The following is a 57,671-nucleotide window of genomic DNA, read 5'->3' as shown; positions in this document are numbered from 1 at the left end:
CGTGGAGGTCGTCGTGGACTGGCCGCACCGCTACCTCGGCGGCACCGACACCGACGAACGCACCGTGATCTGCGTCCTGACCCACGACCCGAAGTTCGACGTGCCCCTGCTGGAGGTGGCGCTGCGCCGGCCCGCCGCGTACATCGGGGCGATGGGCAGCCGCCGTACCCACGACGACCGACTGAAGCGGCTGACCGACTCCGGGCTGTCCGAGGCCGAGCTGTCCCGGCTGCGCTCGCCGGTCGGCCTCGACCTCGGAGCCCGTACGCCGGAGGAGGTCGCCGTGTCGGTGGCCGCCGAGATCGTGGCACTGCGCTGGGGCGGCAGCGGTGCCCCGCTGACGGCGACGGCGGGGGCGATCCATCCGCCTTCATGAAGCCCGCCTGCTCATGGAGCTGTACGAAGAAAGCGGAATCGGCACGTGTGAGCCGCGCTCGAAGGGGTACGCGGCGAGCAACTGGAGAGGGTTTGCGAACCCTCACCCCGCCTCCGATCGGGAAGGAGGTCCGTGAAAGCGCACACTCGCAGCGTCCGGGCCGCTTTCCGCTACGCGGAGCGGCCCGGATCCATGAGTGCCGGTGGGTCGGCTCGAGCGCGCCCGGCACAGAGGAAGGCGGGCAGCAGATCGGCGAACACGGCCGTCAGCGCGGGGGCAGCCGGTGGAGTTCCACGTCCTGGAGGCGCCCGTCGGCCACCGTGGCCGTCATGTAGGTGCAGTGGGGCTGGCGGCGGCGATCGGTCGGCGAGCCGGGGTTGAGCAGCCGCAGTCCGCCGGGGGCGGTGGTGTCCCAGGGAATGTGGCTGTGGCCGAAGACCAGGACATCGGTGTCGGGGTAGCGGGCGGCGCAGCGGGCCTCGCGCCCCTGGGCGGCGCCCGTCTCGTGGACGACGGCGAAGCGCAGGCCGCCCAGTTCGGCGGACGCCACCTCGGGCAACCTGGCGCGCAGGTCGGGCCCGTCGTTGTTGCCGTAGACCGCGACGAGCCGTGCGCTGCGGCTCTCCAGCAGGTCGAGGGTGGCGGTGTCGACCCAGTCGCCGGCGTGGAACACGACGTCGGCGTGCGGGAGTTCGGCGAGCAGCGGGGCCGGGAGCTGCTTGGCGCGCTTGGGGAGGTGGGTGTCGGACATCAGCAGCAGGCGCACAGGGCCACCCTAGAGGGGCTTCCGGCCGACCCCGCGCCACATGGGCGGCGCGCCGGGGCCGGACTCGTCCTGGGGCGCCACTCGGGCAGCTGGACGACTCCGGCCACGAGGTTTCGGTGCCATTGAAGAAGCGGGGGGCGCCCGAGACGCCGGGCGATGCCGCGGGGGTCGTCGGCGTCCGGGACATACTGGAGGACCGCGGCCGGCATGGGACCGACGGGCCGGGACAGGTCCAGGGCGGCCGTGAGATGCGGTCGGCCTCGCGCAGGTCGGCCCGGAGATGGTCGGTGTCGCCCTGGGGACGATCGGGTCGTTGTCGACGTGGATGCCCCGGGCGCGGGGTCGGCATGCTGGGCGACCCCGTGGGTGTAGCCGGCGGGGGGAACAACGTGTACGCAGGGGCATGGCGACGGCGAGGGAATCGGTTGCCCGTGCGGGAGCACCCGACCGGCGCAAAGCCGGCGGTCAGCTCCTCGGTGGCCCACCCCCGCGCGTGACCCCTGGCTCGGCGGCCGCGGCAACCACCCCGCCGGCCAGGCCGCCGCCGACCCGGGCATCGCCCCCGCCGTCCGGGCCGACCGGGCCTCCCTGGGACGGGCGGGCCGCGCGCGAACGGGCGGCAAAGGCGGGCGCTTCCGGGCCGCACATGGAAGACTCGTCCGGCGGCACCCGGAGCCTGCCGGCGAGTGTCGCCAAGACAGTCTGCTGACACGGCACTTATCCGTCGCCGATAACATCGGCGCACAAAGCGTCGATCCGTGACGCAAGCCACAAGCCACCCAAGGAGTCCGGACACCGATGCCGGTCAAGGTCAGCGTCGTCATCCCCGTTTACAACCCGGGGAACTACATCGAGGACTGCATCGCCTCGCTGCGCAGGCAGTCCCTGCCCCCGGACGAGTTCGAGGCGATCTTCGTCGACGACGGTTCGACCGACGACACGCCGGCCCGGCTCGACGCGCTGGCCGCCGAGGTCGCGAACATGACGGTCATCCACCAGGAGGCCTCGGGCTGGTCGGGCAAGCCCCGCAACGTCGGGATCGCCGCCTCCCAGGGCGAGTTCGTCATGTTCGTCGACAACGACGACTACCTCGGCGACGAGGCCCTGGAGCGGATGTACGACTACGCGGTCGCCAACGGCGCCGACGTGGTCGTGGGCAAGATGGCCGGCAAGGGGCGGGGCGTCCCGGTGGAGCTGTTCCGCCGCAACCATCCGCGCGCCACCGTCGACAACGCCCCGCTGATCGACAGCCTGACACCGCACAAGATGTTCCGGCGGGCCTTCCTCGACCGGATCGGCCTGCGCTTCCCCGAGGGCAGGCGCCGGCTGGAGGACCACGTCTTCGTCACGGAGGCGTATCTACGCGCGGACAACGTCTCCGTGCTCAGCGACTACGTCTGTTACTACCACCTCAAGCGTGACGACGCCTCGAACGCGGGCTTCCAGCGCTTCGACCCGGTGGGCTACTTCGCGAACCTGCGCGAGGCGCTCGACGTCGTCGAGAAGTACACCGAGCCGGGTTCCACCCGCGACCGGCTGTTCCGTCGCTGGCTGCGCAACGAGATGGTCGAGCGGATGCGCGGCAAGCGGCTGCTCGCCGCGCCCGAGGACTACCGCAAGGAGCTCTTCACCGAGATCCGCGGGGTGGTCGTCGAGCGCTTCGGGCCGGGTGTTGCGGCCGGCCTCCAGCCCACCCAGCAGGTCGTCGCCGCGCTCATCGCCGACGGCCGGCTCGAGGACCTGGTCGCGTTCGCCGAGTGGGAGTCCTCCGTCGCTTCCCTCATCGAGCCGGACGGCGTCGAGTGGGACGGCGGTGTGCTGCGGGTCGGCCTGTCCGCCGAGCTCGCCTCCCGCGGTACGCCCATGACCTTCCCCGCCGAGGGCAGCACCGCCCCGCTCACCGAGCCGCCCGCCTCCGTCGCACAGGCCGTGGACTGGGTCGGCGCCCACAGTGTGGCCGGCTTCAAGCGCGCCACGGTCGAAGTGCTGCTGCAGGAGCGCGCCAGCTCCGCCCAGTACTTCCAGCCGGTGGAGTTCACCCGGGACACCGTCCCGGGCGAGGACGGCCGGGTGCGGCTGGTGCTGCGGGGCACGGCGGCCCTGGACCCGGCCACCGCGGCCGACGGCGGCCCCCTCGACGCCGGACTGTGGGACGTGTTCGTCCGCGTCAAGCTCGGCGGCTGGACCAAGCAGTCCCGGCTGGGCCCGGTCTCCCTCCGGGGGCGGACGGCCGCGGACGCCGGTGTGGCGGGCGACCGGGTCGTGCTGCCGTACTGGACCGCGAAGCAGGGCACCCTCGCCCTGGACGTGGACACCGCGAGCAAGCGTCTGGACCTCGGGCGGATCACGTCCGGGGAGGTCACGATCACCGGTGACCGCGTCGAGGTGCCGGTGCCGTTCCACGTGCCCGGTGACACGCCGGTGCTGCTCGACCTCACCCGTGGTTCCGGCGCCGCGCCCGTGAAGGTGGCAGGCACGCTGCGCCCCAAGAACTCCGCGGCCCTGCTGGAGGCGGTGCTGCCGGTCGGCGACCTGGCCGGAGGGGCCTGGCGGGTCGCGCTGAGCCCGGCGCCCGACGCCGAGGAGCCCCGCTTCCATCCGCTGCCGTTCGAGCTGCGGGTGCAGGGCGGTGAGGTCCAGGTCGTGGCCGTGCGCCCGCCCCGGCCCGCCGTCGGACAGCCGCTGGTCCGCAGGGCGAGACGGCTGGCCGGGAAACTGGCCGCGCGGCTCAGGGCGCGCGGCAGGTAGAAACAGATCCGGGGAGGACGCGGACGCGTCCTCCCCGGCTCACCGCACGTCGCTCAGCCGGCGTCGCTGAGCTGCTTCAGGCTGGTGCGCAGGTGCTCCCAGCTGCGGTCCCGCTTGCTGCCGCGGTTGCGGGCGTTCACCAGGGCCTTCCAGAAGGAAGCCTCGATCAGCGTCTCCGGCTTGATCGCCACGGTCCGCTCCAGGACCGTCTCGGGCACCTTCTGCGGGTCGGGAACCACGTACTCCGCGATGATCTCGTCGTACTTGTCCTTGAGCACCGTGTTGGTCGGGTCCGCGCCGAAGACCACGAGCTGTCCGGTGGGCTCGGTGTCGACCAGGACCGTCACCAGGTCGGGCCGGTAGCGGTTCAGGACCTCGATGACCTTGTAGACGTCACCGGTCCAGGCGTTGGTGTGGCGGTCGCGGGCCGCCTCGTCCACGTTGCGCGGCAGCATGTCGTCGAAGACGATCACGCTGGCCCAGTCCGAGTACTTCTCGACGTTGATGAAGTCGCGCAGCGCGTACTCGAACAGGTGCATGCCGTCGATGAACGCCAGGTCGAGCGTGACGTCCTTCCAGTAGCCGAACGGGCTGCGGTTGCGGACGATGTTGCGCAGCGGGTGGCGGCCGCCCTTGAGGTGCTGCAGCGGATTCTCCCGCGCGAAGAAGTCGTCGCTGGTGGCCTTCGCCAGGTGGACGTCGCAGCGGATCTCCGAGACCACCTTGAACGCCGGGTCGATCGCGATGCTCGGTACCCGGGAGAACGTCAGGCTGCGGCCGTCGTTGACGCCGATCTCCAGGTAGTTGCGGTTCGCGCTGGCTTTGTGGAGCCCCCGCAGGAACTCGTGACGTTTCACTGGGAAATCTCCTTGCGGATGTGTGGCAGTGCTTCGTGCAGGGCGGACCGCCGGTCCAAGTGCGAGGCCGACGCGACCCCCGTCCACCGGTCGTGCCCTAGGGCGCTGTGGGCGGCGCGTGGTGCGAGCCCGTTGCAGGCCCCGCTGCTGGTGGGGCCGTCCCGGTCAGGGTCGGCCGAGGTGCCGGAACATTCAACCGGTTCCGTGGAACATACCTGCTGTGAGCTTCCCATGACAGGACTTCGCGCCGAGGAGCATGATCCTGAGGGAAAAGGCGTGCAAAGTGCGGAAAGGCGGAGGGTGGCCCACCGCGTGCGGGCGGCGGTACCGGGCCCGTCGGCGCACAGGTGGTCGGCGGCGAGGAGGCTCATGAAACGGTCTGCGCCTTGCGCTGCCGGACGGCCTGGAGAATCTCCAACTCGGCCCGCCCGTACGGCTCGACGGGCCGTACGGCGTCATGGGCGACCGGCGTGAACAGATGCTCGCCGAGGATCACTCGGACCCCGTGGGTCTCCGAGTCGGCGATGGATCGGGGGCCGTCGGACAGGATGGCGCTGTGGGCGACGGGCACCGGTTGTTCGGGCGGGGTGTGCGTGATCGGCCGCGACCGGGGACCGGCCCCGCCGAACAGCACGAAAGCCTTCATCTGCGTCACCATAGCCCGGATCCGGAGGGATCCGTCATGGCAGGGGGGGTTCCAGCGCCCTGGGCCGCCGAGCGGCGGCCGGACGGCAAAGCGGTGGAGACGTACCGCAGTGCGGTGGCTCGGCGCGGACGCTCAGTCCTCGCCGCGGAAGATGTTGCCCTCTCCCGTGTGCGCCGTGGTGGGTCCGACCGGCTCCTCGACCGCGGGCAGGCAGGTCCGGAGCTCTCCCTTGCTCTGCAGGCGGCGGGCCCTGGACCAGCCCGTCTCGGGCCGGCGGGCGACGGATTTCTCAATGGTCTGCGGGGTCACGGCGGTTCACCGTCCTTCCATGCTGCCCTCCGGGTCCCCCGGGGGGCGCGGGACAAACGGACCGGGAGGCCCGTCGGTCCCTCGCCCCCGCACACACATTCGCTGAGGATCCGAGGCACCGGAACTTGACGGCGGACCGAACAGGCCCGCCCGGCTCACGTGTTGGGCCGTGCCACGCTGATGTCGCCCAGGGCCGATCCGGGATCGCGTTCCATGGCCGTGTCGCCGAGGGAGACGATGCCGACGGCGTGGCCGTGGTCGACGACCGGGATCCGGCGCACGGCGTGCTCGCGCATGAGCTCGATCGCGTGGTCCAGGTCGTCCTCGGGTGTGACGGTCACCAGGTCGTCGCTGCACGCGTCGGCCACGGTGGTCTTTTCCGGGTCGCCGCCCCCGGCGAGGGAGCGCACGACGAGGTCGCGGTCGGTGACCAGGCCGCGCAGTTCGTCGCCGTCGGTGACCAGGACGGCGCCCAGGTCCTGGTCGCGCATGATCCTGGCGACGGCCGTCACGGAGGTCTGCGGCTCCACGGTGACCGGGGCGCTGGTCATGATGTCGCTGACGTGCTGAGTCATGACGTACCTCTCTGCTGTGGGGATGGTCCGTCCCGGGTACCCCTCCTCAGGCGTCCAGTGCGATCTCGCTCCACACCTGTTTGCCGCCGCTGACGGGGACGCTGCCCCAGGCCGCCGACACGGCCTCGACGAGGAGGATGCCGCGTCCTCCGGTGGCCTCCCAGCCGATGTTGGTGGGTTTGGTGGGGGTCCGGGGCGAGGTGTCGGAGACGGAGACGCGCAGCCGCCTGCCGACGAGAGTGAGGTCGAGGCGGACCTGGCCGCCGGTGTGCACGAGGGCGTTGGTGACGAGCTCGGAGACGACGAGCAGGGCGGTGTCCATGGCGTCCTCGGGGACGCCCCAGACGCGCAGGGTGCGCCGGGTGAAGCGGCGGGCGTGCCGGGAGGCCTCGGGGACCCGCCAGACCGTCCAGCCCTCCCTGAGCGGGTGGGTGGCCATGCCGTCGTAGCGCAGCAGGAGCAGGGCGACGTCGTCGCTGCGGCGGGCGCCGCCGAGCAGGGCGTCGGCGACGAGGCCGAGGTGGGCCGGGTCGGAGACGGCCAGTCCGTGGGCGAAGTGGGCCATGCCCTCGTCGATGTCGGCCTCGGTGGACTCCACGAGTCCGTCGGTGGTCAGGGCGATCAGGGTGCCGGGCTGCAGCCGCAGCGGGGTCATCGGGAAGTCGGCCTGGGCGACCACGCCGAGCGGGGGGCCGCCGTCGGACTCGACGATCTCCGTGGTGCCGTCCGGGTGGCGCAGCACCGGCGGCAGGTGGCCGGCACGCACGCACCAGGCGGTGCCCTCCTCCATGTCGATGTCCACATAGGTGCAGGTGACGAAGAGGTCGGTCTCCAGGTCCATGAGGAGCCGGTTGGCGTGAGCGACGACGACGTCCGAGGGGTGGCCCTCGACGGCGTAGGCGCGCAGCGCGGTGCGCATCTGGCCCATGAGGGTCGCGGCGGCGGCGCTGTGTCCCTGGACGTCGCCGATGACCAGGCCGACCCGGTGGTCGGGCAGCGGGATCACGTCGTACCAGTCGCCGCCGAGCTCCAGGCCCGCGGTGCTGGGCAGATAGCGGGCGACGGCGACCGCGCCCGGCAGTTTGGGCAGCCGGCGGGGCAGCAGCTGGCGCTGCAGCATGCCGACGAGTTCGTGCTCGGCGTCGAGGGCGTGGGCGCGCATCAGGGCCTGCCCCGCGAGGCCGGCGGAGGCGGTGAGCAGGGCGCGTTCGTCGGGGTCGAAGTGGTGCGGAGTGTCCCAGCCGATGAGGCAGGCGCCGGCCATGCGGCCCGCGGCGGGCAGCGGCAGGACGGCGAGGCCGCCGGGGCCGACCTCGGCGAGGGCGGGTTCGAGGACGGTCCCGGCGGGCCAGATCTGGGCGCGGCCCTCGCGCAGGGCGGTGGCCAGGGTGGGCATGGCCCGTACGGGTGCCTCGGGCCACTCGCTGCGCCATTCCAGGCGCCACAGCTCGGGCCAGGACTCCGGTTCGGGCGGGTCGAGGACGGTGACGACGAGCCGGTCGTTCTCCAGCTCGGCGAGGGCGATGCGGTCGGCCCTGAGCGGGGCGCGGAGGGCGGAGACGACGGCCTGGCTGACGTCGCGGACGGTGCCGGCCATGGAGAGCGCGGCGGCCAGGCGCTGGACGCGGGCCACGTCGGTGACGTCGGAGCGCAGGGTGGAGGCGTCGGCGACGGTGCCCACGAGCCGGGCGGGACGGCCCTCGCCGCCGGCCAGCATGCGGCCGCGCAGCCTGAGCCACTTGGGCGGCCCCGTGGGCTGGAGGATGCGGAACTCCAGCTCGCGGTCGCCGATGGACATGTGACCGGCCTCGAACAGGGACATCAGCGAGGGCAGGTCCTCGGGGACGGTCAGGCCGAGCAGGGTCTCGATCTTGCCGTCGAAGGCGGCCCGGCTCATGCCGAACAGCTCCAGGAGCCCGTCGCCGACCTCGACCCGGCCGGTGTCCATGGCGAGGCTGAACGCGTGGGAGCCGAGTTCCGCGCCCTCCGGGGCGGCCACGGGCAGGGGGCAGACGATCGCGTCGGCGATCAGTTCGAGGCACTTGCGGTCCTCGTCGTCGAAACCGTGCGGGTCCTCGCCGACGGCGACGAGACAGGCCCGGCCGTCGTCGCCGTGCGCGGGCAGCACGGCCAGGTGGAAGTCGCGCCGGGCCACCCTGCGGGACTCCGCGCAGGCGGCGAGCTCCTCCGGGCCGAGGAAGAGGGGCCGGCCCGAGCGGTGCGCGTCGGCGGGTGGGGAGCCGCCGGAGCCGGGATAACTGTCGCGCAGCCCGTAGACCGTCCGGGGGACACCGGCCGACTCGACGAGGTACAGCACGTCCCCGTCCTCACCGGGCGTGTACACGGCGGCGAGTGTCGCCCCGGCGAAGACCAGCGCCTGTTCGAGGACACGGCGCAGCCTTTCCGGCGATTCGGGACCGTCCGTGATCGATGTCAGGGCATTTTCGGCACGCAACGCTCTCGTTCTGCGGCCCGCAGCGCCCTCACTCACCACGTTCGCCATTAGAGCGCTAATACGGCACGTGCGCAGCCCCTGTGAGCGTTCCGTGGAGCGACCGCGGTGGCTGTGCTCGAAACCCTTCGAACACTTCTTGACGCATGCGTTTCGCACGGTGATCTCGTGACAGCCGTGACTGTCCGTGGCCGCCGCCCCGCTGGAAGGCTCTGTGGTGGGCCAAGGAGGGGGACGCATGGACAAGCGCTACGAGGTGTACGCGCTCGCCGACAGACACTTCTACGAGACGCCCGACCGGATCTCGGCCGGCGAGGCTCCCGTCTACGAGACGGCGCGCCGCGCGGTGCCGGACGGCTGGGACGCGGCACGCATCGGCGACTGGCTGACGCTCACGCCGCTCGGCCCGGACGGAAAGCCGGCGCCGGGTCCGTCGCAGGGCTGGAAGATCCACGCCTCGGCCACCCGGGCGAACGCGGACCGGATCGCGGCGATCGTGTGGGACTACTGCGTGCCCCGGCGCATCGCGTTCAAGTTCGTGCCGGGCCCGCATCTGCTGCACCTGCGCAACACCAAGTACGCGGCCCGCGACACCAGCGGCAAGTTCGTCACGATCTACCCGGCCGACGAGGAGCAGCTGCACGACGTGCTCCGTGAGCTGGGCGAGCTCCTGGAGGGCTTCGAGGGGCCGTACATCCTCACCGATCTGCGCTGGCACGAGGGTCCGCTCTATGTCCGCTACGGCGCGTTCGCGCGCACCTTCGTCGTCGACGACCGGGGCTCGCTGGTGCCGGCGGTGCGGGACGGCGAGGGCACGCTGGTGCCGGACCGGCGGGAGCCGTCCTTCCAGGTGCCCGAGTGGGTGACGCTGCCCGCCTTCCTGGAGCCGCATCTGGAGGCGCGCAACACCACGACGGTCGGCGAGCTGCCGTACAAGATCGAGAAGGCGCTGCACTTCTCCAACGGCGGCGGGGTCTACACGGGCACCGACACCCGTGACGGGCGCAAGGTCGTCCTGAAGGAGGGCCGGCCGCACGCGGGACTGGCCGCCGACGGGGCGGACGCGATCGCCCGCCTGGAGCGGGAGAAGGACGCCCTGGAGCAGGTGGCGGGGACGGGCGTGGTGCCCGAGGTACGGGACTGGTTCACCCTCGGCGAGCACCGCTTCCTCGTCATGGACTTCCTGGAGGGGCGCCCGCTGAACTCGTTCTTCGCCGAACGGCATCCGCTGCTCACCCCGGACCCCGATCCGCAGGCCGTCGCCGACTACACGGCGTGGGCGGTGCGGATCCACGGGGCGGTGGAGCGGGCGGTTCAGGCGGTGCACGCGCGTGGGATCGTCTTCAACGACCTGCATGTCTTCAACATCATGGTCGGCCCCGACGAGGAGTCGGTGTCCCTGCTCGACTTCGAGGCGGCGGCGCCGGTCGAGGAGAACGGCCGCCAGGTGGTCGCCCACCCCGGCTTCTTCGCACCGCCGGACCGCAAGGGCATCGACGTCGACCGCTACGCCCTGGCCTGTCTCAGGATCGCCCTGTTCCTGCCGGTGACCACGCTCTTCGTGGTGGACCGGGGCAAGGCTGCCCATCTGGCCGAGGTGATCCTGCGGCAGTTCCCGGACGTGCCGAAGGAGTTCCTCGACGAGGCGGTCGCGGAAATCACCCGGGACACCGGCGGCGAGCGGACGGCCGTCCGTGTCGAGGCCACGCCGTCCTTCGTCGAACCGGGCGACTGGCCGCACAGCCGCGACTCCATGGTGAAGGCGCTCCTCGCGTCGGCAACCCCCGAGCGCGAGGACCGGCTCTTCCCCGGTGACATCACGCAGTTCAACGACGGCGGCGGCCTCGGGCTCGCGCACGGCGCGGCCGGGGTGCTGTACGCGCTGGACGCGGTCGGCGCGGAGCGGTACGAGGAGGGCGAGCGCTGGCTCCTGGCCCGCACCGCTCCCCCGCCGACGGGCACTCCGCTCGGACTGTACGACGGTCTCGCGGGCGTCGCCCACGTCCTGGACCGGCTCGGCCACCGGCAGCGCGCCCTCGACCTGGTCGAGCGTGTCCTCGCGGAACGCTGGCAGAACCTCTCGGCCGACCTGCACGGCGGTCTGGCCGGGCTCGGCCTGGTCCTCGGTGAACTGGCCCGCACGACGGGCGAGCCGGAGCTGCGGGAGCGTGCCGCCGAGGCCGCCGACGTCCTCGTGCGACGGCTCGCGCAGCCCCTCGCGGACACTCCCAAGCGGCGCCGGGCCGGGCTGCTGCGGGGGTGGACCGGGCCCGCGCTGTTCCTGCTGCGGCAGTACCAACACACCGGTGAGCCCCTGCTGTTGAGGGCGGCCGAGGTGGCGTTGCGCAGGGACCTGGAGTGCTGCGTGACGCATCCGGGCGGCTCGCTGGAGGTCGACGAGGGCTGGCGCACGCTGCCCTACCTCGGCGAGGGAAGCGCCGGCATCGGGATGGTCCTGGACGACTACCTCGCCCAGGGCGCCGACACCGAGGGCGAGTTCGAGCGGGCCCGGGCCGGGGTGCTGACCGCCGCCACCAGCCGCTTCTACGTCCAGCCCGGTCTCTTCCAGGGCCGTGCCGGGATGATCCTGCACCTCGCACGCACGGACACCCCCGGCGCGACCCGCGAGCGGCTCGCCGAACAGATCGACGGGCTCGGCTGGTTCTCGATGGACTACCAGGGCCAACTGGCCTTCCCCGGCCACCAGATGATGCGGCTGTCGATGGACCTGGGCACCGGAACGGCAGGGTGCCTGCTTGCGCTCGGCGCGGCCCACGCGGCCCCCGGCGACCCGACAACCGCACACCTGCCGTTCCTGCCGCCGCTCGGGCGGCCCACAGAACGCGGTTCCGCGATGTGACGGAGCCGTGAACCCAACCCCGTCCCCACGGGTGGACGACACCGAGGAAAGGAAACCGAGATGGCACTTCTCGACCTGCAGACGATGGAGTCCGACGAGCACACCGGCGGCGGCGGCAACAGCACCCTGAGCCTGCTGTCCTGCGTCAGCGCCGCGAGCGTCACGCTCTGTCTCTGACAGACATCGTGCGCCCATGACTCCGGGCGGTCCACTCCCGCGAGGGAGGGGCCGCCCGGGGTCCTGCGCACCTCGGGAAGGCCGCCGTATGACGACTCGCACCTCGACGCCGGCCGCGCAGGGCCTCCTGGGCCCGGCCCCCGTCCGCTGTCTGGTCCTGTGCCTGGTGAGCACGGCCGCGACCGGCGCCGGACTGCTGCTGCCCGCGGCTCTCGGCCGCACCCTGGACCTACTGCTGGCGCACGCGCCGGCGACCCGCTGGATCCTGTACTGCGCCGCACTGGTCCTCCTCGTCGCCCTGCTCGACGCGGCGGAGACCGTCCTCGGCGGCACCCTCGACGCCCGCACCACCGCCTGGCTGCGCCGCCGTCTCACCCGGCACGTCCTGGCCGTCGGCCCGCGCGCCACCGCCCGCTTCGGGCCCGGAGACCTCGTCGCCCGCCTCGTCGGCAACGCCGCACAGGCCGGCACGGCACCGCCCGCCCGCGCCGCCCTGCTCGCCGCGCTCGCCGGACCGGTCGGCGCCGTCGTGGCCCTCGGCCTCATCTCCCCCTGGCTCGCGGCCGTGTTCCTGGCCGGAGCGCCGGTGCTCGCTCTGCTGCTGCGCGCCTTCGCCCGGGACACCCGGGAATGCGTGACGCGCTACCAGGAGGTGCAGGGGCGGATGGCCCAGGCCCTCTCGGAGGCCGTCGGCGGCCACCGCACCATCCTGGCCGCGGGCACGGAGGACCGGGAGACGGCCCGCATCCTGCGCCCGCTGCCCGAGCTGTCCGAGGCCGGTCACCGCATGTGGCGGGTGCAGGGCCGGGCCTCGGGCCAGTCGGTCGCCGTGGCCCCGCTGCTCCAGCTCGGTGTCGTGGCCGTGGCCGGGGTCCTGCTCGCCCGGCACCGGGTGACGGTGGGCGAGGTCCTCGCCGCCTCCCGGTACGCGGTCCTCGCGGCCGGCGTCGGCGTCCTGGTGGGCCGCCTCGCCGGCCTGGCCAGGGCCCGGGCGGCGGCCGGACGCCTGGACGAGGTCCTCGCGGAGTCCCCCGTCCGACACGGCGAACGCCGGCTGCCGCCCGGTCCGGGCCGCCTCGAACTGCGCGGCGTCACCGCCCTGCGCGGCGCACGTGCCGTGCTCGACGGCGTCGACCTCGTCGTACCGGGCGGGACGACCCTCGCGGTGGTGGGCCGGTCGGGGGCGGGCAAGTCACTGCTCGCCGCGATCGCCGGGCGGCTCGCCGACCCGGACTCCGGAGAGGTCCTGCTCGACGGGGTGCCGCTGCGCGAGCTCACCCACGACGAACTGCGCCGTGCCATCGGCTACGCCTTCGAACGCCCCGCCCTGCTCGGCGGCACCGTCGAGGAGGAGATCGGCCTCGCCCTCCCGTCCCCCTCCCCCACCCGCGTCCGGGCCGCCGCCCGCACGGCCCACGCGGACGACTTCGTGCGCCGGCTTCCCGACGGGTACGACACCCTCGTGGCCGACGCACCGCGCTCCGGCGGGGAGTCCCAACGGCTGGGCCTGGCCCGGGCGTTCGCGCACGGCGGCCGACTGCTCATCCTCGACGACGCCCTCTCCAGCCTCGACACGGTCACGGAGGCCCGCATCGCCGAGGCCCTGGTGAACGGCGGGGCGGGCGGCACCCGCCTGCTCGTCGCCCACCGCACCGCCACGGCCGCCCGCGCGGACGCGGTGGCCTGGCTGGACGGGGGCCGGGTACGGGCGCTGGGGCCGCACGAGGAGCTGTGGCGGGCGCCGGAATACCGGGCGGTGTTCGGGAGCGGGCCGGAGGGGGCGGACGGCTGGGACGGGGGGCCGTCATGAGCCACGGCTCGGCAGGCCGCCGCGCCCGAGGCCGACGGGACGACGGGACGGCGGAGGCAGGACACCGTGACTGACGGGATCTACACGCGCGGTCTCCGGTTCCTGCGGGCCCGGTGGCGGGTCCTCGTCCGGCTCGGCGGGTGGTCCGTACTGGAGACCGGGCAGACCTTCCTCACCGGGTACGCGCCCGCCCGTGCCCTGGACGAGGGGTTTCTGGCCGGGCGGGCCGGCGTCGGGCTCGGCTGGCTCGGGGTGGCCGCGGTCGGGGTGCTGGTCGGCGCGTACGGGACCGTGCGGGTGTACGCCGCCGTCGCCGCGCTGGTCGAGCCGCTCCGGGACGTGCTGGTCGGGCGGGTGGTGGAGCGCGGGGTGCGGGAGGCGGACACGGGGGCGCTGTCCGGGCTGACCCAGCAGGTGGAGATCGCGCGGGACACGTTCGCCGGGCTGGTGATGGTGTCGCGGTCCTTCGTGTTCACGGCTGTCGGCGCGGCCGTCGGACTGGCCTCGCTCGACCCGCTGCTCCTGCTGGTCGTGGGGCCGCCGCTCGCCGCCGGACTGGGCCTGTTCGCGGCCACGCTGCGGCCGCTGGCCCGCCGTCAGGAGGAGTTCCTGGTCGCCGACGAGGCGCTGGCCGACGGTCTCGGCAGGGTCTGCCCAGGGCTGCGGGACATCACGGCGGCCGGTGCGGAGGACCGGGTCGACGCCGGCACCGGGCGACTTGTCGACACCGAGCAGCGGGCCGCGTACTCCCTCGCCCACTGGTCCGTCCTGCGCGTGGTCTCCCTCGCCGTCGGCGGCCAGCTCCCGATCGTCCTCCTCCTCGCCTGCGCCCCCTGGCTGCTGGCCCGCGGCGTCACCACGGGCGCCCTCGTCGGCGCCCTCGCCTACGTCACCCAGTCCCTGCTCCCCGCCCTGCGCAACCTGGTGCACGGCCTGGGCACGAGCGGCTCCCGGCTGGTGGTGGTCCTGCGGCGACTGGTCCGCGAGCCCGCCGCCGACACCGACACCGTAGCCGTGGCCGCAGGCGCTCCCGCGGAGCCGGACGCGCCCGACGACGAGACCGGCGACGGCCCCACCGACGCACGGCCCGCCGACCGGCCCGGCGAGCCGGGCCACCGCCTCGCCCCGCACACCCCCGCCCTCTCCCTCACCTCCGTCTCCTTCGCCTACGGCCCCGCCGCCACCCCCGTCGTCGACCGCCTCGACCTCGCCCTCCCGCCCGGCGCCCACCTGGCCGTCGTAGGCCCCAGCGGGATCGGGAAGTCCACGCTCACCGCTCTGATCGCCGGTCTTCTCCAGCCCACCGGCGGAAGCATCCGGCTGTGCGGGCACCCCGTGCCCTCCGCCGACGCGGCCGCGCTGCGCGTGCTCATCCCGCAGGAGGCGTACGTCCACAGCGGCACCCTCGCCGAGAACCTCGGGCACCTCAGAGCGGGCCCGGTGCCCGAGCCGGAGCTGCTCGCGGCGGCCCGGGCGGTCGGGCTCACCCCTCTGCTCGAAGCCCTGGGCGGACCCCGGGCGACCGTCGACCCGGCCACGCTGTCCGCCGGTGAGCGGCAACTCGTCGCGCTCACCCGGGCCTATCTGTCGTCCGCCCCCCTCGTCCTGCTCGACGAGGCCACCTGCCATCTGGACCCCCGGGCCGAGGAGCGCGCCGAGCGGGCCTTCGCGAACCGGCCCGGCACCACGCTGGTGGTCGTCGCCCACCGGATCAGCTCGGCCCGTCGCGCCGGCCACGTGCTACTGATGGACGGCCCGCGGACGGCGTACGGCACCCACGAGGAGCTGGTGCGCGACTCACCCGCGTACCGCGAACTCGTCGGCGGCTGGACGGCCGTTCCCCCCGAACGGTCAGAGCCAGCCCTGCCCCTGGGAGATCCGGATCGCGTCGATGCGGTTGCGGGCCCCGGTCTTGCGGGTGATCGCGGCCATGTAGTTGCGCACGGTTCCGTGGGACAGGCACAGGTTCCCCGCGATCTCCGGGATGGAGGCGCCCTCGGCCGCGAGGGATAACACGCTCAGCTCCCGTCTGGTCAGCGGCATCTCCGCGGCCTGGAGGAAGCCGAAGCCCAGCGAGTCATCGACGAAACGTTTCCCCTCGGCGACCCGGCGGATCCCGTGCACGAGCCGCTCGGGCGCCGCCCCCTCCTTGTCGACGTACCCGAGCGCCCCCGCCTCGACGGCCCGCTTCAGCAGCCCCGGCCGGTTGGCGCTGGCCATCACGAGAAGGCGCGGCGGACTGCCGTCCGGCTCGCGCCCGGATAACTCCCCCAGCGGCGGGATGCCGTAGGCGTCCGAGCAGTCGAGGTCGGCCACGCAGACGTCGGGACGTACGGAACGCAGACGGCCGGGCGCGCTGTGCCACGGGGTGTCGAACACCCCGAGGTCGGGTTCCCGGCGGAGCCACTCCGCCAGGGCCGATCTCACCAGACACGCGTCGTGCACCAGAAGCACCCGGATCACTGCTCGTCCCCCTCGACTCACCCTGCTCGGTTCCGTGGCATGAAACGCGTGCCCCATTGTTCGGGTCCCGGACCGCCCTGGGGCGCGGAGAATTGGCCATCAGGGTGCGCGGGGGCGCACGAGCGGCGCCCGCGTGCCGTGGCGCGCTTCGACTGTGGGGGCATGGTCCCGGACCGAAGGGGTACGCGGCCGTCCTCGCCGTCGCACGGGCACCCGTGTGCCCGCACACGGAAACGCTCGCCGTGCGGGACGCGCCCTGAGGGTGGAGATTTGATGCCTGGGGACCCGGCACGCGACAGCGGCGCGCGCTCCTTGTGGGACGCGCCCCCTGCGAGGAGGTGGTCGGCGTGTCCGACGGGCATATGTCCCCGGCGCCGACGGGCGCCCGGACCCGGGTCGGACGGCCGCTGCTCTCCCTCGCGCTGGCGTCGATGATGGACGAGGTGCACGCCCACTCCGGCGCGGTGTATCTCCTGGCCGCCGACGAACCCGTACTGGAGATGGCGGTGATGGCGGGCCTGCCGCGGGCGTTCGCCGCGCCCTGGGAGCGGGTCGGCCTGAGCGCGCCGATCCCGGTGGCCGAGGCGGTGCGGGAGCGGCGGCTGGTGTGGGTGGGCGGCGAGCACGAGATGGCGCGCCGCTATCCGCGGATCGCCGTGGTGCTGCCGTATCCCTTCGCGCTGGCCGCGGTGCCGGTGGCCACCTCGTCCAAGGTGTACGGAGCGGTCTTCGTGACCTGGCCCGGCTCGCACCCGCCGGAGCTGTCGGACCGGGAGCGGGACCATCTGACCGCGGCCTGCGGGCGGCTCGCGATGCGGCTGGAGCGGGCGATCGAGGACAGCGTGGCGCCGCACGCCGAACCGGATCTGCTGGGCGCGGCCCACGTCGGAAGCGCGGCCGGGACGCTGGGCACGGTGGAGGCGGCGCGGATGGTGGCGAGGCTGCCGTACGGACTGTGCTCGCTCGATCTGCACGGGCGGATCTCCTTCGCCAACGCCGCGGCGGCCGAGCTGATCGGCGTCCCGGTCTCCCGGTTGCTGGGCTCGCAGCTTTGGGCGGCGGTGCCCTGGCTCAACGACCCGGTCTACGAGGACCGTTACCGGGCCGCGCTGCTCAGCCAGCACAGCACGTCGTTCGTGGCGCTGCGGCCGCCCGGAGACTGGCTGTCGTTCCGGCTGTACCCGAGCACGACCGGGCTGAGCGTCCGGGTCAGCCGGGCCCGGGCGGTGGCGGAGATGAACCGGGCCGGGCCGCAGCCCGGGGACGCGCCGTCCCGGCTGGTCACCATCTCGCAGGTGCTGAGTCTGGCCGGGGCCCTGACCGAGGCGGTGGGTGTGCAGGACGTGGTGCAGCTGGTGGCGGACGAGATCGCCCCGGCGGTGGGGAGCCGGGCCCTGGTCGTGCTCGGTTCACGCGCGGGACGGCTGCACGTGCTCGGCCATCGCGGGTATGCGGACGCGCGGGTCGTGGAGCGGTTCGACGGACTGCCGCTGACCGAGCCGACACCGGGCACCCATGCCCTGACCACCGGCGTGCCCGCGTTCTTCGAGTCCCGCGAGCAGTTGGAGCGCCTGTATCCGGGGCGGCACGCCACCCCCGACGGGTTCGCGGCCTGGGCGTATCTGCCGCTGATCGCCTCCGGGCGCCCGGTGGGCACCTGTGTGCTGGCCTACGCAGAGCGGCATCCCTTCCCCGCGGACGAGCGGGCGGTGCTGACGAGCCTGGGCGGGCTGATCGCGCAGGCCCTGGAGCGGGCCGTCCTGTACGACGCCAAGCACCGGTTGGCGCACGGTCTGCAGGCGGCCCTGCTGCCGCACACCCTGCCGTCGCTGCCCGGCATCGAGGCGGCGGCCCGTTATCTGCCGGCCACGCAGGGCATGGACATCGGCGGCGACTTCTACGACCTGGTGCCGGTGGACGGGCTGGCGGCCGCCGTGATCGGGGACGTGCAGGGCCACAACGTGACGGCGGCCGGGCTGATGGGGCAGATCCGGACCGCGGTACGGGCGTACACGACCGTCGGCCAGTCGCCGGAGGAGGTCATGCGCTCGACCAACCGGCTGCTGATCGACCTCGGCGCCGAGCTGTTCGCCAGCTGCCTGTATCTGCGGCTCGATCCGCAGCGGGGGCGGGCGGTCATGGCCCGGGCCGGGCATCCGCCGCCGCTGCTGCGCAGGCCGGACGGCCGGGTGCGGGTGCTGGATCTGGCCGGGGGTCCGCTGCTGGGGATCGACAGCTCGGCCGTGTACCCGACGACGGAGGTGGATCTGACGCCCGGTTGCGTCCTCGCCCTGTACACGGACGGCCTGATCGAGTCCCCCGGCGTCGACATCGAGGACGCGCTCGCCGATCTGGGGCGGCAGCTCGCCGAGGCCGGTGACCGTCCGCTCGACGAGCTGGCCGACGAACTCGTCCGGCGTGGCGCGGCCGCGCGGGAGCGGATCGACGACGTGGCGCTGCTGTTGCTGCGCGCCGACGGCTGACGGCTGACGGCTGACGGCTGACGGGGCACAACGCGCCGGTCCGGCCCTCCCGCCGGAGGGCCGGACCGTTGCACCTGCCCGGGCCGGAACCGCGGTGTGGCCGGGAGGTGGTCATAAGGCCTGCGTCGGCAGCGGCGGGTGTGGGGGGACCGCTGCCGACGCGGCCGGTTCAAGGTGTGGTGCAGGACGGACGGGGTCAGTTGTGCGACTGGCCAGCGGCATCGCCCGCCGCAACGCCGGTGCCGTTGCCGGTCTCCTGACCGTTACCGGCTTCTTGGCCGCCGATCACGTCACCGCCGGCCTGCTCGCCGCCGACCTCCTGGCCTGCGCCGGCCTCGTCACTGGGGCTCGCACTGGCGTCGCCACCGGCACCGGCCTCGTCACTGGGGCTCGCACTGGCGTCGCCACCGGCACCGGCCTCGTCACCGGGGCTCGCGCTGGCGTCGCCCGCTCCGGCCGCTCCGCCGCCGGCCTGGTCGCCGCCCGCGCCGCCGGCCGCGTCACCCGCGCCGAGGGTGGCGCCGACCGCCTGGAGAGCGGTGGTCACCGGCTGGAAGAAGGTCTCGCCGCCGACGGTGCAGTCGCCGCTGCCGCCGGAGGTCAGGCCGATCGCGGAGCCGTCCTGGGTGAACAGCGAGCCGCCGCTGTCGCCGGGCTCGGCGCAGACGTCGGTCTGGATGAGCCCGGTGACGGTGCCCTCGGGGTAGTTCACGGTCGCGTCGAGTCCGAGGACCTGGCCGTCGGCGAGGCCCGTGGTGGAGCCCATCCGGAAGACCTGGGCGCCGACCTCGGCGTCCGCGGCCTGGCTGATCGCGACGGTCTGGCCGCCGCCGACGTTGACCTCGCTGGGCGCCACGGTCGCCGGGTCGTCGTACTTGACGAGGGCGAAGTCGCCGTCACCGGGGAAGGTGGCCTGGTCGACGGTGGCGATGGGCTGGCCGTCCTGGGTGTCCGACCACTGCTGGGCCGCGACCCCGCAGTGACCGGCGGTCAGGAAGGCGGGGCTGCCGTCGCCCGCGGTGACGTTGAAGCCGAGCGAGCAGCGGGCGCCGCCGCCGAAGATGGCGTCACCGCCGGACACGAAGGTCTTGAAGGTGCCGGCCGACTTCTTCACGGTCGCCATGTCGGAGCCGAGGCTCTTCACGGTCGACTCGAGGGTGTTCCACTTGTCGCCGGTGACGGTGCTGTCGGCGGTCACGACGATCTTGTTGGCACGCGGGTCGACGGCCCAGGCGGTGCCCGGGATGGTCGCCTGCTGCTTCAGCGTCTGCGCGCCGGCCGCCAGTTCGGGGAGGCTGTTCTCGACCTCGCGGACCTTCGCGCCGGCCTTCTTCGCCTGCACGACGACGTTGCTGTCGCCGGATATGACGTTCACGACGAGCTGCTTGCTGTCGGCGTCGTAGTAGGAACCGGCGAAGGCGTCGCCCAGCGCCTGCTCGAGCTGCGAGGCGAGGTCCGAGGCGTCCGTCGCCTTCAGAGTCTTCGGCGCGATGGCCGCCGCGTCGTTCGACGAGCCGCCCTGGGACGCGTTGGCGTTGGGCAGCAGGATCGCGGCGGCTCCGAGCGCCACTACGGTGCCTGCCGCGAATGCGGCCTTGCGCTTCGGAATTCGCTTGTGACTCAAACTTCTCGACCTCCTGGGGGACCGGAGTCTGTAACCGCCGTACGGCAGTCGGTTGTTCGGGGCGCCTGGATGGCCATGGGTACGCATGGTGTGCGCGGGGCGTTCAATGCCGTTTCTTTGCGCCCCGATTGCCACGCCGATTCGGCCACGGGCCGTGCCGGGTGGGCGGCGGGTGGGAACACTGGTCACAGGGGTTGGCTCGGGCGGGCAGGGCGGTGTCGGGCCATGCCCCGATGACCGCCGCCGACGCCGCGTTCGGATGTCCTGATCGAGTCGGTCGTCACCAAGCCGGTCCGACACGCTCAGCAAGCGGACGGCAACGGTCCGTTGTGAATGCCGTCCCGAATCCCCTCTTCAGCGAATCTGCACATCGAATGCGCAACCAGGTCACCGGGACCGGGAGTTCTGCACAAGTGCGGACCGCCGCCCACGTCATTGGCGAGGTGTGTCGCATTCGCCATGGCGACGGCAAGGGCCCGTTCACGCCGCCGCGACATCACTTGTGAAGAAGTCGCCACCAAGGCGTGCGCAGGCCCACACGGATAGGGGCTTCTGTGACTCAAGTTGCCTGGTGAGACGGGTGGTTAATTGGAAGGGCGGAGCCGCAGCGTGCTTTGATCCATCGCACCGCAGGGCCGTTGGGTTTCCCGGAAACGGGATCCGGCGCCATGCGATTGCGGCCGTCATCTGTCCCCAGAGGGGGCCGCTCCCCCCTTGTGAAATACCCATACGAAGGGAAGTTCCATCATGAACTCCACCCCCCAGGTTGAGACCGTCGAGATCTCGGACGCCGACCTCGACAACGTCTCCGGCGGCCTGCAGCTGAACGCCCTCGGCACCGTCACCGGCCTGGTGGACGGCGTTGCCCCGGTTTCCGGCCTGGTCAACACGGTCGTCGGCACGGTCGAGGGTGTGACCGGCCTGAACACCGCCCCGGTCACCGGCCTGGTCGCCGGTCTCTGATCACGTTCTCCGTGATCTGATCACTGTCATGTGGTCGACCCGTCCCGGAGCCGCACACCGGCGGTTCCGGGACTCTTGGGTGCCGTAATGCGGCCGGCTCGCGCGAGTCGGTCCTTTGTCGTGGGCAGAATTCGCCGCTTTCGCAGAATTCGCCGCATTCACAGCGTTCGCAGCTTTCGCAGGTGAGGGAAGACCCGTGCAGTTCCGCCAACAGGCCCTCGCCAAGCTCCAGTCACCGGAGGAGCTCGACCTTCCGGTGCGCTTCGCCCGGCCCCAGGGCTGGCTCGTGATGTCGGTGACGGTGGTCGTGATGGCCGCCGCGTCCGTGTGGGCGGTGACCGGCTCGGTGGCCTCCACGGTGAGCGCGCCCGCCATCCTGACGCACGGGCAGGGCAGTTACATCCTGCAGAGCCCGGTCGCTGGCCAGGTCACGCAGGTGATCGCCAAGGAGGGCACTCAGCTGGCCGCCAACTCCCCGGTTTTGAAGGTCCGTACGTCCGAGGGCGACACCGTCGTCCGCACGGTCGCCGCGGGCCGGCTCACCGCGCTGGCGGCCACCATCGGGCAGATCATCTCGACCGGCGCGAACGTCGCCGCCGTGGAGAAGGTCGCCCACGCCTCCGACCCGATGTACGCCACGGTGTACGTGCCCGCCGACAACGCGGCCTCCATTCCCGTGAACGCCGCCGTGGACCTGACCGTCTCCTCGGTGCCCACCCAGGAGTACGGCGTGCTGCGCGGCCATGTGCAGTCGGTGGACCGCTCCGCCCAGTCGGCGCAGCAGATCGCCGCCTTCCTCGGGGACAGCCAGCTCGGCGAGCAGTTCACGAAGGACGGCCGGCCGGTCGCGGTCCTGGTGAAGCTGGACAAGTCCGAGAAGACCAAGAGCGGTTACCGGTGGTCGTCCGCGGACGGCCCGCCCTTCGCCCTCACCTCCATGACCGTGGCCTCGGGTTCGATCCGGCTGGCCGATCAGCGTCCCGTCGATTGGCTGCTGCCGTGAGCACCGCACAGGACACCCGGAGCAGGCGCCGCTCGGCCCCGCCCAAGCGCCCGGTCCCCACGGGGAGGGCGAAGACGGTCCGTACGCCCACCGTGCTGCAGATGGAGGCAGTGGAGTGCGGCGCGGCCTCCCTCGCGATGGTGCTCGGCCACTACGGCAAGCACGTCCCGCTGGAGGAGCTGCGCATCGCCTGCGGTGTCTCCCGGGACGGCTCACGCGCCAGCAACCTCCTGAAGGCTGCCCGCAGTTACGGTCTGACGGCCAAGGGCATGCAGATGGACACGGCCGCGCTCGCCGAGGTGAAGAGCCCGGCGGTGCTGTTCTGGGAGTTCAACCACTACGTAGTCTACGACGGCATGGGCCGCCGCTTCGGACGCCGCGGCGTCTACATCAACGACCCCGGCAAGGGCCGCCGTTTCGTCCCGATGGAGGACTTCGACGGCAGCTTCACCGGTGTCGTCCTGGTGATGGAGCCCGGCGAGGGCTTCACCCGGGGCGGCCGCAAGCCGGGGGTCCTCGGCGCGATGCCGGCCCGGCTGCGCGGCACCGCGGGCACCATGCCGACGGCGGTCCTGGCGAGCCTGCTGCTGGTGCTGGTCGGCGCGGCCACCCCCGCGCTGAGCCGCACGTACATCGACATGTTCCTGATCGGTGGTCAGACCTCGCTGCTCGGCGTGCTGTTCACGTCGATGGGGGCGTGCGTGGCCCTCACCCTGGCGCTGACCTGGCTCCAGCAGGCGAACCTGCTGCACGGCCGCATCATCTCCTCGACGCTGTCCAGCGCCCGCTTCCTGCGCCATCTGCTGCGCCTCCCGGTGACGTTCTTCTCGCAGCGCAGCCCGGCCGACCTGGTGCAGCGCCTCCAGTCCAACGACCAGGTGGCCGAGACCCTGGCCCGCGACCTCGCGGCGGCGGGCGTCGACGCCGTGGTCGTCGTCCTGTACGCGATCCTGCTCTACAGCTACGACCCCCAGCTCACCTATGTCGGCATCGGTGTGGCCCTGCTGAACGTGGTGGCCATGCGGGTCGTCATCCGACTGCGTGCCACGCGTACGGCGAAGCTGCGCGCCGACAGCGCCCGGCTCACCAACACCGCCTACACCGGTCTGCAGTTGATCGAGACGATGAAGGCGACCGGCGGCGAGGACGGCTACTTCCGCAAGTGGGCCGGTCAGCACGCCACCACGCTTGAGGAGCAGCAGCGGCTCGGGGTGCCGAGCGCCTGGCTGGGCGTGGTCGCCCCGATGCTGGCCACCTTCAACAGCGCCCTCATCCTGTGGATCGGCGGCATGCGGGCCATCGAGGGCGGCATCTCCGTCGGTCTGCTGGTCGCCTTCCAGGCCCTGGTCACCCGCTTCACCGCGCCGATCACCCGCCTCAACGGCGTGGCCGGCCGCATCCAGGACTTCGCGGCCGACGTGGCCCGCCTCAAGGACGTCGAGAACTTCAAGGCCGATCCGCTCTACGGCCGTCCCGGCGCCGGCGACTCGACCCGCAGGCTGCACGGCCATGTCGAGCTGCAGAACATCACCTTCGGCTACAACCCGCTCGACAAGCCGCTGCTGACCGGCTTCGACCTGACCGTCGGCCCCGGGCAGCAGGTGGCGCTGGTGGGCGGCTCCGGCAGCGGCAAGTCGACCGTGTCCCGGCTGATCTCGGGCCTGTACGCGCCCTGGGAGGGCGTGATCCGCATCGACGGACAGCGCCTGGACGACATTCCGCGCGGCGCGCTCGCCGCCTCGGTGTCCTTCGTCGACCAGGACGTCTTCCTCTTCGAGGGCTCGGTCCGCGACAACGTGGCGCTGTGGGACCCGTCGATCCCGGACGACGCCGTGGTGGAGGCGCTGCGGGACGCGGCCCTGTACGACGTGGTCGTGCGGCGGCCCGGCGGCATCCACAGCAGGGTCGAGCAGGACGGCCGCAACTTCTCCGGGGGCCAGCGCCAACGCCTGGAGATCGCACGGGCGTTGGTGCGCAGGCCCAGCATCCTGGTCCTCGACGAGGTGACCAGCGCGCTGGACGCGGAGACCGAGCAGGTCGTCATGGACAACCTGCGCAGGCGCGGCTGCGCCTGTGTGGTGATCGCGCACCGGCTCAGCACCGTGCGCGACAGCGACGAGATCGTCGTACTGCAGCACGGCACGATCGTGGAACGCGGGCGGCACGAGGAACTGGTGGCGCGCGGCGGCGCGTACGCGGCGCTGGTCAGGGAACGGTGAGATGACGACCGCACACGAAGGCGATGTGGTCCTGGGGGCCCTCGGGCAGATGGGCACGCGGGTCGACTGCGCAGGCTTCAGCCGTATCGACCTCGAAGGGCCGCAGGTGCTCTGGCTGGTCGTGTCGGGCGCCGTGGACCTGTTCGCGGTGGACGCCGGGCAGCAGGGCCACTGGCACCACCTGGGCCGCCTGGAGCCGGGCGCGCTCTTGCTCGGACCGGTGTCGGGGCCCGAGCACACCCTGGTGGCGAGGCCCCTCAGGGACTGCGTGGTGCACCGCATCGGCCTACGCGAGCTGTACGAACCGGCGCACACCCAGACGTGGTCGTACGACGCGTACGGCAACCCCCAGTACGTGCCGCCGACGACGAGCCCGCTGGAGTACGCCCTCGCGCTCGGCGTGGGCCGGAGCCTGTCCATCCTCTTCCAGGCACCGATGGCCGACGAGCGGGCCGCCGCCCCGACCGACGACGACGTCTTCTGGATGCAGGTGCCGCCGGGCAGCGTGCAGTACGGCTCGCTCTACGGCGCGGAGGCGGCCGCCGACCTGTTGATGGATCCGGCGGTCTGGCAGTCCATGGTCGACCAGCAGTACCGGCTGCTCACCACGCTGGACCGCTGGATCGAGCAGCTGGAGCGCACCCACGAGACCAGGACGGCCGCCGGTATCAAGGCCGGTGAGGCCGTGCGCGCCCAGGCCGACCGGACCTTGCTGGCCTCCATCGGCAAGTCCAAGCAGCGCGCGACGACGGCCGACGCCGACGCGAGTTACGCGGCCTGCAAGCTGGTCGCCGACGCGGCCGGGATCCCGCTCGCCGAGAACGCGCACAGCGGCACCGAGAGCGACCGCCTCGACCCGGTCGAGCGGATCGCCCTCGCCTCCCGCGTCCGCATCAGGTCGGTGCGCCTGGACGGTCGTTGGTGGCGCGACAACGTCGGCCCGCTGGTGGGCCACCGCGCCCTGTCGGGCACGCCGGTCGCACTGCTGTGGCGGCGCGGCGGCTATGTGGCCGTACATCCGGCGACGGGCCGCGAGACGCCGATCGAGAAGGACAACGCGGAGGAGTTCGAGCCGCGCGCGGTGATGTTCTACCGCCCGCTGCCCGACCGGGGGCTCAGTCCGCTCGGCCTGCTGCGGTTCAGCATGCGCGGCACGGGCGGCGATATGACGAACCTGCTGCTCAGCGGTCTGGTGACGGTGGCGATCGGCGCGCTGGTCCCCATCGCGACCGGCAAGGTGCTCGGCGAGTTCGTGCCGAGGGCGCAGACCGCGCTGATCGTGCAGGTGTGTCTGGCCGTGATGGTCAGCGGGGTGGTGACGGCGGCCTTCATGCTGCTGCAGAACCTCACCATGCTCCGTCTGGAGGGCCGTATCGAGGCGACCCTGCAACCGGCCGTCTGGGACCGTCTTCTGAGGCTGCCGACGAAGTTCTTCACCGAGCGCTCGACCGGTGAACTGGCCAGTCAGGCCATGGGCATCAGCTCGATCCGCCGGATGATGGCGGGCCTCGGCCCCACCGTCGCCCAGTCCGTGACCGTCGGCGCGATGAACCTGGGCCTGCTGTTCTGGTACAGCGTCCCGATGGCGATGGCGGCGATCGGCATGCTCGTCGTCATCGCCGCCGGCTTCCTCGGCCTCGGACTGTGGCAGGTGCGCTGGCAGCGGCGGCTGGTCGTGCTCAGCAACAAGCTGAACAACCAGGCCTTCCAGACCCTGCGGGGTCTGCCCAAGCTCAGGGTGGCGGCGGCCGAGAACTACGCGTACGCGGCCTGGGCCTCGGAGTTCGCCCGCAGCCGCGAACTCCAGCAGAAGGTCGGCCGGATCAAGAACCTCACCGCGGTGATGGGCTCGGTCTACCTCCCGCTGTGCACCCTGCTGATGTTCATGCTGCTGGCGGGCCCGGCGCGCGGCTCGATGTCGGCGGCGGAGTTCCTCACCTTCAACACCTCGGTGACGATGCTGCTGACCGCGGTCACCCAGCTCACCGGTGCCTTCGTCTCGGCGGTGTCCGCGCTGCCGCTGTTCGAGGAGATCAAGCCGGTCCTTCAGGCGCAGCCGGAGGTGCGCACGGCGAGCACCCGGCCGGGCCCGCTGACCGGGGCGATGGAGGCCCGCAAGCTCTCCTTCCGGTACTCCGACGACGGTCCCCTGATCCTCGACGACGTGTCCTTCGAGATCCGGCCGGGCGAGTTCGTGGCGATCGTCGGCCCGAGCGGCTGCGGCAAGTCGACCCTGCTCAGACTGCTGATCGGCTTCGACCGTCCGGTCTCCGGGAGCGTCCTGTACGACGGCCAGGACCTGGCCGCCCTCGACCAGTCGGCGGTGCGCCGGCAGTGCGGTGTCGTCCTCCAGCACGCCCAGCCGTTCACCGGCTCCATCCTGGACGTCATCTGCGGCACCGAGCCCTACACACCCGAGGAGGCGATGGCGGCGGCCGCGATGGCGGGGCTCGCGGAGGACATCCAGCGGATGCCGATGGGCCTGCACACCATCGTCTCGGGCAGCGGGGCGATCTCCGGCGGCCAGCGCCAACGCCTCATGATCGCCCAGGCGTTGATCCGGCGGCCGCGGATCCTCTTCTTCGACGAGGCGACCAGCGCCCTGGACAACGACACCCAGCGCACGGTCATCGAGTCCACCAAGGCCCTCAACGCCACTCGGATCGTCATCGCCCACCGGCTGTCCACGGTGCTGGACGCCGACCGCGTGATCGTCATGGAGAACGGCAGGGTCGCCCAGCAAGGCCCGCCTGCACAGCTCCTCGCGGACACCGGCGGGCGACTGCACGAGCTGGTGCGGCGGCAGATGGCGTAGCGGCGCCCGGGTCGCCGCCACCCCCTCAGCGAAACGTTGCCGTTTCGCTCGGCATGGTCTAGCCTCGTCGCGTACGAAACCGTTTCGTTTATGAACCGGAAGAGCCCGGCCGACTTTCCCTGGAGTTGTTCCCATGTCCCAGAAGACTGTGACCGACAGCGGGCCGGAGGGCGCCGTCGAGGCGCCGACCGACGCTTCGGCCAAGCGGTGGTGGATCCTCGCCGTCGTCGCGCTCGCCCAGCTGATGGTGGTCCTCGACGCCACCATCGTGAACATCGCCCTCCCCTCGGCCCAGGCCGACCTCGGGTTCTCCGACGGCAACCGGCAGTGGATCGTCACGGCCTACGCCCTGGCGTTCGCCTCCCTGCTCCTGCTCGGCGGGCGGATAGCCGACCTCTTCGGCCGCAAGACGGCCTTCCTCATCGGTGTCGTCGGCTTCGCGGCCGTCTCCGCGCTCGGCGGTGCCGCCACCAACTTCGAGATGCTGGTCACCGCCCGTGCCCTGCAGGGCGCCTTCGGCGCGCTCCTCGCACCGGCCGCGCTCTCCCTGCTCAACACGACGTTCACCGACGCCCGCGAGCGGGCCAAGGCGTTCAGCGTGTACGGCGCCATCGCCGGCGCCGGTGGCGCGGTGGGCCTGCTGCTCGGCGGTGTCCTGACCGACGCGCTCGACTGGCGCTGGACGCTGTACGTCAACGTCGTCATCGCCGTCCTCGCCTTCGCGGGCGGCTGGCTGCTGCTGCACAACCACCGTGACGCCGCCAACTCCAAGCTCGACGTGCCCGGCACGCTGCTGGTCGCCGCCGGCCTCTTCTCCCTGGTCTACGGCTTCTCCAACGCCGAGACGCACGACTGGGGCTCCCCCGAGACCTGGGGCTTCCTGGTCGCGGGCGGTCTGCTGCTGACCGCCTTCGCCTGGTGGCAGACCCGCGCCGCACACCCGCTGCTGCCGCTGCGCATCCTGCTGGATCGCAACCGCGCCGCTTCCTTCCTGGCCGTGCTGATCTCCGGCGGCGGCATGTTCGGCGTCTTCCTCTTCCTCACCTACTACCTCCAGCTGAACCTGGGCTTCAGCCCGACCAAGACCGGTGCGGCGTTCCTGCCCATGGTCGCCGCGCTGATGGTCGCGGCCCAGGTCAGCACCACGATGCTGGTCCCCCGGATCGGGCCGAAGGTGGTCATCCCGCTGGGCTTCGCCGTCGCCGCGGCCGGCATGGCCTGGCTGACCGGGATCGGCGTCGGCTCCAGCTACCTGTCCGCGGTACTGCCCCAGCTGATCGTGACCGGCTTCGGCCTCGGCCTGGTCATGCCGCCGGCCATGCAGCTGGCCACCGGCGGGGTCGCGGCCGAGGACGCGGGAGTCGCCTCCGCCACCGTCAACGCCATGCAGCAGGTGGGCGGTTCGATCGGCACCGCACTGCTGAACACACTGGCCGCGAGCGCCGCCACCGACTACCTGGCCGGCAAGGACCCGACGAACAAGCTGGTCCAGGCCCGGGCGACGATCGAGAGCTACACCACCGCCTTCTGGTGGTCGGCCGGTCTCTTCGCCGTCGGCGCGCTGATCACCTTCCTGCTCTTCCGGCGCGGGGTGCCGGAGCAGGACGCGGACGCCGCACCCGTCGTACACATGTAGTAACCGCAGCAGGAGCCGCTAGGTCCGAGGGGCCGCCGTCAGCAGGGAGACGGCGGCCCTTCCCTGTCGACGGGCGGTGCCCTGCCCGTGGCTGAGAGCGACGCCCGATGGGGACGGCGGGCGTTGGAAGGGGCTCTCGGTGGGTACCCACAGGGCCATGCGGATAAGCGTGGTGGATGTGGGTTCGAACACGGTCCGGCTCGTGGTCGCGGACGCCGAGGACGGGGTGCCGTTGCCGGTCCACACGGCGAAGTGGCGGCTGAGACTGGCCGATCATGTGCGGCCGGGCGGTCCGGTCCCCGAGGAGGCCGTGGAACGGTTGGTGGAGGCGGTGGAAGAAGCCGGCCGGACCGCCGCCAAGTGGGGTGCGGCCGGACCGCTTGCCTTCGCGACCGCGGTCGTGCGCTCCGCGCCCAACCGTCAGGAGGTGCTGCGCACCGTCCGCACCCGGACCGGCATCGGGCTGTACACCCTGCCGGGCGAGATGGAGGCGGAGCTCACGTTTCTCGGGGCGCGGCGCTGGATGGGCTGGCGCGCGGGGCCGCTCGCGCTGTTCGACATCGGCGGCGGGTCGCTCGAAGTGGCCTTCGGGCGCGGCCGGTTGCCGGACTACGTGGCCTCGCTGCCGCTGGGCGCGGGCCGACTGACGCACGAGTTCTTCGAAGGGCAGGACCCGCCACCCCCGGAGGCGATGCGGGATCTGCGCCGCAAGGTACGCCACCAGCTGCGGGACGTGGCCTCACGGATCCGCTGGGAGGGACCGCGCACCGCCGTGGCCACCTCACGCACCTTCGAGCAGCTGGGACGGCTGTGCGGCACCCCGCCCGGGCGGCGCGGACCGTTCGTGGAACGCCGGATGCACCGCGCCGACCTGGGGGAGGCCGTCGAGCGCCTGGCCGCCATCCCGGCCGCCCGGCGGGCCGAACTGCCCGGCATCTCCGCCCCACGCGCCTCGCAGAGCCTGGCCGGTGCCGTGGTGGGCCACACGGCGATGAAACTCACCGGGATCAGGACCGTCACCATCTGCCCCTGGGCGATCCGCGAGGGGGTCCTGCTGCGGCACATCGAGGACGGCGCCTCCTGGTGGGCGGAGATCGCCCGCCGCAACGAGGAGAACACCGTCCCCGCCGAGCCGGTGCCCCTGCGTATCGCGACCGCCACCACCTGAACGAGAAGAGCGAGGAGACAGCCGTGCCGGAGAAGAACCAGAAGCCCGACACCGCCCTGGACGAGGTGCTGCACGAGTTCGAGGACACCGAGAAGCGCGTGAGGGACTCCGACGAGCAGCGGACGCACCGGGGTGAGGGCGGGGACGCGACCACCCCCAATGAGCGTGCCCAGGACGAATCCGCAGGAGAGTGACCCTGGACGGCCCGGGTGGGGGAGGGTGATCCTCCGCCGCCCGGGTACCCGGGGGCCATGCCTCAGGACCCTCGAGAACCACAGCTGCCGCCGGCCCGGGGCCCGGTCTCCGCCGCAGTCCAGGAGTATCTGCTCGGCGTCGGCCCGCTGCCGCGTCACGAGACCGTCGCGACGGCGGACGTGTACGGCGACGACTTCCAGCTGGCCCTCTACATCTGTTACGAACTGCACTACCGCGGCTTTGCGGGCGTCTCCGGAGACCACGAGTGGGACCCGGACCTGCTGCGCACCAGGGCGGACCTGGAAAGCCGCTTTCTGTCCGCCCTGCGCAGGGACACCCCGGTCCACGACAGCGTCGACGACGCGCTCGCCGAGCTCCTGGTGGAGCCGGTCGACGGCACGGGAGTCAGTCACTTCCTGAGCAAGGAGGGCGAACTGTGGCAGGTGCGTGAGTACGCGGCCCAGCGTTCGCTCTACCACCTCAAGGAGGCCGACCCGCACGCGTGGGTGCTGCCGCGGCTGTGGGGCCGGGCCAAGGCGGGCATGGCGGCGATCGAGTACGACGAGTTCGGCGGCGGCCGCCCCGACCGCGTCCACGCTCTCCTCTTCGCCAACCTGATGACGGACCTGGGCCTGGACACGACGTACGGCCACTATCTGGACGCGGCCTGCCCGGAGATGCTCGCGACGGTGAACCTCATGTCCCTGCTGGGCCTGCACCGCAGCCTGCGCGGAGCTCTCGTGGGCCACTTCGCGGCGGTCGAGATCACCTCCTCCCCCGGTTCCCGGCGACTGGCCGAGGCGATGCGCCGCACCGGCGCGGGACCGGCCGCCGAGCACTTCTACGACGAGCACGTCGAGGCCGACGCCGTCCACGAACAGGTCGTACGCCATGAGGTGATCGGCGGTCTGCTGGCCGAGGAGCCGCAGCTGGCCGCCGACGTCGCCTTCGGTATCGACGTCACCGGACACGTCGAGGACCGGCTCGCCGACCGCCTGCTGCGCGACTGGGCGGACGGACGCTCGTCCCTGGTCAGGCCGCTGGCTTCCGAAATCCACCATATTTCCTGAATGTCGGGGTACTTGAGCGACGTGAGATCACTGATTCCTCCTCTGGTCCTCCCCGGTGTCTACAGCCCGCAGGAGGACACCGAGCTGCTGGCCGGAGCCCTGTCCGAGGAGCCGCTGCCGCCCGGCGCGGACGTTCTGGACGTGGGCACCGGGACGGGCGCCCTCGCTCTCCAGGCGGCTCGCCGGGGCAGCCGGGTGACCGCGGTCGACGTGTCGTGGCGCGCGGTGTGCACGGTCCGCGCGAACGCCTGGCTGACCGGTCTGCCGGTCCGGGTCCGGCGCGGAAACCTCTTCACTCCCGTGCGGGACCAGTCGTTCGACCTCATCCTGACCAATCCGCCGTACGTACCGGCGCCGACCGGCACTCGTCCGCCGCGCGGCAGGGCCCGGGCCTGGGACGCGGGCCACGACGGGCGGTTCGTGCTGGACCGCGTCTGCCGGGAGGCACCCGCACTGCTGCGCCCCGGAGGGGTGCTGCTGATGGTGCACTCCGAACTGAGCGACTCGGGGCGGACGGTGGAACATCTGCGCGCGGCCGGCCTCAAAGCCGCCGTGACCCGCCGGCACCGCATCGATTTCGGACCGGTGCTGCGCACGCGGAAGGAATGGCTGCGTCAGCGCGGTCTGCTGTCCGCCGCCGACGAGAAGGAAGAGCTGGTGGTCGTCCGTGCCGAACTCCCCCTCTGACTCCGAGCGGCCGTGCCGCATCCGGGTCCAGCACCGCGGTCCCCTGCTCGTGGAGGGCCCCGTGGAAGTGGAGCTGGAGGACGGCACCACGGTCGCCTCCGACCGCTTCCGGGTCGCCCTGTGCACCTGTCGGCGCAGTCGTCGCTATCCGTGGTGCGACACCAGTCACCGGGAGCGGACGCGCTGACAGGCAGTGACCGAGGGGGCCGGCGGACGGCCCCACTCCGTCCGCCGGCCCTCGGTGCGGGATCACGGGGTTCCGTGAAAGGGGCGGCACTCCCCAGCCACCGGCCCCGGGCAGGTCACGGGGTCCCCCGCGATCCCGGTCTCTCAGAACGCGAAGACGCTCGTCCCGTGGGAGTTCTTCACGCACTCGTTGGCGAAGGTGCGCTCGTAGGAGACGCGCTTGCCCCGCCAGACGCCGTCGACCGTGACCACCACGGGGTTGTACTCCCTGGTGCACAGGGCGTCCGATCCGGCCCCGAGAGCGTCGAAGTCCCCTTGCACGGCGCGCAGTTCGGCGCAGGCCTGGACCGCGGCCGGATGGGTGCCCGAGGAGGTCGGGGCACAGGTCAGGGTCACGGCACGTTCAGGGGTGACGGTGGCGGCGCTCTCTCCGTGCCCGAGGGTGAGCACGAGCGCCGAGGGGGCGTAGAGGCTTGAGGCGGCGGCCGGTTCGGCGAGGGCGGCCCCGGTCAGGGGTCCGCAGACGGCGGTGGCCGTGAGGCCGAGGGTCGCTGCCCAGCGCGCGGTGTTCCGCATTGTGTGCATCCTTCCGCTGGATTCGAGGGTGTGCCCTCCGACTCGGTCGGTGCCGGAGCGGCGAGCGCGAGTCTGCCGAGTCCTGGCCGCAACTTCACATCGACCCCACAGCTTTCAGTAACCTTGCGTGTTGAATCAGTGGCGTGAAGTCACATCATCCGAACAACTGAACCCTTTAACCGCGCGGTTCTTGATCGCCCGATCCGGCCGGATGGCCTGATTACCCCCTCTCGGCAATAGGCCTGAAACATTCCGCTTCAGCCGTCGGCGCACTCCGTCGCGACCTCTTGCGTTCATGAAGCAGTGGAGTAATCGTCATTACATGATTACCGACGAACAGCGAGAGAAGCTGCGCGGCTGGTTCACCGGCCGGTTGCCCGACGACCTCTTCGAGGCCCTGGTCGAGGTGCTGGTCGACCGCGAGGAGATCACCGTGATCGGCCGCATCCCCGGCCCCCGGCTCAGCGGAGACGTCTCGGCCGCCGAGCGGGAGGCGGCCGTGCAGGGCCGGATCCAGGAGTTCCGGGAACGCACCCGGGAGGAGCGCGTCGAGGTCGCCCGCGAGGCCGAGCACGCGTTCCGCCGCAAGGTCTCCTGGGGCGTGGAGTGCGACGGCGAGCGGGCCCTGTTCACACATGTGGCCGCGCCCGTGATGACCCGGCTGCGCCAGCCCGAGCGCCAGGTCCTGGACACCCTCATCGCCGGCGGGGTCGCCCGCAGCCGCAGTGACGCGCTCGCCTGGTGCGTCCGGCTGGTCCAGCGGCACACCGACGACTGGCTCGCCGAGCTGCGGGAGTCCCTGGAACACGTCCAGCGGGTGCGGGAGCGGGGGCCGGACACCGAGGGGGTGGCCGATTCCACCACCGGGGACCCGGAAGAGGGATAGAACGGACGCGCCCAAGGTCTTCAACCGCGGTCGGCGAAGCGGACGTTGCCGGCTCGCGCACCGCGGAAGGGCGTTGTCGGTGCCGTCGGCTACGTTGCGGGCATGACTCATTTCGTGCTGGTGGCAGGAGCAAGGCTCGGAGCGTCGGCGTGGGACGAGGTCGCGGCCGAGCTGCGGGCGACCGGGCACCAGGCCCATCCGCTGACCTTGTCGGGCCTCGCGGAGAAGCGGGGGGTCCCGGCGGGACAGCAGACCCATGTGCGGGACATCGTCGACGAGGTCGAGCGGCTGGACCTGCGCGAGGTCGTGCTCGTCGGGCACAGCTATGCGGGCGTGCCCGTGGGCCAGGCGGCCGAGCGGATCGGCGACCGGCTCGCGCGGGTGGTGTTCGTGGACTCCGGCGTGCCCGTCGACGGGGAGTCGTTCCTGTCGGGGTGGCCGAGCGACCACGTCCGCAAGGAGATCGAGGACAACGACGGTTTCTGGCCGCTGGTGGGCGCCGACTACTACGCCGGCCAGGGTCTGACGGACGAGCAGATCGCCCTGATCATCGACCGTTCGTCCCCGCACCCGGGCGCGACGCTCACCGAACCCGCCGTCCTCACCCGTCCCCTGGGCGAGCTTCCGGCGACCTACATCAAGTGCCTCCTCGACGACGAGGAACCCATGCCCGTGGTGGCGGAGCTGCTGAAGAGCGAGCGCTGGGAACTGGTCCAGATGGACACCGGCCACTGGCCGATGTTCTCCCGGCCACGGGAGCTGGCCGCGATCCTCGCCGAGCATGCGGCGGCCACCCCCTCCTGACCGGCACCGGCCTGCGGATATCGTCGGCGCACCCGACGACGAGAGGCGGTTCCGACGGATGGCCAAGCACTGGGCGGACTTCCAGTACGAGATCTATCTGAGCGGGACGTCGGGTGCGGTGCCCCGGCTGCCCACCGACCTGACCCGGCTGGAGGAGCTCACCGAACAGCGCCTCGGTCCGGGACCGGTGGGCTATGTGGCGGGCAGCGCGGGCGACGGCAGTACGGCCCGGGCGAACCGGGCGGCTCTCGAGCGGCGCCGGATCGTCCCGCGCATGCTGCGGGACGTCCATGAACGCGATCTGTCCGTCGAGGTGTTGGGGCGTGCCCTGCCCGCGCCGCTGGCGCTGGCGCCGGTGGGCGTCCTGTCGATCATGCACCCCGACGCGGAACCGGCGGCGGCCCGGGCGGCGGCGGCACAGGGCGTGCCGTACATCCTGTCGTCCGCCTCCAGTACGCCGATGGAGCAGGTCGCCGAGGCGATGGGGGACGCCGAACGCTGGTTCCAGCTGTACTGGCCGAAGGACCCGCAGGTGGCGCTGAGCTTTCTGAACCGGGCGAAGGCGGCCGGGTTCACGGCCCTGGTCGTCACCCTGGACACGCCGTTGCTGTCCTGGCGGCCCCGTGATCTCGACCAGGCGTATCTGCCGTTCCTGCATGGCGTGGGCACCGCCAACTACTTCTCCGATCCGGCCTTCCGGGCGGGCCTGGCCAAGCCGGTGCAGGAGGACCCGAACGCGGCCGTGCTGCACTTCGTCGGCATGTTCGCGGACCCCGGAAAGACCTGGCCCGACCTCGCTTTCCTGCGGGAAAACTGGGACGGGCCGATCATCCTCAAGGGCGTCCTGCACCCCGACGACGCCCGCCTCGCCGCCGACGCCGGGATGGACGGGGTCGTGGTCTCCAACCACGGCGGCCGTCAGGTCGCCGGGGCCGTCGCGGCGGCCGACGCGCTGCCGGGGGTGGTGGAGGCGGTCGGCGACCGGCTGACCGTGCTCTTCGACAGCGGTGTCCGCACCGGCGACGACGTCTTCAAGGCCCTCGCGCTCGGCGCCCGCGCGGTGCTCCTCGGACGCCCGTACGTCTACGGCCTCGGCCTCGACGGGCAGGCCGGCGTCGAGCACGTGATCCGCTGTCTGCTGGCGGAGTTGGACCTCACGCTCGCCCTCTCGGGCCACGCGAGCCCGGCCACGGTCGGCCCCGACGACCTCGTGGAGGGCCCCGCCTGAGGGGAGACCTCCGCGAGCGGAGGCCTCCCCGGTTCCTAGATCCGGTCCGTGAGACCCGCGGGCCGGGCCTGCGGGGCCTCGCTCCCGGTGACCGACAGCGAGCCGGGACTGGCGCTGGAGGCCGCGTCGGTCAGCCAGCGCTGCTGGTCCGAGCGGTCACGGACCTTGACGACGACATCGGCGCCCGGGTCCTCGGCGGTGGGGGCGAGGGCGAGCTGCTCGTCCCAGCGGGGCAGTAACTCCCCCTGCACGGTGAGGTCGTAGCGCACGTCGCCGGCCCGCTCGGCCTTCTCGTCGGCGCAGGTGCCGAGGATGACCACACCGGCGTCCACGTGCGAGTCCAGGCACAGCTCGATGTCCGCCTCGCTGCGCAGCAGCCCGTCCTCCCCGTACGACCACTGCTGGGTCCGCTCGGTCGAGCAGGCGGCGAGTTCGGTGGCCGCGCCCGCCTTCACCGTGCCCCGGATGTCGAGGCAGAGGTCGGCGGCGGCGTTGCGCAGCCGGGTCACCGCCGGTGCGGTGGGCAGCTGGGCGGTGCCCGGGGTGCCGGCGCCCGGGGCCGTACCGCTGCCGGTGGCGCTGGTGGAGGCGGCCGGGTCGGCGCCGCCGTCGTGCGACCACAGGCCGGTGGCGAGCATGGCCGCGAGGAGTCCGGCGGAGGTGAGGCCGACCCCGGTGAGCAGCGTCCGTGAGGAGCCCAGGCCCCTGCCCTCGCCAGGAGCGCGGCGGCCTGGCGTCGGGATGCGGGCGAGGATACGGCGGCGTCCCGCGCCGTGCCGGCCGGCGCCCCGGCCGCGGGCCGCCGTCTGGGGCGTACGCCCGGCGCGCAGTTCGAGATAGCGGCGGGCACCCCAGCCGAGTACCGCCTCGGCGATCAGTATGCCCAGGCCGCCCTCGAAATGGCTCAGTTGTTCCGCGGCGGAACGGCAGTAGCGGCACTCCGCGAGATGCTGCTGGACATCGGGCAGCAGGGCTCCGCCGCGGCGAATCGGAACGTCCAAGAGGCGGTTGTAGAAGCGGCAATCCTTCGTCGGCGCGAGTTCCCGATGGGCATGTACACATCCCTCACGGAATTTTTCACGCGCCTGTTCGAGCGCGGCCGACGCCGTGTCGGTATCCATGCCGAGGAGCGCGGCGGGCACGGCAATCGACTCCGCCTCCACCTCGGTGTGCCACAGCAGGCAGCGGGCGAGTCCGGGAAGGGACTGGAATGACCGCTCGGCGAGCTTGCGGTTTTCGGGGGTCATGGACTTCGCCGCCCGCATGCCACGGCCGCCGTTCGGCTTCATCAGGTCCGGCAGTACAGCGGTTGTCCGATCCTCGGTCGTCCACTCCCTGACCGTGTCCCGCACGGCCACGAGGGTTCTGGGGCGCAGCGCGAGGGCCTGTTCGCCGAGCGCGAGCCGGTCCAGGACCTGGTGAAAGGCGGCCGCGGCCACCATGGAGGCGGTCTCGCTCGGGGAGGCGAGGCAGATGACCGCGTATTCGTGCGCCGGTTTCCAGTGGCGCGCCATGAGCAGCGCGACGGCCTGGGCGGCCTCGCCGTCGGGACGGCCCCTGAGCCGGGCGGCGAGATCCTCGTCGGATTCCGAGGAGGCACCGCCGGGCGGCGGGTAAGGAGGGAGCGGTGGGTGGGGGGTTGGCACTGAGCGGGTTTCCTTCCCACAGACATGGGACTCACAGAAGTTCTCGTGCCGAAAAGGAGTGCCGAAGGGCGTCCCTTTTGGGCGCGGGCGTGGGAAGCACGAATTCGCCGACGCCCCTTCATCCCGGTTCCCCACGGGACGAATGCGACCCGGCCCTTGCCCCCCACACAGGGGGTTCACCCTTGCACACGTCACTCACGGCCAACAAGGCACTTGGGCAACATCAGCGTCAATGGAAAGACAATCCGGGGGAACCGCAACTGCGTCCCCTCGCACCGGCTTTCGACATTCCATGCGCCCCGTGTGAAACCCGCGCACGCGCCGGAGCGCCACGCACGCTGCCCCCGCCCGGCGACCGGTGGTCCAGTGGAGACGGCCCCTCCGGGAGGCCCCGCGCGGGACGGCGGCTCTTCCGCGCGAAACCCCGGCCGCCGACCCCGTTCCTCCCGCCCTCGGTCGGCGGCCCCGGGGGCGGGGCGGTCGGCGGCCTCAGATCTGCCAGGAGCGCAGCCGGTCGGCCGCGCCGTACACGTCGGTCTTGCCGGAGATCAGGTCGCGGGCGAGGTCGACGAGGACGCCGTACGGCGGGTCGATGCCGACGCCGCTGACGAACATGTAGGCCACGGCGGTGGCGCAGGCGAAGCGGGCGTTGGCCGACGGTAAGGGCTTGAGCAGGGCCAGGGTGTGCAGGAGGGCGGCGGCGCGCCAGGCCGGGTCGGAGTCGACGCCCAGGCGGGGCGGGTCGACGCGGTGCCGGGCGACGGCGGCGACCAGGGCCGAGAAGTCGTTGATCGTGGGCTGCTCGGGCAGGACCTCTTCGTGCCGCTGGAGCAGCCAGGGCACGTCGATGTGAACCGCGGAAGCCATCGGTCAGCCGACCCGCCCCGCACCCTTGCCCGCCGGTTCGTCCTCGGGGAAGGCGGCGGCGAACTCGTCGGCATGGGCGGAGAAGAACCGCCGGAACGCTTCCGCGCCTTCCTGCAGGGCCCGGTGCCGGGCGATGTCGGCCGCGGCGGCCTCCCGGACGAGGGCCTTCATCGACGTACCGCGCTCCTTGGCGATCTGCCGCAGGTCCTCTAGCTCGCGATCGCTGAACTCCACGTTGAGAGCTGGCATGCCTCCACGGTACCGCTCGGGTACTCGGCCGTAAATACGCGCAGGTCACATGGGATATGAACCGGTACCTGCGAGGTCTGAAGCACGGTGTCCGATTCCCGCCGGACCGGCGGTGCGCGACACTCGATCGGGTGATCGTTTACTGGCGGGCTTGCGGAGCCCTGGGCCGATCGGGCTAACGTGATCGTGCGACCTGGGACACCGGGTACGGCGTCAGCGTGCGGGGTCTCTGCTCCACCAGAGGATGGGTCAGGGCCTCCCCGCCGCCTCTGGCCGTACCCAACTGGCCAGGTCGTGAGGGCGGCGTCCATCAGCGGCCTCCGGCCGCGGGGGCCTCCCGGGCCCGGACCACGCACAGGATGCGTGTCGCCACCCCGGGGTCGAGTACGCCGGGGACCAGCTCGCCCAAGACCGTTCGGGGCGCGCGGCTGACGGGCCCACTCCCGCTCAGTCCACAGGAACGGTAGAGCGCGGCGCGCAGGGCGGACACCGGGGCGGGCAGGTCGTGGGTGAAGTGAGTTCCTGATGGTCGAGCAGCGCCCCCGCGCCCAGTCACGGGGCACGGCGACGGTCCTCCCGCGGGGCCGCGGTGTGGTCTTCACGACCCGTGAACGGCCGGTACGCACGAAGCGCGGCTGGTCGACCGGGGCGACGCGGCACGGGGTGAGCGTCGTGCGCTCCGGCCGCCGGCACGCGCTGGGGATCGTGTTCCACGACGCGTCCTAGCACACGGCCGGGCTTCGAGGGGGCACCTTCAAACGGTGCGGGAACCATGGCGGCACACGCTTCGGGAGCGTGCTCCACGACGCGCCCTCGCACACAGCCGGGCCTCGACCGGGCAACCCACCAAACAGTGCTGGAACCATGGCGGCACTGGTCCGGATCGTCGATGCCCGGCCGGCGTGGCCGAGCGTCGGAGCCGCCGGGCGAGCCGACGATCGCGTTCACGGCTGCCCGGCTGCGTCCCACGGCGGGCCACGATCGTCCTCGGTGAGGCGTGGGTCACATTCCGGCTGCCCGGTGTCACATTCCGGGGCCAGATCGCCTCGCAGTAGTGAGCGCGCTACTGGGAGGCCACACGCGATGTCTGAGATCCCCCTTCCCGACACCGAGGCGGCGACCGGTGTCTTCGTCGAGCACCGGGAGCTGTTGTTCGGCGTCGTCTACAACATGCTGGGCAGTGTCGCCGACACCGAGGACGTGCTCCAGGACACCTGGCTGTCGTGGTCGCGGCGGGGCGTGGACGGGGTCGACAACCCCCGGGCCTATCTGGTCCGGATCGCCGTCAACCACGCGCTCCAGCGGCGGGCCGTGGTCAGCCGCCGCCGGGAGACCTATGTCGGCCCGTGGCTGCCCGAGCCGCTGGTCGCCGGGGTGGACGGCGCCGACGACCCCGCGCTGCAGACCGAGTCCGTGTCGCTGGCCATGCTGGTGGTCCTGGAGTCGCTGTCCCCGCTGGAACGCGCGGTGTTCGTGCTGCACGAGGTGTTCGGGTACGCCCACACCGAGATCGCGGAGATCCTGGACCGCACCCCGGCCGCCGTACGGCAGGTGGCGCACCGCGCGCGGGCCCATGTGCATGCCCGCCGTCCGCTGTACGAGGCGCATCCCCGGGTCCGCCGGGAAGCGACAGAACGTTTCGTACGGGCGGCCGTCGGCGGGGACATCGCGGAGCTGATGGAGATCCTCGCGCCGGACGTGACGGTGTGGACGGACGGCGGCGGCAAGCGCCGGCCGTCGGCGCTGCGCCCGGTGCACGGCCGCGACAAGGCCGTACGGCTGCTCACCGGTTACGCGAAGCGGGGCTCGACGCAGACACACCCGCTGGAGCTGCGCCACCGCCGGGTCAACGGCGACGACGCGGCCGTGCTGTTCCAGGACGACGCGCCGTACGCGGTGATCGTCCTGGACCTCACCCCGGACGGCGACCAGGTCTCGGCCCTCTACGTCGTCACCAATCCCGACAAGCTCACGCATGTGCAGAAGGAGGAGGCGTGACGCGCACGGAACTCCCGGCCGGGCCGGGGAAGGGCGAGCGGCTGTCCGGCTGGCTCGACGGACGGCTCGGCACCCGCACGCTGGGCGCGAAGTACCTGCGCAAGGTCTTCCCGGACCACTGGTCCTTCCTGCTCGGCGAGATCTGTCTGTACAGCTTCGTCGTGCTGATCCTCACCGGGGTGTGGCTGACGCTGTTCTTCCATCCGTCGATGAACGAGGTGACGTACCACGGCAGTTATACGCCCCTGAACGGCGTGCGCATGTCGGAGGCGTACGCCTCGACGCTGGACATCAGCTTCGACGTGCGCGGCGGACTGCTGATCCGGCAGCTGCACCACTGGTCGGCGCTGATCTTCGTCGCCGCGATGCTCACGCACATGATGCGGCACTTCTTCACCGGCTCGTTCCGCAAGCCGCGCGAGGTGAACTGGCTGTTCGGGTGGGCGCTGCTGTTCCTGGGCCTGTTCGAGGGCCTGTTCGGCTACTCGCTGCCGGACGACCTGCTGTCGGGCACGGGCATGAGGTTCGTCTACGGCGCCACCGTGTCGGTGCCGATCGTGGGGACGTACCTCGCGCTGTTCCTGTTCGGCGGCGAATTCCCCGGCCATGACATCGTGGCCCGCTTCTACTCGCTGCACATCCTGGTGATCCCCGGCATCATGGCGGCCCTCGTGGTGGCCCATCTCATCCTGGTCGTGTACCACAAGCACACCCAGTTCGCGGGCCCCGGAAAGACCGAACGCAACGTCGTCGGCACGCCGTTCTTCCCGGTGTACCTGGCGAAGGCGGGTGGCTTCTTCTTCCTGGTGTTCGGGGCGCTCACGCTCATCGCGGCGGTGGCTTCCGTCAACCCGGTCTGGTCGTACGGCCCCTACCGCGCCGACCAGGTCTCCACCGGCGCCCAGCCCGACTGGTACCTGGGGTTCGCGGAGGGGCTGGTGCGGGTGATGCCGGGCTGGGAGGTCACCCTGTGGGGCCACACGTTGGTCCTCGGGGTCCTGATCCCGGTCGTGGTCTTCCCGCTCCTCCTCGTGTTCATCGGCGTGTACCCGTTCCTGGAGGCCCGGTTCACCAAGGACCGGCGTGAGCACCACCTCCTGGACCGCCCGCGCAACCGACCGGTCCGTACGGCGATCGGCGCCTCCTGGATCAGCCTGTATCTGATCCTCCTCGCGGGCGGCGGCAACGACATCGTGGCGACCCGGCTGCATCTGTCGATCAACACGGTCACCTGGGCGGTGCGGATCGGGATGTTCGTGGTCCCGGCGGTCGTCTTCGTCGCCACCCGGCGCATCTGCCTGGGTCTGCAACTCCGGGACCGGGAGCTGGTGTTGCACGGCCGGGAGACCGGCGTGATCAAGCGGCTGCCGCACGGTGAGTACGTCGAGGTGCACCAGCCGCTCGATCGGGCCGAGCTCCACACGCTCACCGCGCACGAACGGCCCGGTGAGCTGGTGGAGCACGCGAGGGTCAGTCTTGATCCGCCACGAAGGACGCCATCCGGGTCAGAGCGGAGTTCCAGTTGATGGTGTGTTCGTTGGTCGACCAGGACTGGATGTCGTCGATGTAGCAGAACTGGCCGACACAGCCCTGGAGTTTGCTCTGTGCGTAGGGGTCCTGGATGCCCGAGTTCGCCCCGCCCGCGAGGGTGCCCTTCGGCGGGTTCGGCATGTTCGGGTCGAGCTGGTGGGCGTACCAACGGGCGTGCTGGTTGTGGGAGTTGACCTCGCCGTAGCCGGTGACGTAGGAGATGTTCAGCGCGTTGCGGCCGAAGATGTAGTCGATGCCCTGCAGCGCGCCGTCACGGTACTTCGTGGCGCCGGTGATGTCGTAGGCAGTGGCGATGACGATCCCGTTGTGCAGGATCTGGTGGTTGGAGCCCCAGTCGTAGAGGTTGCCCTCCGGGGCGTACGGCAGGCCGTACGGGTGGGCCTTCAGCGTGGCCAGGTAGCGGTCGGCGCCCTTGACGACCGACTGCCGGACCTTGTCGCGGCCGGGCAGCTTGCTCGGCACGGTCGCCAGGTCGAGACGGGCCGCGGCGGCGGTGCGGGCCCAGTCGTAGCCGACGGGAGTGAAGATGTCGGCGGTGTGGACGGGTGAGGCGAGCACGTGGTCCTGGAACGCCTTCTCCCCCGTGGTGAGGTACAGCTCGGCCGCGGCCCAGTAGAACTCGTCGGTGACGTTGTTGTCGGCGTAGGTGCCGCCTCCGGTGCCGTCGCTCTCCGAGGCGTACAGGTCGGGGTGGGCGAGTGCCGCGGTCCAGGCCTTGCGGGCGGCCGCCAGGGCCTTCGCCGCGAACGCCTTGTCGTACGGCTTGTAGAGGCGGGCGGCCTGCGCGGCGGTCGCGGCCAGGTTCAGGGTCGCCGCGGTGGACGCCGGGTGCAGTTCACGCTTTTGCGGGTCGTCGCTCGGCAGGAGCGGCAGGCCGGTCCACTGCTCGTCGTGGACCTTGTGGTGGGCCATCCCGGCCAGCGGCTGCCCGTCCGGCACCTGCATCTTCAGCAGGAACTCCAGTTCCCAGCGGGCCTCGTCGAGGATGTCGGGCACCTTGTTGCCGCTCTCGGGGATGGCGAGGGTGCCGTCGCCGAGCTTGGCGGGCTGCCCGGTGCGGGCCAGCAGTTCGCGTTCGTACGTGCTCAGCACCTCCCAGGTGGAGATGCCGCCGTTGACGACGTACTTGCCGTGGTCGCCGGCGTCGTACCAGCCGCCGGAGACGTCGAGGGTGTAGTCGCACACGCCAGGCTGGCAGGGCACGTTCTTGTCGCCCTGGTTGGGGGCCACGTTCACGTGCCCGGCGGCGCGGCCGTAGCCCGGGCGCAGGTCGTCGCGGATCGCGATGCCGCTGCGCTGGGTGTAGTAGTACTTCGCGGCGTCGAGGCGGAGCTGTTCGTAGGCGCGCGTGCCGATGTCGAAGGGGCGGCTGGTCTCGCCGTCCGTGACCAGGGTGAGGCCCTCACCGCGCTTCTTGTAGGCGCCGAAGTCGATCGAGTGGACGTTCTGCCCGGAGGAGGCGTCGGTGCCGCGCGGCACGGTCCAGCCGTGGGCGACGACGGTCCCGGAGGCGCTCTTGAGCTGCCAGGGCAGCTTTGTCGTCGCGTCGGTGACCAGGGTGGCGTTCTTCGGCCCGGCTGGCAGATAGGCGACCTGGTTGACGCGCACGCGCGGTCCGGTGTCGGGTTCGTACACCTCGGGCGGGACCCCGCCCAGCAGGGAGGCGTTGTCCATGCAGAAGCGGAACGGGTCGGTGCTGCCGCCGAGTTGGAGGCCGACCTGGCCCTGGGCGGTGTCGACGGGCGAGGTGAACGTGTAGGAGTAGGAGTTCCCGGAAACGCTCAGCTGCGGGCTCACCTCGAAGTAGGTGTCGTAGGGCGCCACCTGCAGCCCCACGATCGCCCGCACGACGTGCCCTTCGGGCGAACCCTTCGCGGTGAAGGAGAACCGGTACGACTCCCCCTTCACCAGGGTGACGTCGTTCTGGCCGACGGCGGCGTCCCAGCGGTTGGCGGTGCCGCCGGGTACGTCCGCGCAGAGCTGTCCGTCGGACACGCCCGCGGTGACGTTGCTGGTCGTCCACCAGGGCGCGGTGGTGGTGTCGAAGGTGCCGTTCTTGAGCTGCTCCACCTCGTCGGCGGCGGCCGGAGCCACGGGTGAGGCGACAAGTGCCGCTCCCAGCAGCGCGGTCAGGGACAACAGGGCGGTTCTGCGTCTGTTCACGTCCGGACTCCTCGGGGGAGGTACGGGCGGCGCCCAAAATGGGAGCGCTCCCAACTGACGGTCGCAGGCCATGTTTGTTGCAGGCATGACACCTCGTCAACGGTCCGGACGGGACTGGTTTCCCGTCCGGACCGTTGCCGGTGCGGGTCAGCTCCCCGGGACCGCCAGCTTGCTGATGCGTACGGCTCACCTGCTCTCGCCCGGATAGGCGCTGGTCAGCGTGAGCCGGAGCCGCGAGCCGCGGGCGGCATCGAAGGTGATCACGCTCGGCTCGTCGGAGGCGGTGGCCCAGGCGACGGAGGCGCCCTCGACGGGCACATACCGCTGCCCGTCCCACACCGCGGCCGCCACCGCCGCGGGCAGGCTGTGGGTCGCGCTCACGGTGAAGGAGATCTCCGCCCGGTCGAAGGTGCGGGTCCGTCCGAAGTCGACCGAGACCCAGTCCTCGGCCCTCGCGCCGCTGAAGGCGGGCAGCAGGGCGGTGGCGGCCTTGCTGAAGGCGTCGGACCAGCCGGTGGCGGGATCGCCGTCGAGCATCGCGGCCGGGAGGGTGTCCGGACGGCCGGAGTAACCGGCATTCACGTACGGGTAGTTGAGAGGTGCCGGATGATCGGCGGTGAAGGCGGCCGGTTCGGTGCGGGCGGCCGGGACCGGGTGGTGCGCACCTTCGCGGTATCCGCCCACAGTCCCTCCGCGCTCGCCGTCACCTTCAGGACTCCCGGCTCCGTGCCGGCCCGCACGATCGCGAGGGCCTTGCCGTGGAAGGCGGTGCGGGTGCTCGCCTGATAGCGCTCGGCGCTCTCCTGGCGGCCGTTGTCCAGCCCGGCGAGCGAGCCGCCGCTGACCGCGAAGGAGATCAGGTGCTCGGCATCGGGCACGACCACTCCACGGGCGTCGACAACGTCGGCGGTGACGAAGACCAGTGAACGGCCGTCCGCGGCGAGCGACGTGCGGTCGGCGGTGAGACGTACGGCGTGGGGCCGGCCCGCCGTGCGCAGTATGTCGGTGGCGACGGTCTTGCCGTTCCTCCTCGCCACCGCCTTCAACTCGCCCGGCGTGTACGGCACTTGCCACGTCAGATGAAGCTTGCCCGCGCTGCCGTTCGGGCTGGTGTAGCTGCCGGGGTAGGGGCCGTCGGTGAAGGTCTTGTCGTCGCCGGTGGCTTCCGTGGTCTCCAGGTACGCCCGGCCGTCGGTGGTCTTCTTGGTGTCGAAGGTCCGGGTGCCGAGGGACCTGCCGTTGAGGAACAGCTCGACCTCGGGGACGTTGGCTTACGCCCACACCTCGACCGTGTCGCCGTCGTGCGGGACAGCGATCTCACACCATTCCGAGTCGTCGTATCCCGGGGCCGCGGCGTCCGTGTACTCCCCCGTCGGATCGGTGGTCCCGCCCGGATTGACTAGCGCGAAGCGCCAGCCGTCGCGCAGTGCGACCGTACGGCGGCCGTACGCGTTCCCGGCGGACTCGGCGGCCTGGGCCACCGGGGTGGCCAGGAGCGCGCCCGCGGCCGGGGCGGCCGTGGAAGCGAGCAGAACCGATCTGCGAGTGACTGTCATGGCGGCTCTCCCTCAGGGCCCAGAAGTACTCACAACTGATCGTGAACACACAGAATCTGACGACGCGCCACTCAGGTCCGTCAAGGGTTCGGAAAGCGCCTTCTGTCCCCGGCGTCCCCCCTGACGGCCCGTTCGCCTCCGCGCGCCACCGTCTCGGACAGGTGGGATCGGCGTTCACCGGCGGGCGGGACGCACTAGGCTGGGACTTCATTTACGCATCTGATCACTGTGCGTAGGCGTGATGGAGTGGCGACGATGAGGCCGGTGGATCCGTTCGACGATGCCTCGACCGCTCGGGCCGTCATCGACGACCGGGGCGCCGTGGCCCGATGGGGCGTCGGTGCCCGGCGGCTGCTGGGGTACGAGGCCCACGAGGTGCTGGGCCGGCCCGCCGCGGCCCTGCTGGCCGAGCCGGATGCCCTGGCCGCCCTCGCCGGCCCGCGCTGGAGCGGCGATCTCACGCTGCGGCACCGGGACGGTCGCACGGTCTCCGCCCACCTGCTCGCCCTGCGCAGGCCGCCGCGAGGGGACCGGGCCGACTGGCGTGTCGTCGTCCGGCCCGACCACACGGAGCTCGATCCGCCGGACGACGTGGTGACGGCGGCCGCGCTGAGCCAGTCTCCCTGTCCCATGCTGGTCTGCGACGAGCGGCTGCGCCTGCGGTGGATCAACGACCGGATGACCGAGCTGATCGACCTGCCCGACCACGAGGTCAGGGGACTGAGGATCACCGACATCGGCGTCCGCCCGGAGAACGCGGAGATCGAGGAACTCCTCGCCGAGGTGCTCGCCACCGGACGGGCACGCGACATCGAGGGGTACGTCCGTCCCAGCGGTCTCAACCGCGCGGCCGGGATGCTGACCCGCATCGCGCCGCTCACCGACGGTTCGGGACGGGTACGGGGAGCCTGTCTGACCGGACACGACTTCACCGAGCACTACCTCGCCCGGGAGCGACTCCAGCTGGTCAACGAGGCGAGTGTGCGGATCGGCACCACCCTCGACGTCACCCGTACGGCCCAGGAGCTGGCGGACGTGTGCATCCCGTCGCTCGCCGACTTCGTGAGCGTCGACCTGCTGGACCCGCAGGAGAGCGGCGAGGCCCCGACCGAGCTCGCGGCACCGGTCGAACTGCGCCGCGCCGCCCACCATTCCGTGGACCCCGGCAATCCGATGGCCGTGGTGAAGCCCGGGCACACCGAGGTGTATCCCGCCACCTCGCCGCAGGCCGGCTCTCTGGTCGCGGGCCGCACCATCGTCGCCACGGTGGCGTCGGGGCGCCTGGACCAGTGGCTCAACTGGAACAGAACCCGCGGCGAACGGGTCAAGGAGTTCGGCGTCCACTCCACGATGTCCGTGCCGATCCAGGCCCGCGGCCAGACCCTCGGGGTCGCGGTCCTCACCCGGTACCGCCGGCCCGACCCCTTCACCCCGGACGACGTGCTGCTGGCCGAGGAGATCACCGCGCGGGCCGCGGTCTGCATCGACAACGCCCGCCGCTTCTCCCGCGAGCGCGAGACCGCCCTCGCCCTCCAGCGCAGTCTGCTGCCCCGCTCCCTGCCGCGCACCGCCGCCGTGCAGGCGGCCTCCCGCTATCTTCCGGCCGCGCGGGCCGGGGTGGGCGGCGACTGGTTCGACGTGATCCCGCTGTCGGGCATGCGGGTCGCGATGGTCGTCGGGGACGTGGTCGGGCACGGCATCCAGGCCTCGGCGACGATGGGCCGGCTGCGCACCGCCGTCCGCACGCTCGCCGACATCGACCTGGCCCCGGACGAGCTGCTCACCCACCTCGACGACCTCGTCGTACGGCTGTCCGCGGAGGCCGGACACGACGGCAGTCCCGGTGAGGTCGGGGCCACCTGTCTGTACGCGGTGTACGACCCGGTGTCGCGGCGCTGCACGCTGGCCCGGGCGGGGCATCCGGCGCCCATGATGATGATGCCGGGCGGGCCGGCACGCCAGGTGGACCTGCCCGCAGGGCCGCCGCTGGGTCTGGGCGGGCTGCCGTTCGAGTCCGCCGAGCTGGCCCTGCCCGAGGGGACCGTGCTGTCCCTGTTCACGGACGGTCTTGTCGAGTCCCGGCAGCGGGACGTGGACGCCAGTCACGCGCTGCTGTGCGAGGCCCTGGCCGTGCCCTCCGACTCGCTGGAGGAGAGCTGCGACCGGGTGCTGCACGCGCTGCTGCCGTCCGGCGGCTCCACGGACGATGTGGCCCTGCTGCTGGCCCGCACCCTGGGGCTGCCCGCCTCGCAGGTGGCGACCTGGGACATCCCCGCCGACCCGGCGCTGGTGGCGCCCGTCCGCAAGCAGGTCGTGGAGCAGCTGGCCCGCTGGGACCTGAGCGAGGCGTCGTTCACGGCCGAGCTGGTGACGAGCGAGCTGGTCACGAACGCGATCCGCTACGGTGCCCACCCCATCCGGCTGCGTCTCATCCATGACGCGACCACGCTGATCTGCGAGGTCTCCGACACCAGCCACACCGCGCCGCATCTGCGGCGCGCCAAGACGTGGGACGAGGGCGGCCGGGGGCTGCTCCTGGTCGCGCAGCTCACCCAGCGCTGGGGCAGCCGGCACACGCCCGACGGCAAGACGATCTGGGCGGAGATCGGGCTGCTCGACGAGGAGTGAGCGAACTTTTGCGGCCCGTGCCGCGTCGGATCTCGGTGACGGGGCACAAGGCGCTGTACGCGCGCGTGGGCGAATTCTCCGGGAGTGTGGAGACATGACGAACAGGTCCCTCGGTGTGCGGCGGGCGGCACTGCTCGCCGGCCCGGTCGCGATGCTCGGCCTGGTGGCGGGCTGCGGCAGCGACGACGACTCGGCGGCGCCCGCGGCCGGCGCCAGCACCGTGTCCGCGTCCGTTACCGCCGCAGAAGGCACCAGCAGCGCGCCGAGCGGGGTGCCGACGGACGCGGTGAGCAACTCCCTCACTCCGTCCGCACCGCACTCCCCGGTCAGTGGCACCCGCTGCCACACCTCGGAGCTGAGCGCCTCCGTCGGCCGCAACGACCCGGGCGCCGGGCAGGAGAACTTCCCGGTCGTGCTGACGAACAGGTCGAGCCGCACCTGCACCCTGTACGGCTTTCCGGGCACCGCCTTCGTCGACGTGTCCGGCAAGCAGCTGGGCCCGGACCCCCAGCGCTCCGCCACGGAGCCGGAGACCGTGAAGCTGGCGCCGGGCCGGAGCGCCTGGGCCGGGCTGTCCTTCGCGAACCCCGAGGTCAGCGGGGCGGACACGGCCACCCCCGCCGCTCTTGTGGTGACCCCGCCCGACGAGGAGGACCCGTTGAAGGTGGCGTGGAAGTCCGGGAAGGTCCCGGTGTCCGGCAACGAGTCGTCGGTGCGGCTGATCCCCTTCAGTCCGGGCACCGGGGCCTGAGCGGTCGCATCCAGGGGTATTAGCAGGTTTCTTACCCCCGCCTGGTTTCGTGACCAGGCACGATCAGCTCACGTCCGAAGGATTCGCCCTGAACACCCCGCTCGCCGAAGCCCTGTCCGTCGCCCTGCTCGTCGCCGTACTCGTGTGGGCGGTCCTGCGTCCCTTCGGCTGGCCGGAGGCCGTGGTCGCGGTCCCGGCGGCGGGGCTCGCGGTCGTGACCGGGGCGATCACCCCGGAGCACGCGTGGGCGGAGGCCGAGCGGCTGGGGCCGGTGGTCGGGTTCCTGGCGGCGGTACTGGTGCTCGCCCACTTCTGTGACGTCGAGGGGCTCTTCCATGCCTGCGGGGCCTGGCTGGCCCGGCGGGCGGCGGGCTCGCCCGGGCGGCTGCTGACCGGCGTCTTCGGGCTGGCGTCGGCGATCACGGCGGTGCTGAGCCTGGACGCCACCGTGGTGCTGTTGACGCCGGTGGTGCTGGTCACCGCCTCCCGGATGGGGGCCCGCGCGAAGCCGCACGTCTACGCGTGCGCGCACCTGTCGAACACGGCCTCGCTGCTGCTGCCGGTGTCGAACCTCACCAACCTGCTGGCCTTCGAGGCGAGCGGGGTGAGCTTCACCCGGTTCGCGCTGCTGATGGCACTGCCCTGGCTGGCGGCGATCGCCGTCGAGTACGTGGTCTTCCGGCGCTTTTTCGACACGGACCTCACGGTCGTCGACCACTCCCCCGAGCCCTCCGAGGAGCCCGCGCTGCCGCTGTTCGCACTGGTCACGGTCGGCTGCACGCTGGCCGGGTTCGTGGTGGCCTCCGCGTTCGGCGTCGATCCCGCCTGGGTCGCGTGCGCGGGGGCGCTCGTGCTGGCGGGCCGCGCGCTCGTCCGGAGGAAGGCCACCCCCGTCACGGTGGTGCGGGCGGCGGCACCGGCCTTCCTGGCGTTCGTCCTCGCGCTCGGCGTCGTGGTGCGCGCGGTCGTCGACAACGGCCTCGCCGACGGCCTGCGCGACGTCCTGCCGGACGGGACGGGGATCGTCGCGCTGCTGGGAACAGCCGCGCTGGCCGCCGTCATTGCGAATTTGATCAACAACCTGCCCGCGGTCCTGGTCCTGCTGCCGCTCACCGCCGCGGCCGGGCCCGGCGCGGTCCTCGCGGTGCTGCTCGGGGTGAACATCGGCCCGAACCTCACCTACGCCGGGTCCCTGGCCACGCTGCTGTGGCGGCGCATCCTGCACCGCGACGACCACGAGGTCGGGCTCGGGGAGTTCACCCGGCTCGGCATGCTGACCGTGCCGGCCGCGCTGGCCGCCGCCGTGGTGGCCCTGTGGGGCTCGCTTCAGCTCATCGGAGCCTGAGGGGAGTCAGCGCCCGCCCCCGTAGCCACCGCCGTACCCGGGGCCACCGCCGTACCCGGGGCCACCGGGATAGCCGTACCCGCCGGGGTAGCCGTAGCCGCCGCCGTTCTGGCCGCCCCCGTTGCAGTAGTACGGGTTGGTGGCGCAGTTGCCGCCGGGGGGCGCGCTGCTCGGCGGTGTCGGCGTGGCCGTCGGTGCGGCGGTCGCCGTGGGGGTCGGGACGGGCGTCCTGGAGGGCGCGGGGGCGGACTTCGGGGTCGGTGTGGGGCTGCTGTCCGCGTCCCAGTTGACCGCCTCCATCTGGGGGTCGGGCTTCGAGGTGTCGAACACCCAGCGCTGGGCAGGGCCGTCGTCGCGGTTCTTCAGGACCAGCGCGCCGGATCCGTCGGTGGCCGCGGGGGTCAGGGCGAGGTCCTGGTTCCAGCGCGGGACGAGGGTGCCCTGGAGGGTGAAGTCGTAGCGGATGTCCTTGGTGTCGGGCGCGGTGTCGCCCGCGCAGGTCGCGAGGCGCACCGAGAAGCCGAGGCGGGAGTCCAGGCACAGGTCGGGGTCGGCGGCGCTGCGCAGCAGTCCGTCGGTCTCGTACGTCCACTGCTGGTCCGCGGCCGCGGAGCACTCGGCGAGTCCGGTCTCGGCACCCTGGGCGATCTTCTTACCGACGACGCCGACGCAGAGTCCGGACTCGACGTTGTGCAGGCGGCCGCGCAGGTCGCCCTGACGCGCCTCGCCCGCCCCGGCCCACGACGGGTCGCTGGTCGCGGACGCCGTGTCGGTGCCGGGCACCTCGGAGGGGGCGGCGTCGGCGGGGCCGTTGCCGTCCGAGTGGAACGAGGACCACATGACCAGGGGAAGGACGACGAGTCCGCTCACCGTGAGGACGGCCGCGGTGAGGTTGCGGCGGGAGGTGCTGCGGGCGGCCTTGTGGGTCGAGCGGTGGGAGGCCGAGCGCTCGCGGGCGCGGGAGCGGGGGGCGGTGGCCGGCGGGCCGGCGGGAGCGGGGCCGGCAGCGGCGGACTGGCCCGGGGCGGGGAAGGGCATCGCGGCACCGAAGGCCTCACCCACGAACGCCCTGGCGGGCGCGTGCTGTTGGGCCTCCCGCGCCGCCGCCCCCGCGTCGTCGACGCTCATCCGTGACTGCACGTAGGCGGCGGCACCCCAGCCGAGCACGGCCTCGGCGAGGGCGAGGCCGAGCTGCCCGTTGAACTGGTGCAGCTGGTCGGCGGTGTGCATGCAGTGCCTGCACCGCTCCAGGTGCTCGCGCAGATCGGGGTCGAGGTCGACACCGCCACGCCGGAAGGTCACGTCGAGCAGCCGCAGGTAGTGCCGGCACTCCTGCTCGGGGGCGAGTTCGCGGTGGACCTGGAGGCACTCCTCACGCAACCGCTCGCGGGCCCGGCGCAGTTCGACGAGGGCGTCCTCCTCGTCCAGGCCCAGGAGGGCGGCGGGGGCGCCGATCGGCTCGGCCTCCACCTCGGTGTGCCACAGCAGGCAGCGGGCGGACTGCTGCAGCCGCTGGAAGGCACCGGACAGCAGACGCCGCTCGGCGGGGGGCAACAGGCGGGCCGCGGCCCGGTCGCCGCCCGCCTCGGTTCTCAGCGCCGGGTGGAGCATCTCCCGTCGGCCGTCGGCGTCCCACTCGGCGGCGATACGGCGGACGGTGACCAGCAGATGGGGCCGCCAGGCGGCGGTCGGCCCGGTGTGGCGCAGGGATTCACCGAAGAGGCGGGTGAACGCGGCCGTGGTGAGCATGCCCGCGGGGCGGGGACCGTCGGTGCACAGCCGCGCGTAGGCGAAGGCGGCTTCCCAGTGCCGGTCGAGGAGTTCACCGACGGGCTGCAGGGCCGGCGTCGTGCCGCTCCACTTCTTGAGCTCGGCGCTCAGCTGCTCGTCCGTGACGTCGTACGGGCGAACCGGAGACGGGGAATTCGACAGGCCTGCGTCATTCACGGCGGCATTTCCTCCCGAGGGCATGCTGCATTGCATAAAGTCCATACCAATGGGTACGTCCGCCTGGGACAGCTCTTTTGAAGCGTGTAGGGCGTACGGAGGGGGTCAAGAGCACACAGGATGAATGCGCATTGTCTGTGCGCTGACAAGGCACACCTTTGCACAGGTCAAGGGCGTCCAACAAGTGATCCAGCGGTTTTCCGCATCCCGCTGGCCCGGCACAGATAGACGATTTGTCAGCACCAGCGCCGTAAGGATTGCCATTCTCCTGATTTCGCAATTGGAAACAGGATTCAGTTAACTCCGCGATGAGTTCCAGGAAACCATTGAACCTCCACTACACCGCACGTCCGGGATCACCCATGATGTCATGCCTCAACCATTGGGCCGTACGGCCCGGTAGGCACCTGGCGGTGTGCCGTAGCGGTCGCGGAAGACACGGTTGAAGTGGAACGGGCTGGCGAAGCCGGAGGCGGCGGCGACGCGTTCCACGGACAGGTCGGTGCTCTCCAGTAGTCGGGCGGCGTGGTGGAGGCGTGCCTCGCGCAGCGCCCGCATGGGCGAGCGGCCCAGTTGCCGGGTGAAGAGGTGGGCGAACCGGGACGGTGACAGCGAGACCTGGACGGCGAGCGACCGGACCGTGTGCGGGGCCCCGGGGTCGGCCGCGATCAGCTCCTGGGCGCGCTGCACCCGGGGGTCGACGCCGGTCCCGGTCCGGGTCCCGGGCGCGGCGCCGGCGGCGAGCAGGACGACCTCCTCCAGCGCGCACAGGGCGAGTTCGCGGGCGGTGGTGCCGTGCGCCACGGCGACGGCGGCCCGGTCGCCGGGCGAGGCGGTGTCGGGCGGGGTGCCGGTGCCGGTCCAGCGGGCGTCGGCGAGCATCCGGCAGAAGGCCGCCTCGATGCGGGCGTGCGTGCCGTCGGCGGCGGGGTGCCGGGGGATGACGGGGTCCGGGAGAACTACGGGGTGCGGGGAGACGACGGGGTGCGGGGAGACGACGTACATGCCGTCTCCCCTGCCGTGGGGCGCCAGCCAGGCGGTCCAGGACGGTCGGGCTCCGCAGTGCGCCCACCAGAACTCCCAGTGTGCGGCGCCCTGTTGGAGGCCGTAGCGGTGCGGGGTGCCGGGGGCGAGTACCACCAGGTCCCCGGCGCCCGCCCCGGTCTCGGTCCGACCCTGGCGCAGGGTGCCCCGGCCGCCCACCGTCCAGGTGAACAACCAGCTGTCGGCGCCGCGCGGTCGCTGGACGGCGTAGCCCGGGAGTTCGTGGTAGCGGCCGACGACCACGAGGCCCGGTGGCGGGCCGGGGTCACCGGATGCAGCTGTCTCGGGCAATCCGTCGGCGGTCACGGGCATCCTCCTGGCACGGGCTGCGGCCTAGCGTGACGAGTGGAACACATCCGATCGGGGAGTGGACAGATGACAGTCACGGGCATCGGGACAGGGGTGCGGCAGTTCCAGGAGGACGGCTTCATGGTCGTCCGGGGGCTGTTCGCACGCGAGGAGATCGACCGGCTGTGCGGGGAGTTCACGGCCCTGCACGCCGGGGGCCCGGTGCCGGGGCACTTCGAGCCGGGTGCGCCGAGCGAGTCGGCGGATCCGCTGCGGAGGTATCCGCGTGTGATGCAGCCGCACGAGATCAACGACCTCGCGCTGCGGTTCCTGCTGGACGCCCGGCTGCGGGAGGTGCTGGAGACGCTGCTCGGGGAGGAAGTGCTGGCCGCGCAGAGCATGTTCTACTTCAAGCCGCCGGGGGCGCGGGGGCAGGCGCTGCACCAGGACAACTTCTATCTGCGCGTCGAGCCGGGCACATGTGTCGCGGCCTGGGTGGCCTGCGATGTGATCGACCGGGACAACGGAGGTCTCGAGGTCGTCCCGGGCACGCACCGGATGGACCTCTTCTGCCCGGAACTCGCGGACTCCGAGGTGTCGTTCGCGCGGGAGTACGTGGCACCGCCTCCGGGGCTCGCCGCGGTCCCCGTCGACATGAACCCGGGGGACGTCCTGTTCTTCAACGGCAGCCTGGTGCACGGGTCGCAGCCCAACCGTACGGCCGACCGGTTCCGGCGGTCCTTCATCGGGCACTACGTGGGGGCGTCCACCGAGCGGATCGGGCAGTACTACCGGACGCTGTCGATGAGCGGGGCGCGGGTGCCGTTGCCGGAGAGCGAGGGGGCGGGTCCGTGCGGCACGGAGTTCGCACCGCACGGACCGCACTAGTTCAGCCGTGACCGACGATGGGGCGGGTGGTGTACGGCCCCTCCAGCTCCTCGATCTCCTTGTCGCTGAGCTCCAGTTCGACCGCTGCCACCGCGTCCTCGATGTGGTGCGGCTTGCCCGCGCCCACGATCGGGGCCGCCACCGTGTCCTGGGCCAGCAGCCAGGCCAGGGCCACCTGGGCGCGCGGAACGCCCCGGTCTCCGGCGATACGGGAGACGGCCTCGACGATGGTGCGGTCGCCCTCCTGGTAGAGGCGGCTGCCGAAGTCGTCGGTGGAGCTGCGGTCGGTGACCGTGCCCCAGTCCCGGGTCAGGCGGCCACGGGCCAGCGGGCTCCACGGCAGGGCGCTGACACCCTGGTCGGCGCAGAGCGGCAGCATCTCGCGCTCCTCCTCGCGGTAGAGGAGGTTGTAGTGGTTCTGCATGGACACGAACTTCGTCCAGCCGTGCCGCTCGGCCGTGTACTGCATCTTGGAGAACTGCCAGGCGTACATCGAACTCGCCCCGAGATAGCGCACCTTGCCCGCCTTCACCAGGTCGTGCAGCGCCTCCATGGTCTCCTCGACCGGGGTGTGGGGGTCGAAGCGGTGGATCTGGTACAGGTCGACGTAGTCGGTGCCCAGGCGCCGCAGGCTGTGGTCGATCTCGGTCATGATCGCCTTGCGGGACAGTCCCGCGGCGTTCTGTCCGGACCGCGTCCGGCCGTGCACCTTGGTCGCGAGCACGATCTCGTCGCGGTTCGCGAAGTCCGCGAGGGCCTTGCCGACGATCTCCTCGCTGGTGCCGTCGGAGTAGACGTTCGCGGTGTCGAAGAAGTTGATCCCGGCGTCCAGTGCCTGCCGTATCAGTGGCCGCGACGCCTCCTCGTCGAGCGTCCACTCGTGCACGCCGCGGTCCGGCAGGCCGTAGGACATGCAACCCAGACAGATCCGCGACACGTCCAGGCCCGTCGAACCGAGCTTCACGTACTGCATCGTTGCTGCTCCTGCCTTCGAGAGGGGTCCGAAGGGGAGCCTACGACTTCGCGCTTCGGCATCTTCTCGGCTCGACCAGATCCAGCGCCCGTTCCCAGCCGAACTCCTCGCCCCCGGCACCCTGGTGGGGGTGTCCGAAGCGCACCCCCATCCCGCGCAGCCGGATCAGACTGTCCTGGTAGGCGGGGTGGCCGGCGAGATCGTCGGAGACACAGGGCAGGACGCCGATCGGGATGCCCCGGCCGGCCACCTCGCACAGCGTGCCCAGAGCGAGGGTGTCGGCGATGCCGGCCGCCCACTTGTTGATCGTGTTGAAGGTGGCCGGGGCGACCACGACCGCCTCCGGGTCGGGGAAGGGCCGCGGGTCCCCCGGGCGGCGCCAGGCGGAACGGATCGGGTGGCCGGTGGCCGCCTCGACGGCGGCCGCGTCGAAGAAGCCGTTCATGGCGGTCGGGGTGGCGATGACACCGACCTGCCACTCCCGCTCCTGCGCGGCGGTGATCAGCTTGCCGACATCCGCCGCGATACCGGCGGCGCACACGACGACGTACAAGAAGGGCGGTATCTCGTCCTGATCGGTCACGCCGGAACCCTACTGAAGCGGGAAGGACAGCCCGCGCTCGCTCTCGGGGCGCGGGCCGTGGATCCGGCGTTCCTTCTCCTCGATGGGCACGTCGTTGATGCTCGCCTCGCGCCGGGTCATCAGCCCGTGCTCGTCGAACTCCCACAGCTCGTTGCCGTACGACCGCCACCAGTGCCCTTCGGCGTCCTGGCACTCGTACTGGAAACGGACCGCGATGCGGTTGCCGTCGAACGCCCACAGGTCCTTGCGCAGCGCGTACTCCCGCTCGCGCGCCCATTTCGCGGTGAGGAACTCGACGATCTCGGCGCGGCCGGTGACGAAGGTGCCGCGGTTGCGCCACACGGAGTTCTCCGAGTAGGCGAGCGCCACGCGCTGCGGATCGCGGGTGTTCCAGGCGTCCTCGGCGGCCTGCACCTTCTGGGCGGCGCTCTCGTGCGTGAAGGGCGGCAGGGGCGGGCGGTCGGTCATGTCGTCCTCCGTGGCGAGACGCCGGGCGCGCGGAGAACGGGCGTTCTCCGGGTGCCTGCTACCGTAGGAGAACGCTCGTTCTCACGTCAAGGAGTGGTCGTCCATGGACAGTTCGGTGGCCCGTGAGCGGGTGCTGGACGCCGCCGAGGAGCTGTTCTACGGGCGCGGCATCCAGTCCGTGGGCATGGACGCCGTACGTGGCGCGTCCGGAGTCTCTCTCAAGCGGCTCTACCAGCTCTTCCCGGCGAAGGAACAGTTGGTGGAGGCCTACCTGGAGCGACGGGACGGACGATGGCGGGGTCGGCTGGCCGCGTTCGTGGAACTCCGGTCGGCTCCTGAGGAACGGATTTTGGCGGTCTTCGACTGGCTGGAGGAGTGGTTCGGCGAGGAGGGATTCCGCGGGTGCGCGTGGATCAACTCGTACGGCGAACTGGGCGCGAGCTCGGACCGGGTGGCCGCCCAGGTCCGGGCGCACAAGAGGGCGTTCGGGGACTACCTCGCCTCCCTCGTGGCCGCAGCGGGGCGGCCCGCGGCACTGGCCGGGCCGCTCTTCCTGCTCGCCGAGGGAGCCATGGTGACGGCAGGGATCACACACAGCACCCAACCTGCGGCGGAGGCGCGAGAAGCGGCCCGGCTGCTGCTGGACTGCCGCTGAGCGGTCGAGAGTGACTCCAGGGACTGCGAGAGCCTGCTGCGGGACACCCGGGGGGTCGCCGTCAGGCGCGAGGTGGCGCCTCGGCCTCCGGCAGTTGGTGGAGACCTTCCTGGCCGGCGCGCGGGGCGGTGATCCGGCCGGGCTGCCGGACGTGGTGCGCCCGGGCGGCGACCGCTGTTCGCGCTCACCGTCAGGGCCCGGCGGCCGACGGATCACCTCATACGACACGCGCGCCAAGCCGGAGCGTTACGGGGACAGAGGCCCGGCCCACCCGACCACGCCGCCACCCCGAGAGCCGGTCAAACTGCGGGCCCCCGGGCGGCAGCCGCTGTTCGCACTCACCGCCAGAACCCGGCGGCCGACGGATCACCTCCTACGACACGCGCGCCGAACCGGAGCGTTACGGGGACAGAGGCCCGGCCCACCCGACCACGCCGCCACCCCGAGAGCCGGTCAAACTGCGGGCCCCCGGGCGGCAGCCGCTGTTCG

At 72.0% G+C, this 57,671-nt stretch carries 45 protein-coding genes and 3 pseudogenes (1 of these 48 cut by a window edge); 28 read left to right on the top strand and 20 right to left on the bottom strand.

The annotated features are described in order from the left end of the window. A protein-coding gene (locus ACIRP7_RS06900) for an XdhC family protein (protein ID WP_403654807.1) crosses the window boundary here: on the top strand, positions 1-376 show its 3' end. Its footprint begins 725 nt before the window's first position; 376 of the gene's 1,101 nt are visible here — the last part of the coding sequence; its start codon lies beyond the left edge, outside the window; it ends in the stop codon at positions 374-376. A gap of 265 nt (positions 377-641) precedes the next feature. On the opposite strand, the gene ACIRP7_RS06895 is transcribed toward ACIRP7_RS06900, so the two are convergent. Continuing rightward, positions 642-1,142: a metallophosphoesterase family protein gene (locus ACIRP7_RS06895; RefSeq protein ID WP_403654805.1), complete on the bottom strand. Its 501-nt coding sequence runs from the start codon at positions 1,140-1,142 to the stop codon at positions 642-644. Positions 1,143-1,940: 798 nt separating this feature from the next. On the opposite strand from ACIRP7_RS06895, the gene ACIRP7_RS06890 reads away from it, so the two are divergent. After that, positions 1,941-3,890: a glycosyltransferase family 2 protein gene (locus ACIRP7_RS06890; RefSeq protein WP_403654803.1), complete on the top strand. Its 1,950-nt coding sequence runs from the start codon at positions 1,941-1,943 to the stop codon at positions 3,888-3,890. A gap of 53 nt (positions 3,891-3,943) precedes the next feature. Here the strand turns inward: ACIRP7_RS06890 and ACIRP7_RS06885 are convergent, their stop codons facing one another. From ACIRP7_RS06885 to ACIRP7_RS06865, 5 genes are all read right to left on the bottom strand, one after another. Then, positions 3,944-4,747, bottom strand: coding sequence for a class I SAM-dependent methyltransferase (locus tag ACIRP7_RS06885; RefSeq protein WP_403654801.1), 804 nt, complete (start codon positions 4,745-4,747; stop codon positions 3,944-3,946). 367 nt (positions 4,748-5,114) lie between these two features. Further along, positions 5,115-5,393, bottom strand: a complete 279-nt coding sequence (locus ACIRP7_RS06880; protein ID WP_403654799.1) for a hypothetical protein — start codon at positions 5,391-5,393, stop codon at positions 5,115-5,117. Positions 5,394-5,525: 132 nt separating this feature from the next. Then, positions 5,526-5,702: a hypothetical protein gene (locus tag ACIRP7_RS06875; RefSeq protein WP_403654797.1), complete on the bottom strand. Its 177-nt coding sequence runs from the start codon at positions 5,700-5,702 to the stop codon at positions 5,526-5,528. A 155-nt stretch (positions 5,703-5,857) separates the two neighbouring features. Then, positions 5,858-6,277 carry a CBS domain-containing protein gene (locus ACIRP7_RS06870; protein ID WP_403654795.1) on the bottom strand — a complete coding sequence of 140 codons (420 nt, stop codon included), beginning with the start codon at positions 6,275-6,277 and terminating at the stop codon, positions 5,858-5,860. A 46-nt stretch (positions 6,278-6,323) separates the two neighbouring features. Further along, the gene (locus ACIRP7_RS06865) at positions 6,324-8,780 is read right to left on the bottom strand and encodes a SpoIIE family protein phosphatase (protein WP_403654793.1); all 2,457 of its coding nucleotides are present in this window, start codon (positions 8,778-8,780) and stop codon (positions 6,324-6,326) included. A gap of 187 nt (positions 8,781-8,967) precedes the next feature. On the opposite strand from ACIRP7_RS06865, the gene lanKC reads away from it, so the two are divergent. The 4 genes from lanKC to ACIRP7_RS06845 all read left to right on the top strand — a co-directional run bounded on the left by lanKC (position 8,968) and on the right by ACIRP7_RS06845 (position 15,589). Next, entirely contained in the window at positions 8,968-11,589 is a 2,622-nt protein-coding gene (gene lanKC / locus ACIRP7_RS06860; RefSeq protein ID WP_403654791.1) for a class III lanthionine synthetase LanKC, read from the top strand. Positions 11,590-11,649: 60 nt separating this feature from the next. Continuing rightward, a complete protein-coding gene (locus tag ACIRP7_RS06855) occupies positions 11,650-11,766 on the top strand; it encodes a SapB/AmfS family lanthipeptide (protein ID WP_020117173.1) in 117 nt (38 codons plus the stop codon). An 88-nt stretch (positions 11,767-11,854) separates the two neighbouring features. Then, a complete protein-coding gene (locus tag ACIRP7_RS06850) occupies positions 11,855-13,576 on the top strand; it encodes an ABC transporter ATP-binding protein (RefSeq protein ID WP_403654789.1) in 1,722 nt (573 codons plus the stop codon). A gap of 66 nt (positions 13,577-13,642) precedes the next feature. Beyond that, positions 13,643-15,589, top strand: a complete 1,947-nt coding sequence (locus ACIRP7_RS06845) for an ATP-binding cassette domain-containing protein (RefSeq protein ID WP_403654787.1) — start codon at positions 13,643-13,645, stop codon at positions 15,587-15,589. Here the strand turns inward: ACIRP7_RS06845 and ACIRP7_RS06840 are convergent. Beyond that, positions 15,512-15,796: pseudogene (locus tag ACIRP7_RS06840) on the bottom strand (LuxR C-terminal-related transcriptional regulator); the annotation flags it as partial. The gene ACIRP7_RS06845 and the pseudogene ACIRP7_RS06840 sit on opposite strands and share 78 nt — an antisense overlap. Positions 15,797-16,377: 581 nt before the next feature. On the opposite strand from ACIRP7_RS06840, the gene ACIRP7_RS06835 reads away from it, so the two are divergent. Further along, positions 16,378-18,522: a SpoIIE family protein phosphatase gene (locus ACIRP7_RS06835; RefSeq protein WP_403654785.1), complete on the top strand. Its 2,145-nt coding sequence runs from the start codon at positions 16,378-16,380 to the stop codon at positions 18,520-18,522. A 196-nt stretch (positions 18,523-18,718) separates the two neighbouring features. On the opposite strand, the gene ACIRP7_RS06830 is transcribed toward ACIRP7_RS06835, so the two are convergent. After that, entirely contained in the window at positions 18,719-20,146 is a 1,428-nt protein-coding gene (locus ACIRP7_RS06830; RefSeq protein WP_403654783.1) for a S1 family peptidase, read from the bottom strand. Positions 20,147-20,893: 747 nt separating this feature from the next. Here ACIRP7_RS06830 and ACIRP7_RS06825 point away from each other — a divergent pair. The 10 genes from ACIRP7_RS06825 to ACIRP7_RS06780 all read left to right on the top strand — a co-directional run bounded on the left by ACIRP7_RS06825 (position 20,894) and on the right by ACIRP7_RS06780 (position 32,089). Continuing rightward, a complete protein-coding gene (locus ACIRP7_RS06825) occupies positions 20,894-21,109 on the top strand; it encodes a hypothetical protein (protein WP_020117167.1) in 216 nt (71 codons plus the stop codon). 196 nt (positions 21,110-21,305) lie between these two features. Beyond that, complete coding sequence (locus tag ACIRP7_RS06820) at positions 21,306-22,112, top strand: HlyD family efflux transporter periplasmic adaptor subunit (RefSeq protein WP_403654781.1); 807 nt, start codon at positions 21,306-21,308, stop codon at positions 22,110-22,112. Continuing rightward, entirely contained in the window at positions 22,109-24,331 is a 2,223-nt protein-coding gene (locus tag ACIRP7_RS06815) for an NHLP family bacteriocin export ABC transporter peptidase/permease/ATPase subunit (RefSeq protein WP_403654779.1), read from the top strand. Before ACIRP7_RS06820 ends, ACIRP7_RS06815 begins: the two co-directional genes overlap by 4 nt. 1 nt (position 24,332) lies before the next feature. Then, positions 24,333-27,146: an NHLP bacteriocin export ABC transporter permease/ATPase subunit gene (locus tag ACIRP7_RS06810; protein WP_403654777.1), complete on the top strand. Its 2,814-nt coding sequence runs from the start codon at positions 24,333-24,335 to the stop codon at positions 27,144-27,146. Positions 27,147-27,279: 133 nt separating this feature from the next. Beyond that, positions 27,280-28,782 carry an MFS transporter gene (locus tag ACIRP7_RS06805; protein ID WP_403654775.1) on the top strand — a complete coding sequence of 501 codons (1,503 nt, stop codon included), beginning with the start codon at positions 27,280-27,282 and terminating at the stop codon, positions 28,780-28,782. A 157-nt stretch (positions 28,783-28,939) separates the two neighbouring features. After that, positions 28,940-29,950, top strand: coding sequence for a Ppx/GppA family phosphatase (locus ACIRP7_RS06800; RefSeq protein ID WP_403654773.1), 1,011 nt, complete (start codon positions 28,940-28,942; stop codon positions 29,948-29,950). A 23-nt stretch (positions 29,951-29,973) separates the two neighbouring features. Continuing rightward, positions 29,974-30,144 (top strand): hypothetical protein, encoded by a 171-nt coding sequence (locus tag ACIRP7_RS06795; protein ID WP_403654771.1) that lies wholly within the window; start codon positions 29,974-29,976, stop codon positions 30,142-30,144. A 57-nt stretch (positions 30,145-30,201) separates the two neighbouring features. Beyond that, complete coding sequence (locus ACIRP7_RS06790) at positions 30,202-31,215, top strand: iron-containing redox enzyme family protein (protein ID WP_403654769.1); 1,014 nt, start codon at positions 30,202-30,204, stop codon at positions 31,213-31,215. After that, positions 31,216-31,902, top strand: coding sequence for a HemK2/MTQ2 family protein methyltransferase (locus ACIRP7_RS06785; RefSeq protein ID WP_403654767.1), 687 nt, complete (start codon positions 31,216-31,218; stop codon positions 31,900-31,902). Further along, positions 31,883-32,089 carry a CDGSH iron-sulfur domain-containing protein gene (locus ACIRP7_RS06780; protein WP_352384887.1) on the top strand — a complete coding sequence of 69 codons (207 nt, stop codon included), beginning with the start codon at positions 31,883-31,885 and terminating at the stop codon, positions 32,087-32,089. The genes ACIRP7_RS06785 and ACIRP7_RS06780 overlap by 20 nt, the downstream gene beginning before the upstream one ends. Positions 32,090-32,232: 143 nt before the next feature. On the opposite strand, the gene ACIRP7_RS06775 is transcribed toward ACIRP7_RS06780, so the two are convergent. Next, positions 32,233-32,664, bottom strand: coding sequence for a protease inhibitor (locus tag ACIRP7_RS06775; protein ID WP_403654765.1), 432 nt, complete (start codon positions 32,662-32,664; stop codon positions 32,233-32,235). A 322-nt stretch (positions 32,665-32,986) separates the two neighbouring features. Here ACIRP7_RS06775 and ACIRP7_RS06770 point away from each other — a divergent pair, with 322 nt between their 5' ends. From ACIRP7_RS06770 to ACIRP7_RS06760, 3 genes are all read left to right on the top strand, one after another. Beyond that, positions 32,987-33,550: a hypothetical protein gene (locus ACIRP7_RS06770; RefSeq protein ID WP_403654763.1), complete on the top strand. Its 564-nt coding sequence runs from the start codon at positions 32,987-32,989 to the stop codon at positions 33,548-33,550. 102 nt (positions 33,551-33,652) lie between these two features. Next, positions 33,653-34,354, top strand: coding sequence for an alpha/beta hydrolase (locus tag ACIRP7_RS06765; protein ID WP_403654761.1), 702 nt, complete (start codon positions 33,653-33,655; stop codon positions 34,352-34,354). Between the two features lie 58 nt (positions 34,355-34,412). Then, complete coding sequence (locus ACIRP7_RS06760) at positions 34,413-35,582, top strand: lactate 2-monooxygenase (protein ID WP_403654759.1); 1,170 nt, start codon at positions 34,413-34,415, stop codon at positions 35,580-35,582. 35 nt (positions 35,583-35,617) lie between these two features. On the opposite strand, the gene ACIRP7_RS06755 is transcribed toward ACIRP7_RS06760, so the two are convergent. The 3 genes from ACIRP7_RS06755 to ACIRP7_RS06745 form a co-directional block, all read right to left on the bottom strand. Beyond that, entirely contained in the window at positions 35,618-37,228 is a 1,611-nt protein-coding gene (locus ACIRP7_RS06755) for an RICIN domain-containing protein (RefSeq protein ID WP_403654757.1), read from the bottom strand. A 489-nt stretch (positions 37,229-37,717) separates the two neighbouring features. Continuing rightward, complete coding sequence (locus ACIRP7_RS06750) at positions 37,718-38,095, bottom strand: toxin Doc (RefSeq protein WP_403654755.1); 378 nt, start codon at positions 38,093-38,095, stop codon at positions 37,718-37,720. A 3-nt stretch (positions 38,096-38,098) separates the two neighbouring features. Then, positions 38,099-38,344: a hypothetical protein gene (locus ACIRP7_RS06745; protein ID WP_352384876.1), complete on the bottom strand. Its 246-nt coding sequence runs from the start codon at positions 38,342-38,344 to the stop codon at positions 38,099-38,101. A gap of 516 nt (positions 38,345-38,860) precedes the next feature. Here ACIRP7_RS06745 and ACIRP7_RS06740 point away from each other — a divergent pair. The 3 genes and pseudogenes from ACIRP7_RS06740 to ACIRP7_RS06730 all read left to right on the top strand — a co-directional run. Continuing rightward, a pseudogene (locus ACIRP7_RS06740) lies at positions 38,861-39,070 on the top strand (2OG-Fe(II) oxygenase); the annotation flags it as partial. A gap of 357 nt (positions 39,071-39,427) precedes the next feature. Continuing rightward, a complete protein-coding gene (sigJ, locus tag ACIRP7_RS06735; RefSeq protein WP_403654752.1) occupies positions 39,428-40,342 on the top strand; it encodes an RNA polymerase sigma factor SigJ in 915 nt (304 codons plus the stop codon). Next, a complete protein-coding gene (locus tag ACIRP7_RS06730) occupies positions 40,339-41,868 on the top strand; it encodes a cytochrome bc complex cytochrome b subunit (RefSeq protein WP_403654750.1) in 1,530 nt (509 codons plus the stop codon). Before sigJ ends, ACIRP7_RS06730 begins: the two co-directional genes overlap by 4 nt. Here ACIRP7_RS06730 and ACIRP7_RS06725 read toward each other — a convergent pair. The 3 genes and pseudogenes from ACIRP7_RS06725 to ACIRP7_RS06715 all read right to left on the bottom strand — a co-directional run bounded on the left by ACIRP7_RS06725 (position 41,813) and on the right by ACIRP7_RS06715 (position 45,612). Further along, on the bottom strand, positions 41,813-44,056 hold the full coding sequence (locus ACIRP7_RS06725; protein ID WP_403654748.1) for a glycoside hydrolase family 9 protein: 2,244 nt from the start codon (positions 44,054-44,056) through the stop codon (positions 41,813-41,815). The genes ACIRP7_RS06730 and ACIRP7_RS06725 overlap by 56 nt on opposite strands. 186 nt (positions 44,057-44,242) lie before the next feature. After that, positions 44,243-45,354, bottom strand: a pseudogene (locus ACIRP7_RS06720) (DUF4982 domain-containing protein); the annotation flags it as partial. After that, entirely contained in the window at positions 45,328-45,612 is a 285-nt protein-coding gene (locus ACIRP7_RS06715; RefSeq protein ID WP_403655157.1) for a hypothetical protein, read from the bottom strand. The gene ACIRP7_RS06715 and the pseudogene ACIRP7_RS06720, both read right to left, overlap by 27 nt. 255 nt (positions 45,613-45,867) lie before the next feature. Between ACIRP7_RS06715 and ACIRP7_RS06710 the strand changes: the two genes are divergently transcribed. The 3 genes from ACIRP7_RS06710 (at position 45,868) to ACIRP7_RS06700 (ending at position 50,336) form a co-directional block, all read left to right on the top strand. Further along, a complete protein-coding gene (locus ACIRP7_RS06710) occupies positions 45,868-48,240 on the top strand; it encodes a SpoIIE family protein phosphatase (RefSeq protein WP_403654746.1) in 2,373 nt (790 codons plus the stop codon). Positions 48,241-48,334: 94 nt separating this feature from the next. After that, a complete protein-coding gene (locus ACIRP7_RS06705) occupies positions 48,335-48,991 on the top strand; it encodes a DUF4232 domain-containing protein (RefSeq protein ID WP_403654744.1) in 657 nt (218 codons plus the stop codon). A gap of 88 nt (positions 48,992-49,079) precedes the next feature. Then, positions 49,080-50,336, top strand: coding sequence for an arsenic transporter (locus ACIRP7_RS06700; protein WP_403655136.1), 1,257 nt, complete (start codon positions 49,080-49,082; stop codon positions 50,334-50,336). 6 nt (positions 50,337-50,342) lie between these two features. Here ACIRP7_RS06700 and ACIRP7_RS06695 read toward each other — a convergent pair whose 3' ends face one another. Further along, positions 50,343-52,283: a ricin-type beta-trefoil lectin domain protein gene (locus tag ACIRP7_RS06695; protein ID WP_403654742.1), complete on the bottom strand. Its 1,941-nt coding sequence runs from the start codon at positions 52,281-52,283 to the stop codon at positions 50,343-50,345. 375 nt (positions 52,284-52,658) lie between these two features. Beyond that, positions 52,659-53,633 carry a helix-turn-helix domain-containing protein gene (locus tag ACIRP7_RS06690; RefSeq protein ID WP_403654740.1) on the bottom strand — a complete coding sequence of 325 codons (975 nt, stop codon included), beginning with the start codon at positions 53,631-53,633 and terminating at the stop codon, positions 52,659-52,661. 69 nt (positions 53,634-53,702) lie between these two features. Between ACIRP7_RS06690 and ACIRP7_RS06685 the strand changes: the two genes are divergently transcribed. Beyond that, positions 53,703-54,503, top strand: coding sequence for a phytanoyl-CoA dioxygenase family protein (locus ACIRP7_RS06685; RefSeq protein WP_403654738.1), 801 nt, complete (start codon positions 53,703-53,705; stop codon positions 54,501-54,503). Between the two features lies 1 nt (position 54,504). On the opposite strand, the gene ACIRP7_RS06680 is transcribed toward ACIRP7_RS06685, so the two are convergent. From ACIRP7_RS06680 to ACIRP7_RS06670, 3 genes are read right to left on the bottom strand one after another with little or no spacing between them, the layout of a single operon-like run. Then, positions 54,505-55,476, bottom strand: a complete 972-nt coding sequence (locus ACIRP7_RS06680; RefSeq protein WP_403654736.1) for an aldo/keto reductase — start codon at positions 55,474-55,476, stop codon at positions 54,505-54,507. 40 nt (positions 55,477-55,516) lie between these two features. Beyond that, positions 55,517-56,059, bottom strand: coding sequence for a flavoprotein (locus ACIRP7_RS06675; RefSeq protein WP_403654734.1), 543 nt, complete (start codon positions 56,057-56,059; stop codon positions 55,517-55,519). Positions 56,060-56,068: 9 nt separating this feature from the next. Next, positions 56,069-56,527 (bottom strand): DUF1348 family protein, encoded by a 459-nt coding sequence (locus ACIRP7_RS06670; RefSeq protein WP_403654732.1) that lies wholly within the window; start codon positions 56,525-56,527, stop codon positions 56,069-56,071. A 103-nt stretch (positions 56,528-56,630) separates the two neighbouring features. Here ACIRP7_RS06670 and ACIRP7_RS06665 point away from each other — a divergent pair, with 103 nt between their 5' ends. Then, positions 56,631-57,182, top strand: a complete 552-nt coding sequence (locus ACIRP7_RS06665; protein WP_403654730.1) for a TetR/AcrR family transcriptional regulator — start codon at positions 56,631-56,633, stop codon at positions 57,180-57,182. Positions 57,183-57,671: the final 489 nt, after the last annotated feature.

It is taken from the genome of Streptomyces sp. NPDC102270 (assembly GCF_044766405.1).
Lineage (GTDB): Bacteria > Actinomycetota > Actinomycetes > Streptomycetales > Streptomycetaceae > Streptomyces.
The sequence above is the reverse complement of the archived record's forward strand: the minus strand, read 5'-3'. Positions and strand labels throughout refer to the sequence as shown.

Excerpts from the sequence above, each read along its gene's own strand:
- ACIRP7_RS06890 (WP_403654803.1), top strand. The coding sequence starts at position 1,941 with ATGCCGGTCAAGGTCAGCGTCGTCATCCCCGTTTACAACCCGGGGAAC.
- ACIRP7_RS06880 (WP_403654799.1), bottom strand. The coding sequence starts at position 5,393 with ATGAAGGCTTTCGTGCTGTTCGGCGGGGCCGGTCCCCGGTCGCGGCCG.
- ACIRP7_RS06870 (WP_403654795.1), bottom strand. The coding sequence starts at position 6,277 with ATGACTCAGCACGTCAGCGACATCATGACCAGCGCCCCGGTCACCGTG.
- ACIRP7_RS06865 (WP_403654793.1), bottom strand. The coding sequence starts at position 8,780 with ATGGCGAACGTGGTGAGTGAGGGCGCTGCGGGCCGCAGAACGAGAGCG.
- lanKC (WP_403654791.1), top strand. The coding sequence starts at position 8,968 with ATGGACAAGCGCTACGAGGTGTACGCGCTCGCCGACAGACACTTCTAC.
- ACIRP7_RS06855 (WP_020117173.1), top strand. The coding sequence starts at position 11,650 with ATGGCACTTCTCGACCTGCAGACGATGGAGTCCGACGAGCACACCGGC.
- ACIRP7_RS06850 (WP_403654789.1), top strand. The coding sequence starts at position 11,855 with ATGACGACTCGCACCTCGACGCCGGCCGCGCAGGGCCTCCTGGGCCCG.
- ACIRP7_RS06825 (WP_020117167.1), top strand. The coding sequence starts at position 20,894 with ATGAACTCCACCCCCCAGGTTGAGACCGTCGAGATCTCGGACGCCGAC.
- ACIRP7_RS06810 (WP_403654777.1), top strand. The coding sequence starts at position 24,333 with ATGACGACCGCACACGAAGGCGATGTGGTCCTGGGGGCCCTCGGGCAG.
- ACIRP7_RS06805 (WP_403654775.1), top strand. The coding sequence starts at position 27,280 with ATGTCCCAGAAGACTGTGACCGACAGCGGGCCGGAGGGCGCCGTCGAG.
- ACIRP7_RS06800 (WP_403654773.1), top strand. The coding sequence starts at position 28,940 with ATGCGGATAAGCGTGGTGGATGTGGGTTCGAACACGGTCCGGCTCGTG.
- ACIRP7_RS06790 (WP_403654769.1), top strand. The coding sequence starts at position 30,202 with ATGCCTCAGGACCCTCGAGAACCACAGCTGCCGCCGGCCCGGGGCCCG.
- ACIRP7_RS06785 (WP_403654767.1), top strand. The coding sequence starts at position 31,216 with ATGTCGGGGTACTTGAGCGACGTGAGATCACTGATTCCTCCTCTGGTC.
- ACIRP7_RS06775 (WP_403654765.1), bottom strand. The coding sequence starts at position 32,664 with ATGCGGAACACCGCGCGCTGGGCAGCGACCCTCGGCCTCACGGCCACC.
- ACIRP7_RS06770 (WP_403654763.1), top strand. The coding sequence starts at position 32,987 with ATGATTACCGACGAACAGCGAGAGAAGCTGCGCGGCTGGTTCACCGGC.
- ACIRP7_RS06765 (WP_403654761.1), top strand. The coding sequence starts at position 33,653 with ATGACTCATTTCGTGCTGGTGGCAGGAGCAAGGCTCGGAGCGTCGGCG.
- ACIRP7_RS06760 (WP_403654759.1), top strand. The coding sequence starts at position 34,413 with ATGGCCAAGCACTGGGCGGACTTCCAGTACGAGATCTATCTGAGCGGG.
- ACIRP7_RS06750 (WP_403654755.1), bottom strand. The coding sequence starts at position 38,095 with ATGGCTTCCGCGGTTCACATCGACGTGCCCTGGCTGCTCCAGCGGCAC.
- ACIRP7_RS06745 (WP_352384876.1), bottom strand. The coding sequence starts at position 38,344 with ATGCCAGCTCTCAACGTGGAGTTCAGCGATCGCGAGCTAGAGGACCTG.
- sigJ (WP_403654752.1), top strand. The coding sequence starts at position 39,428 with ATGTCTGAGATCCCCCTTCCCGACACCGAGGCGGCGACCGGTGTCTTC.
- ACIRP7_RS06715 (WP_403655157.1), bottom strand. The coding sequence starts at position 45,612 with ATGACAGTCACTCGCAGATCGGTTCTGCTCGCTTCCACGGCCGCCCCG.
- ACIRP7_RS06710 (WP_403654746.1), top strand. The coding sequence starts at position 45,868 with ATGAGGCCGGTGGATCCGTTCGACGATGCCTCGACCGCTCGGGCCGTC.
- ACIRP7_RS06705 (WP_403654744.1), top strand. The coding sequence starts at position 48,335 with ATGACGAACAGGTCCCTCGGTGTGCGGCGGGCGGCACTGCTCGCCGGC.
- ACIRP7_RS06685 (WP_403654738.1), top strand. The coding sequence starts at position 53,703 with ATGACAGTCACGGGCATCGGGACAGGGGTGCGGCAGTTCCAGGAGGAC.
- ACIRP7_RS06680 (WP_403654736.1), bottom strand. The coding sequence starts at position 55,476 with ATGCAGTACGTGAAGCTCGGTTCGACGGGCCTGGACGTGTCGCGGATC.
- ACIRP7_RS06670 (WP_403654732.1), bottom strand. The coding sequence starts at position 56,527 with ATGACCGACCGCCCGCCCCTGCCGCCCTTCACGCACGAGAGCGCCGCC.
- ACIRP7_RS06665 (WP_403654730.1), top strand. The coding sequence starts at position 56,631 with ATGGACAGTTCGGTGGCCCGTGAGCGGGTGCTGGACGCCGCCGAGGAG.